Source organism: Enterobacter sp. AN-K1, assembly GCF_020971765.1.
Lineage (GTDB): Bacteria > Pseudomonadota > Gammaproteobacteria > Enterobacterales > Enterobacteriaceae > Enterobacter > Enterobacter hormaechei_C.
The window spans coordinates 1,829,438-1,887,108 of sequence record NZ_CP087390.1; the positions used below are offsets into that span (position 1 = coordinate 1,829,438).

47 protein-coding genes (2 of these 47 running past the window's edge) are annotated in these 57,671 nt (G+C 57.1%); 21 read left to right on the plus strand and 26 right to left on the minus strand.

Features of this window, described 5'->3' with window-relative positions; genetic code table 11:
* From tsgA to LOC22_RS08920, 5 genes are all read left to right on the plus strand, one after another.
* Positions 1-1,006 carry the 3' portion of an MFS transporter TsgA gene (tsgA, locus tag LOC22_RS08900; protein ID WP_045338486.1) on the plus strand. The gene continues 179 nt to the left of window position 1, outside the view, so only the last 1,006 of its 1,185 coding nucleotides appear in the window; its start codon lies beyond the left edge, outside the window; it ends in the stop codon at positions 1,004-1,006.
* A 259-nt stretch (positions 1,007-1,265) separates the two neighbouring features.
* Positions 1,266-3,809, plus strand: coding sequence for a nitrite reductase large subunit NirB (gene nirB, locus LOC22_RS08905; protein WP_017384160.1), 2,544 nt, complete (start codon positions 1,266-1,268; stop codon positions 3,807-3,809).
* Positions 3,806-4,132, plus strand: a complete 327-nt coding sequence (gene nirD / locus LOC22_RS08910) for a nitrite reductase small subunit NirD (RefSeq protein WP_015571429.1) — start codon at positions 3,806-3,808, stop codon at positions 4,130-4,132. The genes nirB and nirD overlap by 4 nt, the downstream gene beginning before the upstream one ends.
* Positions 4,133-4,266: 134 nt before the next feature.
* A complete protein-coding gene (gene cysG / locus LOC22_RS08915) occupies positions 4,267-5,640 on the plus strand; it encodes a siroheme synthase CysG (protein ID WP_045328514.1) in 1,374 nt (457 codons plus the stop codon).
* A gap of 142 nt (positions 5,641-5,782) precedes the next feature.
* Positions 5,783-5,953 carry a YhfL family protein gene (locus LOC22_RS08920; protein ID WP_230239490.1) on the plus strand — a complete coding sequence of 57 codons (171 nt, stop codon included), beginning with the start codon at positions 5,783-5,785 and terminating at the stop codon, positions 5,951-5,953.
* Between the two features lie 137 nt (positions 5,954-6,090).
* Here LOC22_RS08920 and trpS read toward each other — a convergent pair whose 3' ends face one another.
* From trpS to pilM, 12 genes are all read right to left on the minus strand, one after another.
* Positions 6,091-7,095: a tryptophan--tRNA ligase gene (gene trpS / locus LOC22_RS08925; RefSeq protein ID WP_015571430.1), complete on the minus strand. Its 1,005-nt coding sequence runs from the start codon at positions 7,093-7,095 to the stop codon at positions 6,091-6,093.
* Entirely contained in the window at positions 7,088-7,849 is a 762-nt protein-coding gene (gph, locus tag LOC22_RS08930) for a phosphoglycolate phosphatase (protein WP_017384158.1), read from the minus strand. The genes trpS and gph overlap by 8 nt, the downstream gene beginning before the upstream one ends.
* Entirely contained in the window at positions 7,842-8,519 is a 678-nt protein-coding gene (gene rpe / locus LOC22_RS08935) for a ribulose-phosphate 3-epimerase (protein ID WP_003861634.1), read from the minus strand. Before rpe ends, gph begins: the two co-directional genes overlap by 8 nt.
* A 39-nt stretch (positions 8,520-8,558) precedes the next feature.
* Entirely contained in the window at positions 8,559-9,371 is an 813-nt protein-coding gene (gene dam / locus LOC22_RS08940; RefSeq protein ID WP_033488054.1) for an adenine-specific DNA-methyltransferase, read from the minus strand.
* 67 nt (positions 9,372-9,438) lie between these two features.
* The gene (gene damX, locus LOC22_RS08945; RefSeq protein ID WP_017693869.1) at positions 9,439-10,743 is read right to left on the minus strand and encodes a cell division protein DamX; all 1,305 of its coding nucleotides are present in this window, start codon (positions 10,741-10,743) and stop codon (positions 9,439-9,441) included.
* 92 nt (positions 10,744-10,835) lie between these two features.
* The gene (gene aroB, locus LOC22_RS08950) at positions 10,836-11,924 is read right to left on the minus strand and encodes a 3-dehydroquinate synthase (RefSeq protein ID WP_003861631.1); all 1,089 of its coding nucleotides are present in this window, start codon (positions 11,922-11,924) and stop codon (positions 10,836-10,838) included.
* 57 nt (positions 11,925-11,981) lie between these two features.
* A complete protein-coding gene (aroK, locus tag LOC22_RS08955) occupies positions 11,982-12,503 on the minus strand; it encodes a shikimate kinase AroK (RefSeq protein WP_003861630.1) in 522 nt (173 codons plus the stop codon).
* Positions 12,504-12,789: 286 nt separating this feature from the next.
* Positions 12,790-14,028 carry a DNA uptake porin HofQ gene (gene hofQ, locus LOC22_RS08960; RefSeq protein WP_017384156.1) on the minus strand — a complete coding sequence of 413 codons (1,239 nt, stop codon included), beginning with the start codon at positions 14,026-14,028 and terminating at the stop codon, positions 12,790-12,792.
* Positions 13,940-14,344 (minus strand): HofP DNA utilization family protein, encoded by a 405-nt coding sequence (locus tag LOC22_RS08965; protein WP_230239491.1) that lies wholly within the window; start codon positions 14,342-14,344, stop codon positions 13,940-13,942. Before LOC22_RS08965 ends, hofQ begins: the two co-directional genes overlap by 89 nt.
* Complete coding sequence (locus tag LOC22_RS08970; RefSeq protein WP_176601646.1) at positions 14,334-14,726, minus strand: DNA utilization protein HofO; 393 nt, start codon at positions 14,724-14,726, stop codon at positions 14,334-14,336. Before LOC22_RS08970 ends, LOC22_RS08965 begins: the two co-directional genes overlap by 11 nt.
* A gap of 63 nt (positions 14,727-14,789) precedes the next feature.
* Complete coding sequence (locus LOC22_RS08975) at positions 14,790-15,281, minus strand: PilN domain-containing protein (RefSeq protein WP_017384154.1); 492 nt, start codon at positions 15,279-15,281, stop codon at positions 14,790-14,792.
* On the minus strand, positions 15,281-16,054 hold the full coding sequence (pilM, locus tag LOC22_RS08980) for a pilus assembly protein PilM (RefSeq protein WP_017384153.1): 774 nt from the start codon (positions 16,052-16,054) through the stop codon (positions 15,281-15,283). The genes LOC22_RS08975 and pilM overlap by 1 nt, the downstream gene beginning before the upstream one ends.
* A gap of 120 nt (positions 16,055-16,174) precedes the next feature.
* On the opposite strand from pilM, the gene mrcA reads away from it, so the two are divergent.
* A complete protein-coding gene (mrcA, locus tag LOC22_RS08985; protein ID WP_017384152.1) occupies positions 16,175-18,727 on the plus strand; it encodes a peptidoglycan glycosyltransferase/peptidoglycan DD-transpeptidase MrcA in 2,553 nt (850 codons plus the stop codon).
* Between the two features lie 94 nt (positions 18,728-18,821).
* Here the strand turns inward: mrcA and nudE are convergent, their stop codons facing one another.
* Positions 18,822-19,382, minus strand: a complete 561-nt coding sequence (gene nudE, locus LOC22_RS08990; protein WP_003861622.1) for an ADP compounds hydrolase NudE — start codon at positions 19,380-19,382, stop codon at positions 18,822-18,824.
* Between the two features lie 327 nt (positions 19,383-19,709).
* Between nudE and LOC22_RS08995 the strand changes: the two genes are divergently transcribed.
* The 5 genes from LOC22_RS08995 to pckA all read left to right on the plus strand — a co-directional run bounded on the left by LOC22_RS08995 (position 19,710) and on the right by pckA (position 25,895).
* Entirely contained in the window at positions 19,710-21,848 is a 2,139-nt protein-coding gene (locus LOC22_RS08995; RefSeq protein WP_047050486.1) for an intracellular growth attenuator family protein, read from the plus strand.
* 64 nt (positions 21,849-21,912) lie between these two features.
* Positions 21,913-22,596 (plus strand): GMP/IMP nucleotidase, encoded by a 684-nt coding sequence (gene yrfG, locus LOC22_RS09000; protein ID WP_000550486.1) that lies wholly within the window; start codon positions 21,913-21,915, stop codon positions 22,594-22,596.
* On the plus strand, positions 22,593-22,994 hold the full coding sequence (gene hslR / locus LOC22_RS09005; protein ID WP_003861618.1) for a ribosome-associated heat shock protein Hsp15: 402 nt from the start codon (positions 22,593-22,595) through the stop codon (positions 22,992-22,994). The genes yrfG and hslR overlap by 4 nt, the downstream gene beginning before the upstream one ends.
* Before the next feature lie 24 nt (positions 22,995-23,018).
* On the plus strand, positions 23,019-23,897 hold the full coding sequence (gene hslO / locus LOC22_RS09010) for an Hsp33 family molecular chaperone HslO (protein ID WP_023304550.1): 879 nt from the start codon (positions 23,019-23,021) through the stop codon (positions 23,895-23,897).
* Positions 23,898-24,278: 381 nt separating this feature from the next.
* A complete protein-coding gene (gene pckA / locus LOC22_RS09015) occupies positions 24,279-25,895 on the plus strand; it encodes a phosphoenolpyruvate carboxykinase (ATP) (RefSeq protein WP_015571439.1) in 1,617 nt (538 codons plus the stop codon).
* 93 nt (positions 25,896-25,988) lie between these two features.
* Here the strand turns inward: pckA and envZ are convergent, their stop codons facing one another.
* A complete protein-coding gene (gene envZ / locus LOC22_RS09020) occupies positions 25,989-27,335 on the minus strand; it encodes a two-component system sensor histidine kinase EnvZ (RefSeq protein WP_003861615.1) in 1,347 nt (448 codons plus the stop codon).
* A complete protein-coding gene (gene ompR, locus LOC22_RS09025) occupies positions 27,332-28,051 on the minus strand; it encodes a two-component system response regulator OmpR (protein WP_001157751.1) in 720 nt (239 codons plus the stop codon). Before ompR ends, envZ begins: the two co-directional genes overlap by 4 nt.
* A 228-nt stretch (positions 28,052-28,279) precedes the next feature.
* On the opposite strand from ompR, the gene greB reads away from it, so the two are divergent.
* The 5 genes from greB to feoC all read left to right on the plus strand — a co-directional run bounded on the left by greB (position 28,280) and on the right by feoC (position 34,315).
* On the plus strand, positions 28,280-28,753 hold the full coding sequence (gene greB, locus LOC22_RS09030) for a transcription elongation factor GreB (RefSeq protein ID WP_017384149.1): 474 nt from the start codon (positions 28,280-28,282) through the stop codon (positions 28,751-28,753).
* 87 nt (positions 28,754-28,840) lie between these two features.
* Positions 28,841-31,171 carry a Tex family protein gene (locus LOC22_RS09035; protein WP_015571440.1) on the plus strand — a complete coding sequence of 777 codons (2,331 nt, stop codon included), beginning with the start codon at positions 28,841-28,843 and terminating at the stop codon, positions 31,169-31,171.
* Between the two features lie 319 nt (positions 31,172-31,490).
* Positions 31,491-31,718 (plus strand): ferrous iron transporter A, encoded by a 228-nt coding sequence (feoA, locus tag LOC22_RS09040; RefSeq protein WP_003861611.1) that lies wholly within the window; start codon positions 31,491-31,493, stop codon positions 31,716-31,718.
* A 30-nt stretch (positions 31,719-31,748) separates the two neighbouring features.
* Positions 31,749-34,067 carry a Fe(2+) transporter permease subunit FeoB gene (gene feoB, locus LOC22_RS09045; protein ID WP_015571442.1) on the plus strand — a complete coding sequence of 773 codons (2,319 nt, stop codon included), beginning with the start codon at positions 31,749-31,751 and terminating at the stop codon, positions 34,065-34,067.
* Between the two features lie 11 nt (positions 34,068-34,078).
* A complete protein-coding gene (gene feoC / locus LOC22_RS09050) occupies positions 34,079-34,315 on the plus strand; it encodes a [Fe-S]-dependent transcriptional repressor FeoC (protein WP_017384148.1) in 237 nt (78 codons plus the stop codon).
* Here feoC and bioH read toward each other — a convergent pair.
* A complete protein-coding gene (gene bioH / locus LOC22_RS09055) occupies positions 34,290-35,072 on the minus strand; it encodes a pimeloyl-ACP methyl ester esterase BioH (protein ID WP_230239492.1) in 783 nt (260 codons plus the stop codon). The genes feoC and bioH overlap by 26 nt on opposite strands.
* Positions 35,073-35,108: 36 nt before the next feature.
* On the opposite strand from bioH, the gene gntX reads away from it, so the two are divergent.
* The 3 genes from gntX (at position 35,109) to gntT (ending at position 38,048) form a co-directional block, all read left to right on the plus strand.
* A complete protein-coding gene (gene gntX / locus LOC22_RS09060) occupies positions 35,109-35,789 on the plus strand; it encodes a DNA utilization protein GntX (RefSeq protein WP_017384146.1) in 681 nt (226 codons plus the stop codon).
* Between the two features lie 61 nt (positions 35,790-35,850).
* The gene (gene nfuA / locus LOC22_RS09065; RefSeq protein WP_003861601.1) at positions 35,851-36,426 is read left to right on the plus strand and encodes a Fe-S biogenesis protein NfuA; all 576 of its coding nucleotides are present in this window, start codon (positions 35,851-35,853) and stop codon (positions 36,424-36,426) included.
* Between the two features lie 305 nt (positions 36,427-36,731).
* Complete coding sequence (gene gntT / locus LOC22_RS09070; protein ID WP_017384145.1) at positions 36,732-38,048, plus strand: gluconate transporter; 1,317 nt, start codon at positions 36,732-36,734, stop codon at positions 38,046-38,048.
* A 111-nt stretch (positions 38,049-38,159) separates the two neighbouring features.
* On the opposite strand, the gene malQ is transcribed toward gntT, so the two are convergent.
* Positions 38,160-40,238: a 4-alpha-glucanotransferase gene (gene malQ, locus LOC22_RS09075; RefSeq protein WP_017384144.1), complete on the minus strand. Its 2,079-nt coding sequence runs from the start codon at positions 40,236-40,238 to the stop codon at positions 38,160-38,162.
* Positions 40,239-40,247: 9 nt separating this feature from the next.
* Positions 40,248-42,641 (minus strand): maltodextrin phosphorylase, encoded by a 2,394-nt coding sequence (gene malP, locus LOC22_RS09080; RefSeq protein ID WP_230239493.1) that lies wholly within the window; start codon positions 42,639-42,641, stop codon positions 40,248-40,250.
* 572 nt (positions 42,642-43,213) lie between these two features.
* Here malP and malT point away from each other — a divergent pair.
* Positions 43,214-45,919, plus strand: coding sequence for an HTH-type transcriptional regulator MalT (gene malT, locus LOC22_RS09085; protein ID WP_003861595.1), 2,706 nt, complete (start codon positions 43,214-43,216; stop codon positions 45,917-45,919).
* A 98-nt stretch (positions 45,920-46,017) separates the two neighbouring features.
* Here the strand turns inward: malT and LOC22_RS09090 are convergent, their stop codons facing one another.
* The 3 genes from LOC22_RS09090 to glpE are packed head-to-tail and all read right to left on the minus strand — an operon-like array spanning position 46,018 to position 48,003.
* Positions 46,018-46,776: a DeoR/GlpR family transcriptional regulator gene (locus LOC22_RS09090; protein WP_017384141.1), complete on the minus strand. Its 759-nt coding sequence runs from the start codon at positions 46,774-46,776 to the stop codon at positions 46,018-46,020.
* Between the two features lie 16 nt (positions 46,777-46,792).
* On the minus strand, positions 46,793-47,623 hold the full coding sequence (gene glpG / locus LOC22_RS09095) for a rhomboid family intramembrane serine protease GlpG (protein ID WP_015571451.1): 831 nt from the start codon (positions 47,621-47,623) through the stop codon (positions 46,793-46,795).
* 47 nt (positions 47,624-47,670) lie between these two features.
* Positions 47,671-48,003, minus strand: a complete 333-nt coding sequence (glpE, locus tag LOC22_RS09100; protein WP_015571452.1) for a thiosulfate sulfurtransferase GlpE — start codon at positions 48,001-48,003, stop codon at positions 47,671-47,673.
* A 285-nt stretch (positions 48,004-48,288) separates the two neighbouring features.
* Here glpE and glpD point away from each other — a divergent pair, with 285 nt between their 5' ends.
* Positions 48,289-49,797, plus strand: a complete 1,509-nt coding sequence (glpD, locus tag LOC22_RS09105) for a glycerol-3-phosphate dehydrogenase (RefSeq protein WP_015571453.1) — start codon at positions 48,289-48,291, stop codon at positions 49,795-49,797.
* 90 nt (positions 49,798-49,887) lie between these two features.
* On the opposite strand, the gene glgP is transcribed toward glpD, so the two are convergent.
* The 5 genes in view from glgP to glgB are tightly spaced (at most 18 nt apart) and all read right to left on the minus strand, a layout consistent with a single transcriptional unit that may run on beyond the window.
* On the minus strand, positions 49,888-52,335 hold the full coding sequence (glgP, locus tag LOC22_RS09110) for a glycogen phosphorylase (RefSeq protein WP_032103634.1): 2,448 nt from the start codon (positions 52,333-52,335) through the stop codon (positions 49,888-49,890).
* A gap of 18 nt (positions 52,336-52,353) precedes the next feature.
* On the minus strand, positions 52,354-53,787 hold the full coding sequence (gene glgA / locus LOC22_RS09115; RefSeq protein ID WP_063624175.1) for a glycogen synthase GlgA: 1,434 nt from the start codon (positions 53,785-53,787) through the stop codon (positions 52,354-52,356).
* Positions 53,787-55,082, minus strand: a complete 1,296-nt coding sequence (gene glgC / locus LOC22_RS09120; RefSeq protein ID WP_017384139.1) for a glucose-1-phosphate adenylyltransferase — start codon at positions 55,080-55,082, stop codon at positions 53,787-53,789. The genes glgA and glgC overlap by 1 nt, the downstream gene beginning before the upstream one ends.
* Positions 55,083-55,099: 17 nt before the next feature.
* Complete coding sequence (glgX, locus tag LOC22_RS09125) at positions 55,100-57,073, minus strand: glycogen debranching protein GlgX (protein WP_032669039.1); 1,974 nt, start codon at positions 57,071-57,073, stop codon at positions 55,100-55,102.
* On the minus strand, positions 57,070-57,671 hold the end of the coding sequence (glgB, locus tag LOC22_RS09130) for a 1,4-alpha-glucan branching enzyme (RefSeq protein ID WP_023304556.1). It continues 1,585 nt past the right edge of the window; only the last 602 of its 2,187 coding nucleotides appear in the window; its start codon lies beyond the right edge, outside the window — the gene reads right to left on this strand; it ends in the stop codon at positions 57,070-57,072. Before glgB ends, glgX begins: the two co-directional genes overlap by 4 nt.

Below are 57,671 nucleotides of genomic sequence, written 5' to 3' on the forward strand. Positions count from 1 at the left end.
TTTCCTTAATGCCTGGCTGATGGAAATCGTGCCGCTGAAAACGCAGCTGCGTTTCGGCTTCGTGCTGATGGTTGCCGCCGTGGCGGGCCTGATGCTGAGCCACAGCATCGCCCTCTTCTCTGCCGCCATGTTCCTGCTGGGCCTGGTGAGCGGGATCACCATGTCGATCGGTACGTTCCTGATTACGCACATGTATGAAGGCCGCCAGCGCGGCGCGCGTCTGCTGTTCACCGACTCCTTCTTCAGCATGGCCGGGATGATTTTCCCGATGGTCGCCGCGTATCTTCTGGCGCGCAGCATTGAGTGGTACTGGGTGTACGCCTGCATTGGTCTGGTTTATGTCGCGATCTTTGTTCTCACCTTCGGCTGCGAGTTCCCGGTGCTGGGCAAAAAAGCGCAGACTACGTCCGAGCCGGTTGCGAAAGAAAAATGGGGTATCGGCGTACTGTTCCTCTCCATCGCCGCGCTGTGTTACATCCTCGGCCAGCTGGGCTTTATCTCCTGGGTTCCTGAATACGCGAAAGGTCTGGGCATGAGCCTGAACGACGCGGGTAAACTGGTGAGCGATTTCTGGATGTCTTACATGTTCGGCATGTGGGCGTTTAGCTTTATCCTGCGCTTCTTCGACCTGCAACGGATCCTGACCGTTCTGGCGGGTCTGGCGACCGTGCTGATGTATCTGTTCATCAACGGTTCCCCGGAGCATATGCCGTGGTTCATCCTGACCCTGGGCTTCTTCTCCAGTGCGATTTACACCTCGATCATCACCCTTGGCTCTCTTCAGACCAAAGTGGCCTCGCCAAAGCTGGTGAACTTCGTGCTGACCTGCGGCACCATCGGCACCATGCTGACCTTCGTGGTCACGGGCCCGATTGTTGCGCACAGCGGCCCGCTGGCGGCGCTGCATACCGCTAACGGTCTGTATGCAGTGGTATTCATCATGTGCTTCGTGCTGGGCTTTGTGACCCGTCACCGTCAACACAACCCGGCAACAGCTACCCACTAATCGCCGTAACCCCTTTGCGTACTGCAAAGGGGTTTTCCCCTGCTCACCCGCCCTTCCCGCCGATGGGTAAAAACCCCACTAAATTTGTGCGAAAAACGAGCAAGCACAAAAATCAAACAATATCCGTCACTTATAAAAATCCTGACAAATCATAGATATACCCACTAAGGGGTAGGTGAAGGCGTATTTGATTTGCATCAATAAGTGCCCCTGCTGAATCGTTAAGGTAGGCAGTAATAGAAAAGAAATCGAGGCAAAAATGAGCAAAGTCAGACTCGCTATCATCGGTAACGGCATGGTCGGCCACCGCTTTATTGAGGATCTTCTCGATAAAGCCGATGCTGAGCAGTTCGATATTACCGTGTTCTGTGAAGAACCCCGCAAGGCGTACGACCGTGTGCACTTGTCTTCCTACTTCTCTCACCATACCGCCGAAGAGCTCTCTCTGGTGCGTGAAGGGTTCTACGAGAAGCATGGCGTAAAAGTGCTGGTGGGCGAACGCGCTATCACCATCAACCGTCAGGAGAAAGTGATCCACTCCAGCGCCGGACGTACGGTTTTTTACGATAAGCTGATCATGGCGACGGGCTCGTATCCGTGGATCCCGCCTATTAAAGGGTCGGAAACCCAGGATTGCTTCGTTTACCGTACCATTGAAGACCTCAACGCCATTGAATCCTGCGCACGTCGAAGCAAACGCGGCGCGGTTGTCGGCGGTGGTCTGCTGGGTCTGGAAGCGGCAGGCGCGCTGAAAAACCTCGGCGTTGAAACCCACGTCATCGAATTTGCCCCGATGCTGATGGCGGAACAGCTGGACCATATGGGTGGCGACCAGCTACGCCGTAAAATCGAAAGCATGGGCGTGAAGGTTCACACCAGCAAGAACACCAAAGAGATCGTGCAGGAAGGCACCGAAGCGCGTAAAACCATGCGCTTTGCAGACGGCAGCGAGCTGGAAGTGGATTTCATCGTCTTCTCCACCGGTATTCGCCCGCGCGATAAGCTGGCCACCCAGTGCGGTCTGGCCGTTGCGCAGCGCGGCGGGATCATGATCAACGATACCTGCCAGACCTCCGATCCGGATATCTACGCCATCGGCGAATGCGCCAGCTGGAATAACCGCGTATACGGTCTGGTTGCACCAGGGTACAAAATGGCGCAGGTCGCCGTTGACCATATCCTCGGCAGCGAAAACGCCTTCACCGGCGCAGACATGAGCGCCAAGCTGAAGCTGCTGGGCGTGGACGTGGGCGGTATTGGTGATGCGCATGGCCGCACCCCGAACTCCCGCAGCTATGTTTATCTGGACGAAAGCAAAGAAGTCTACAAACGTCTCATCGTCAGCCAGGACAACAAAACCCTGCTCGGGGCGGTGCTGGTGGGTGATACCAGCGACTTCGGTAACCTGCTCCAGCTGGTGCTGAACGCCATTGAGCTGCCGGAGAACCCGGACGCGCTAATCCTCCCGGCGCACGCCTCCAGCGGTAAGCCGTCCATCGGCGTGGATAAACTGCCGGACAGCGCGCAAATCTGTTCCTGCTTCGACGTGACCAAAGGCATGCTGATCTCCGCCATTAACAAAGGCTGCCACACCGTTGCGGCGCTGAAGGCGGAAACCAAAGCCGGGACCGGCTGCGGCGGCTGTATTCCTCTGGTCACTCAGGTGCTGAACGCCGAGCTGGCAAAACAGGGCATTGAAGTGAACAACAACCTGTGCGAGCACTTCGCTTACTCTCGCCAGGAGCTGTATCACCTGATCCGCGTGGAAGGCATTAAGTCCTTCGACGAACTGCTGGAGAAACACGGCCAGGGCTATGGCTGTGAAGTATGTAAGCCAACCGTCGGTTCCCTGCTGGCGTCCTGCTGGAACGAATATGTGCTCAAACCAGAACACACTCCGCTTCAGGACACCAACGATAACTTCCTGGCCAATATTCAGAAAGACGGGACTTACTCGGTGATCCCGCGTTCTGCCGGAGGGGAGATTACCCCGGAAGGGCTGGTCGCCGTGGGCCGTATCGCCCGTGAGTTTAACCTGTACACCAAAATCACCGGCTCCCAGCGTATCGGCCTGTTCGGAGCGCAGAAAGATGACCTGCCGGAAATCTGGCGTCAGCTGATTGAAGCGGGCTTTGAAACCGGTCACGCGTACGCCAAGGCGCTGCGCATGGCGAAAACCTGCGTGGGCAGCACCTGGTGCCGCTACGGCGTGGGCGACAGCGTGGGCTTCGGCGTAGAGCTGGAAAACCGCTACAAAGGCATCCGTACGCCGCACAAAATGAAGTTCGGCGTCTCAGGGTGTACCCGTGAATGTGCGGAAGCACAGGGGAAAGATGTGGGTATCATTGCCACGGAGAAAGGCTGGAACCTGTACGTGTGCGGTAACGGCGGGATGAAACCTCGCCACGCGGATCTGCTGGCCGCCGATCTCGATCGCGATACGCTGATCAAATACCTCGACCGCTTCATGATGTTCTACATTCGTACCGCCGATAAGCTGACCCGTACCGCGTCCTGGCTGGATAATCTCGAAGGCGGCATCGACTACCTGAAGTCGGTCATTATCGACGACAAGCTGGGTCTGAATGAACAGCTGGAATCCGAGATGACTCGCCTGCGCGAGGCGGTGATCTGCGAGTGGACCGAAACCGTGAACACGCCAGCAGCGCAGACGCGCTTCAAACACTTTATCAACAGCACCCAGCGCGACCCGAACGTGCAGGTGGTGCCGGAGCGCGAACAGCATCGTCCAGCGACCCCGTATGAACGTATTCCGGTGATGCTGGTGGAGGAAAACGCATGAGCCAGTGGGTAAACATCTGCAATATTAACGACATTCTGCCAGCAACCGGCGTCTGTGCCCTGCTGGGCAACGAGCAGGTGGCGATTTTCCGCCCTCGCCACGATGAACAGGTCTATGCCATCAGCAATATCGACCCGTTCTTCGAGGCCAGCGTGCTCTCCCGCGGTCTGATTGCGGAGCACCAGGGCGAGCTGTGGGTTGCCAGCCCGCTGAAAAAGCAGCGCTTCCGCTTAACCGACGGACTCTGCATGGAAGATGAAAGCTTCTCGGTCAAACACTACGACGTCCGCGTGAAGGACGGCGAGGTGCAGCTGAAAGCGTAACCTCTCGCCTTTTCAATAGGAAAGGCTTATGACCCCTTATGGGTAACGGCAGGAAAAACCGTATGTTCTGTACGATTCCTGCTGTTATCCTGACGTCAATTCTTCCCCCGCCATGAATGCTGTGAGGTAACGTCGTGGATCACCTGCCGATTTTTTGTCAATTACGCAACCGCGACTGCCTGCTCGTGGGCGGCGGCGATGTGGCTGAACGCAAGGCACGCCTGCTGTTAGAGGCGGGCGCCCGACTGACCGTCAACGCCCTCACTTTCGCCCCACAGTTTGACGTCTGGGCGCAGGCAGGGATGCTCACCCAGGTGCAGGGCGAATTTGATGAATCCCTGCTGGATACCTGCTGGCTGACCATCGCCGCAACGGATAACGATGATGTTAACCAGCGCGTCAGCGACGCCTGCGAAGCGCGCCGCATCTTCTGTAACGTGGTGGATGCGCCGAAAGAGGCGAGCTTTATCATGCCGTCGATTATTGACCGTTCACCGCTGATGATTGCGGTGTCGTCCGGCGGGCGCTCGCCCGTTCTTGCCCGTCTGCTGCGGGAAAAACTGGAAGCCGTGCTGCCGCAGCATCTTGGTCAGATTGCCCAATACGCCGGAGAGCTGCGCTCCCGCGTGAAGCAAACCTTCGCAACCGTGGGCGAACGCCGTCGCTTCTGGGAGAAGTTCTTTGTCAACGACAGGCTGGCGCAGTCCCTTGCCAATCAGGACACCAAAGCCGTTGAAGAGACGACCGAACAGCTCCTGAGCGAGCCGCTGGACCATCGCGGTGAAGTGGTGCTGGTGGGCGCAGGTCCCGGCGATGCGGGCCTGCTGACGCTGAAGGGTCTCCAGCAGATCCAGCAGGCGGACATCGTGGTGTATGACCGTCTGGTCTCTGATGACATCATGAATCTGGTGCGCCGCGATGCTGACCGCGTGTTCGTCGGCAAACGGGCAGGTTATCACTGCGTGCCGCAGGAGGAGATCAATCAGATCCTGCTGCGGGAAGCGCAAAAAGGAAAGCGCGTGGTGCGCCTGAAGGGTGGCGATCCGTTTATCTTTGGTCGTGGCGGCGAAGAGCTGGAAACCCTGTGCAACGCGGGTATTCCGTTCTCCGTGGTGCCGGGCATTACGGCGGCGTCCGGCTGTTCTGCCTATTCCGGCATTCCGTTAACCCATCGCGACTATGCCCAGAGCGTGCGCCTGGTGACGGGCCACCTGAAAACCGGCAGCGAACTGGACTGGCATAATCTGGCCGCTGAAAAGCAGACGCTGGTGTTCTATATGGGGCTAAATCAGGCAGCCACGATCCAGGCGAAACTGCTGGAGCACGGCATGGAAGCAGATATGCCGGTCGCGCTGGTGGAAAACGGCACCGCCATTACGCAGCGCGTGGTCGATGGCGTGCTGACGCAGCTGGGCGAGCTGGCGCAGCAGGTTGAAAGCCCGGCGCTGATCGTGGTGGGTCGCGTGGTAGCCCTGCGCGAAAAACTGAACTGGTTCTCCAGCCACTAACGCATAATCTCTCCCGGGAGTAGTCTTTAAGCGGACTACTCCCTTCTTACCTCAGTCGATAACATACCGCCCGCATAATGGAACTTTTCCATTTATTCCCTCGTGTTACATCCAATTTTCGATTTTTTGACAAGGAATGCGTATGTTCAAACTGGCAAAAGCTGCCGTACTGGTCGGCCTGTTATCAACTCTGACGGCCTGCACCGGTCACGTTCAAAATACTAAAAATAATTGCAGCTACGATTACCTGCTTCACCCGGCGATCTCCATTTCGAAGATCATCGGCGGTTGCGGCCCGGCGGTACAGCAGTAAGCGTTTTTCAGGCGTAAAAAAACCGGGGATGTCCCGGTTTTTTTGTTTCGTCAGTTTTGTCGGGTGGTGGCTCCGCCTTACCCGACCTGCAAAGTCCCGTAGGCCGGGTAAGCGTTAGCGCCACCCGGCAAAGCGGCTTAAGGTTTCGCCACAAACCCAATCGCGTCGTACACCGCTTTCAGGGTTTCGGAGGCGCGCGCGCTGGCTTTTTCCGCGCCCTCTTTCATCACTTTTTGCAGGAAAGCTTCGTCGTTACGGTAACGGTGATAGCGCTCCTGCAACTCGGTCAGCATGCCGGAAACGGCGTCTGCCACTTCGCCTTTCAGGTGGCCGTACATCTTGCCTTCAAAGTGCTTTTCCAGCTCAGGAATGCTCTGTCCGGTCACACCGGAGAGAATGTCCAGCAGGTTTGACACGCCCGCTTTGTTCTGCACGTCGTAGCGCACCACTGGCGGCTCGTCGGAGTCGGTCACCGCACGCTTGAGCTTTTTCACCACCGATTTCGGATCTTCCAGCAGGCCGATAACGTTGTTGCGGTTATCGTCAGACTTGGACATCTTTTTGGTCGGCTCCAGCAGGGACATCACGCGCGCGCCGGATTTCGGAATAAACGGCTCAGGCACTTTGAACACGTCACCGTAAAGCGCATTGAAGCGCTGGGCAATATCGCGGCTCAGCTCCAGGTGCTGCTTCTGGTCTTCACCCACCGGCACCTGGTTGGTCTGGTACAGCAGAATGTCGGCCGCCATCAGCACCGGATAGTCAAACAGACCGGCGTTGATGTTTTCAGAGTAGCGGGCAGACTTATCCTTGAACTGGGTCATGCGGCTCAGCTCGCCGAAATAGGTGTAGCAGTTCAGCGCCCAGCCCAGCTGCGCGTGCTCTGGCACGTGAGACTGAACGAAAATGGTGCTCTTCTCTGGATCGATACCGCAGGCCAGATACAGCGCCAGGGTGTCCAGCGTGGCTTTGCGCAGCTTCTCGGGATCCTGACGCGCGGTGATAGCATGCAAATCCACGATGCAGTAAATGCAGTGGTAGTCATCCTGCATGCTCACCCACTGACGTAACGCACCCATGTAGTTACCAATGGTCAGTTCACCTGAAGGCTGTGCGCCACTAAAAACGATGGGCTTAGTCATTATTCAATTCCTGATGTTCACTGTGCGAGAGCCCGAGTGCGGGCAACAAATCTTTGAAGTGGTCGAACACAACGTCCGGCTCACTCAGCGTAATGGCTTCACCGTAGTTGTAGCCGTAGGTCAACCCAACCGACGGGCAACCTGCCGCTCTGGCAGCCAGAATATCATTGCGGGAATCCCCGACAAAGAGCAGCTCCGCAGGCGCTAAGGATAATTTTCCTGCCACCAACAATAGCGGTTCCGGATGCGGCTTTTTATTCTGCACGTCATCGCCGCCCACAATTACGGAGAAGTATTTCGCGATATCCAGCGCTTCCAGCAGAGGCGCAACGAACGGTGTCGGCTTGTTAGTCACCAGTCCCAGCGGGATGCCTTTGGCATGTAGCGCGCTCAGCGTTTCAGCGACATCCGGGAACAGGAAGCTGCCCTCTTCGACGGTCTCTTCGTAGAAACGGTCGAACAGTTTGCGCAGAATACGCTGCTGCTCATCCTGGGGAATATCCGCGTGGTCAACACTCGGTTTACCTTGCGCGGAACGCTGAGAGGCACGCTCCTGACGAGCCCAGGTCAGCGCGCGCTCCATCAGCACGTCTGCACCGTTACCAATCCACGTCACGACGCGCTCTTCGCCTGCAACGGGGAGTTCAAGGGCATACAGCGCCTGATCGACGGCGCGGGTTAATCCTGGCGCGCTGTCGACCAGCGTGCCGTCGAGGTCAAATGCTACACCCCGAATAGCCTGCAATTTATCCATGACTTACCTTCGCCAGTTCACGGCGCATTTCATCAATGACTTTTTTGTAATCCGGTTGATCGAAGATGGCGGAGCCTGCGACGAACATATCCGCTCCTGCCGCCGCAATCTCACCGATGTTATTGACCTTCACGCCGCCGTCCACTTCCAGACGAATATCATAGCCAGACTCATCGATACGGCGGCGCACTTCACGCAGTTTGTCGAGGGTCTGAGGGATAAATGACTGACCACCAAAGCCCGGGTTGACGGACATCAGCAGGATCACGTCCAGCTTGTCCATCACGTAGTCGAGATAGCTCAGCGGGGTCGCCGGGTTAAAGACCAGTCCCGCCTTACAGCCGTTCTCTTTGATCAGCTGTAGCGTGCGGTCAACATGTTCGGAGGCTTCCGGGTGGAAAGTGATGATGCTGGCACCCGCCGCGGCGAAATCAGGCACGATGCGGTCAACCGGTTTCACCATCAGATGCACGTCAATGGGCGCGGTGATCCCGTAGTTACGCAGTGCTTTAAGCACCATCGGACCGATGGTCAGGTTGGGAACGTAGTGGTTATCCATAACGTCGAAATGGACGACATCCGCGCCAGCCGCGAGAGCTTTGGCAGTGTCTTCACCCAGGCGGGCAAAATCGGCCGACAGAATTGAGGGGGCAATCAAAAACTGTTTCATCCGCATCTCCTTGAAATGTGTTTACCGGCGGGCAAAGGCTCAGGGTCGATAAAGCGCCAGAAGTTCGTCCACCTTTTTACGTGTGCCGCCGTTGCTGCTAATGCTACGCCGCACTTTTACCTGAAAATGCTTCGCGGCTTTGTACCATTCGCGCGTATCAGGCGTGTCGTGATTCGAAATTAACACCGGAATTCTTTTGCTGACCAGCTTTTCCGCCATCTCAGCCAGACGAGCCTGCTCGGCAGGGCTGAAGCTGTTGGTGTGATAAGCGGTAAAATTCGCCGTCGCAGAGAGCGGGGCGTAAGGCGGGTCGCAGTAGACGACCGAGTTTACGCCAGCCAGCTCCATGCACTCCTCATAGGAGAGACAGTGGAATTCTGCATTCTGCGCTTTTTCAGCAAAGTGGTACAACTCATCCTGCGGGAAGTAAGGGCGCTTGTAGCGACCAAACGGCACGTTAAATTCACCGCGCAGATTATACCGGCACAGGCCGTTGTAGCCATGGCGATTGAGATAAAGAAACAACAGCGCGCGACGGAACGGATCCTGGCTTTGATTAAACTCAGCGCGGAACTGATAGTAGACGTCCGGGTTGTTGTTCTCTGGCGTAAACAGCTTCCGCGCCTCTTCCACATACTCATCGGTACGCAGTTTGACGATGTTATAGAGGCTGATAAGGTCGCTGTTGATATCCGCCAGGATATAACGAGAAAAATCGGTATTCAGGAACACCGATCCAGCACCCACGAAGGGCTCGATAAGACACTCGCCTTTCGGCAGGTGCTTTTTAATATCGTCGAGCAGGGGGTATTTCCCCCCTGCCCATTTCAGAAAAGCGCGATTTTTTTTCATGCTGACTAACTGATTACACCTTCTCCGGCTGTGGAGAAAGCTCCGACAGCATCCTGCGCTTTAAACATTACTTCAGATCGGCCTGCACCTGATGAATCGGCTTCGCCCACGGGTTTTTCGCCTGCACGTCGGCTGGCAGCGTGGAAACGGCACGTTTTGCTTCATCTTTGGAAGCATAAATACCACTCACCAGCACATACCACGGTTGACCGTTACGGGTCGTCTGATAAACCACGTAGTTTTTCAGATTCGATTTCTTCGCCCAGGCGTTGAGGTTGTCATAGTTAGACGAACTGCTCAGCTGAAGGGTGTAGTTGCTGGAAGAGGCCGACTGCAAAGAACCCACGTTGCCCGTCGTTTTACCTGATGCAGCGCCCGTTTTGGCTGCGGGAGCCGCAGGTGTTGTTGCAGAAGGTGTTGTTGCAGCAGGCGCGGTTGTGGTCGCCGTTGCTTTCGGTGCAGTGGTTGCCGCAGGCGTTGGCGCTTTAACCGGCTGGCTCACAGCAGGTTTGGTCTGCGCTGGCGCTTTCGTTTCTGGCGCTTTTGCCACGGTTTGCGGTTTCGTCTCACGCTTCGGCTCAATCACAGCCTGCTTACGCTCCTGGCGTGGCGCAGTCTGCGTCTGGCGCGGTTTGGTTTCCGTTGTCGCCGTTTGCTGCTGGGCATTGCTGCCATGAACTGGCGCAACGGTGGCTGGTTCAGTTGGCAGCGTGGAGTTCACCACGGCAGCGTTAACCTGCTCCTGATTCTGCGGCTGCATCAGCGCATTGTTCAGATCGCCCTGAACTTCAACACGCTGCTGACCTTCAGGCGTCGCAGGCGCCTGGCCCTGAGTCGGGGTCGCAGAGACAGGCGGCAGAGAGATATCCTGGCCAGCGCTGGTGTTACCTGCGGTCTGCTCTGCGGAAGTGGTGCCCGGCGCAGGCTGAGCGCCATTCGCCTGGTTGCTCGCATCGTTACCAGACAGGTCAATGCTCTTCTCGGCAGACGCCGTCTGCTCGGTAGAATTGGTAGAAGGTGCTTTTAGCGCGGACCCAATGCCGACAATCAGCAAGACCAGCACCAGAACGCCAAGGCCCATCATAATGTACTGACGGGAGGCCGGTTTTGCCGCTACCGCTTTTTTACGTTTGCGCGGACGACGTTCAACAGGCTGTTCATCCATTAACTCTTCTTCGGATTCATACTCCTCGTCTTCTCGCTCATTTCGCGCGTTACGGCTACGCGAAGGGCGACGATCGTCTGCATCCAGTTCGACATCGTCAAAATTGATCTGCGGCTCGTTATCACGTTCTGAAGATTGACGAGAACGACCAGTACGACGATCGCTGGGATCGGGTTTCAGCTCGTCTTCTGGTTTGAATTCATCCATTTAACACCCCACTCAAAGGCTTCTGCCAACGACTCTGCATTTACCTGAAGCTAAAACGACCACCTGTTACAGCGGTCTGACCTTTCTAGTTGTTACGCCTGCTGACAATCAGCAATAGCGCCAAGTACGACTTCGTGCGGCACTCCGCCGCGCACTTCACTTTTCCCTATTGCAAGCGGGAGTACCAGACGCATCTCACCTGCCAATACTTTTTTATCGCGCATCATGTGGGGAAGGTACGCCTGCGCAGACATTTCCTGCGGACCACTCACCGGCAAGCCAGCACGTTTAAGCAACGCGATGATACGTGCTGTCTCTTCCGGCCTGAACTGCCCCAGACGTTCAGAGGCTCGCGCCGCCATAACCATTCCGGCAGCGACAGCTTCACCGTGAAGCCAGTTACCGTAGCCCATTTCGGCTTCGATCGCATGACCAAACGTATGCCCCAGATTCAGTAAAGCACGTAAGCCGGTTTCACGCTCATCTGCGGCAACGACTTCTGCTTTCAGCTCACAACAACGGCGAATACAGTAGGCCATTGCCTGCCCGTCGAGGCGCAGCAGCGCATCCATATTCTCTTCCAGCCAGGTGAAGAATTCCCCGTCAAGAATAATGCCGTATTTGATCACTTCTGCAAGGCCGGACGCCAGTTCGCGCGCTGGCAAGGTTTTCAGACAGTCGAGATCCACCACCACCGAGGCAGGCTGGTAGAACGCGCCAATCATGTTTTTGCCGAGCGGATGGTTAACCGCCGTTTTACCGCCCACAGAAGAATCGACCTGTGAGAGCAACGTGGTTGGAATTTGAATAAAGCGCACGCCGCGCTGATAGCTGGCGGCTGCAAAACCGGTCAGATCGCCCACAACGCCGCCGCCCAGGGCAAGCAGTGTTGTATCACGACCGTGCGGTTTTTGCAGAAGTGCGGTAAAGACGGTATCCAGTACCGTCAGGCTTTTGTACTGCTCGCCATCGGGCAGAATCACACTGTCGACCTTCACGCCCGCCTGCTCAAGCAGGTGACGTACACGGTCGAGATAAAGCGGAGCCAGCGTCTCGTTGGTGACCAGCATCGCCTGATCACCCGCTTTCAGTGGTAAGAAGGAAGCTGGGTCGTTAAACAAACCAGCCGCGATGGTGATAGGGTAACTACGTTCCCCGAGAGTAACTGTAATCCTCTCCATGACGCGACATCCACCTTAAATGCTTTTACCCGCAGGCGAGTGTATATAAAGCCAGAATCAGTTGCTTTCCAGCATATGAATAATCTGGTTTGCAACCACTTTAGCGCTTTGATCGTCAGTACGAATGGTCACATCAGCAATCTCTTCGTACAGAGGATTGCGTTCATCGGCCAAAGCTTCCAGAACTTCACGTGGCGGTGTTTCAACCTGCAACAACGGGCGCTTTTTATCACGCTGCGTGCGTGCCAGCTGTTTTTCGATGGTCGTCTCAAGATAGACCACTACGCCACGGGCGGAGAGACGGTTGCGGGTTTCGCGAGATTTTACAGAGCCGCCGCCAGTTGCCAGCACAATGCCCTGTTTTTCCGTGAGTTCGTTGATCACTTTTTCTTCTCGGTCACGGAAACCTTCTTCGCCTTCTACGTCGAAGACCCAGCCCACATCCGCTCCGGTTCGTTTCTCAATCTCTTGATCAGAATCGTAAAATTCCATATTGAGTTGTTGAGCTAACTGACGCCCAATAGTGCTTTTGCCGGCACCCATAGGCCCAACCAGAAAGATATTGCGTTTCTCTGCCATTTTTTCGGTACTACTAAGACTATTCGTTAATGGTAATCCCCGCTGCGCAGACACCCGGCGTAGCAGGACATGAACTGAAACCTCATTTGCAATAGAGCGAGAGTCAGACGAAAAATTATCTCAATACTCCGGCTTGTTTGGCAACTGATTAAATCACCGTTCCCGGCGCATAAGGAAATAAGACGTAAGTCCAACTCAAATCGGTACTCCTTGTATGCTAATTCATGCCCCACGTCAAACATCTGCAACAAACTGAATGCAAAATCATTGCGGGGATCGTTACCCATTAATGAATACTGACCAGACGTGGCGTGATAAACACCACTAACTCGCGCCGTTCGTTATCTTTTCCGTCATGGCGGAACAGCTGACCCAGCCACGGAATGTTGCCCAGCACGGGCACGCTGTCGCGTCCGGTTTTATTCTTTTGCGAAAAGATCCCGCCCAGCGCGAGCGTTTCCCCACTTTTTACCTCTACCTGCGTTTCGATCTCCTGCTTATCGATCGCCAGCGTTTCGCCGTCTGCCTGTTGCAGCACCTGGCCGGGCATATTTTCACTGATATGCAGTTTCAGGCGCACGCGACCGCCCGGCAGGACCACCGGCGTGACCTCCATGCCTAATACCGCCTCTTTAAATTCAACGGACGTCGCCCCGCTCTCGCCGCTGGAAACCTGATACGGAATTTCGCTGCCCTGCTTGATGCTGGCCGGCTGCATGTGCGATGCCAGCAGCCGCGGGCTGGCGATGATATCCACCTGCTGCTTTTGCTCAAGCGCCGACAACTCAAGATCCAGCATCCTGCCGTTGATGCGCCCGATGTTAAACCCTGCGTGGGTGGTTGCACTGGCCACCGACAGGTCCGCCCCCAGCGTCGTGACCTGACCCACCTTACCGGCCTCCGTTGCGTCAGCGAGGTTCCATTTCACCCCCAGTTCACGCAGGCTTTTTTCACTGATGGTCACAATCTGCGCCGCCAGTTCCACCTGCTCGACGGGCAGATCCATCTGCACAGCCCAGCGCTGGAGCATATCCACCACCGTCTGGTTATCCCTGACCAGGAAACGGTTGGTGCGCTTGTCGACGGAGAGACTGCCTTTCGGGCTTAAGAGCTTTTCTGCCGCTTTTTGCAATTCGGCAGCATCCGCATAAGCAAACGGAATGCTGTGAGAGTGCAGCGGGGCGTCAAGCAGACGCTGGGCCCGCTCCTGCTCTTTACGCGTCTGTTGCTCCCGTTGCCAGGCCGCCGTATGCACATAAAAAATGCCGCCCTCTTCCCGCAATACCAGCCCGGTGCTGTTCACTACCGTCTGAAGCGCCTGTCTCCAGGGCACCCGCGTTAAATTCAGCGAAAGCGAACCGCTGACATCCGGCGACACCACCAGATTGCGATCCTCCTGCGCCACCAGCGCCTGTAATATCTGCACCACCGGGACATCATCCACCAGCAGGGTGACCGGTTTTGGCGTCGCGGCCCACAGGGGCTGGCTGAGTGCCGCCAGTAACAGCCCTATCCTTATCTTCACTTTTTTTCGTTCCTTCTCGTTGCCATGTCCATCGCTTCGGCTCGCACATGTCGCCGACATCAACGGTCAGTTGTTGTTTATCTATCGCGCTCACCCGCCAGCCTGTCGGTAACCGCACCTGCGTTTTTACCCGGTACCAACGCTTCTGCCCGTCCTGCATAAGGCCGATATCCCTGCTGCCGCTGACTATCCCCTGATACCGCCACTGGCTGAGCTGCCTGGCTGCGCAACGCTCTTCCGGCACAGAGAAGGGATCCCGCATCCCGGTCAGGAAAAGCGGAGAAAGCAGGATCAGCAAACGGGCTTTACTGCGCATGACCGATCTCCAGTTGCAGGCTGAGGCGTAACTGTTTGCCCTGTGGGGTGATGGAAAACGCCCTCACCCGCGCGTTCTCAAGCGCCAGCCGGGAAAAGAGCGCCGGGACCGCGCCCCAGGAGGCATCCAGCGCCAGCTCTCCCCCACTCTGCTGCGGCTTCCAGTACACCAGCCTTGCGCCCTCACGCTGAAAAGCCAGGGGAGAAAAGGGCTGCGAGGGCGTCACTTGCGTAACCACTGCTCGCCGTCCGGCCTCTGGCCACAGCGAGGCGTTGATTCGCTTCGCACTGATGGCCTGCGCCTGAATATCGGTGTAGCGCAGAGCTGCGGGCCTGAGCAGCAGTCCCCAAATTGCCCACGCAACAAGCCCCGATGCGATCAACCAGCAAAGGACGCGCCGGGAAGGACGTGCATCAGTCCAGCGTTGATACCAGATACCCACGGGCTACCTCCGGCTATGCAGTTGAAAAGAGAACATCCATCGCCCCTGGCTATCCTGTTGCATTTCGCCTGCCGGTCCGGGGTTAAATCCCGTCACCCTTTTCAGGGCATCGGTCATGGCGGTGAGCGCTGGCAGTGAGGTGGTATAGCCGGTCAGGGTCAGCGAGGGTGGCTGATAACGCAGCGCCGTTAGCCACGCCTGCCGGGGCATTGCGCTGGCAAGGGACTCCAGCGCAGGTTGCCAGGCCGGATCAAACGGCAGCGAAGGGGTTTTCTGCCCCGCTGACTGCGGCTGACGGGCTCTCAATACTTTCTGTACCGCACGTGTCCCCGCCAGTTCGCTCTGCAACGCCTGCAATGCGAGAGTCTGCGTCGCCCGCAGGCTGATACTCCCCGCCAGCATCACCAGCCATGAGCCAGCAAACAGCAGCCCCCAGAAACGCAGGCGCTGATTACGTTGCTGCCGACGCCAGGGTAAAAGATTGGGCATGCTCATTACGGCGCCTCGCTCATGGCCAGCGCCAGGGCGACGGTGTAATCAGCACCGCATTCCGGCAGCGGCGGCTGGCACAGCGTCACCGCTTCCCAGGGATCGCGGGCAGCATCAAACACGGCGATATCAGAAGGAGAAAGCGCAAGCAGCGCCGCCAGTTCATTCACCGTCGCCGCTTCTGTGGTGTAGCGCCGCCCCCACTGGTGACGCATCGCCCATAGCCACTGGTGTTGATCTCTCCAGGCGACGCACCGGGCGGGGGCAACAGCAGAGAGAAGATTAGCCAGCGCGCCGGCATCCGGGGCGATTGCTGCCAGACGCAAACGCAGCGCGTTCGCCAGCGTCAACAGGGTATCGACCTCTCTGTTTTGCGCTGCGGTAACCTGAAAAGTGTTGCTGAACGTATCCTGCGCGTAGTCAAAGCAGAGCGTATCGGCGGGCATCTCCAGCTCACGCGCTAATGCGGCGCCTACCCAGGTGAGCTGTTCGCTGTCACGCAAGGTAACGGATGGACGGGGCAACGCGCGTTGCAGAACGCGCGTCGCCGGAAATGAGAGAAATACCCGGTGCGAGTGCGGCAATGTTTTCCGCCAGCCACGTAATGCGTTAACCAGCTGTTCTGGCTTAAGTATTTTGCCTTCCCCGATAACGCCGTCCGACAGCGGTACCGCCCACCAGCGCCGTAAACGCCAACCGGCCCGCTCTCTGGTCAGCGCTACCGCAACCACCTTATCCTGTTGAATATGAACGCCTGTTTGCCACGTTTTAAAAGCCATGCTTCACGATCTCCTTATCGCCCGTCGGAGTGACGGCTATATCAATGAATCAGGCTTGCCTTTATACTACCGCGCGATTGTTTAGAAACTGCCCAGGCTAAACCAAATGGGAAATCTCCGGTGAAGTTCGTAAAGTATTTATTGATCCTTGCAGTCTGTTGCATTCTGCTGGGAGCAGGCTCGATTATTGGTTTGTACAAATATGTCGAGCCGCAACTCCCTGATGTCGCCACGCTTCGTGATGTGCGGCTTCAGATCCCTATGCAGGTCTATAGCGCCGATGGTGAACTGATGGCGCAATACGGCGAGAAACGTCGTATCCCTCTGACCTTAAATCAAATTCCACCCGTGATGGTGAAGGCTTTTATCGCCACCGAGGACAGCCGTTTTTACGAGCACCACGGTGTCGATCCGGTCGGTATTTTCCGTGCGGCAAGCGTGGCGCTGTTCTCCGGTCATGCCTCTCAGGGGGCAAGTACCATTACCCAGCAGCTGGCGCGTAACTTCTTCCTCAGCCCGGAAAAGACGCTGATGCGTAAGATCAAAGAGGTGTTCCTCGCGATCCGCATTGAGCAACTGCTGAGCAAAGACGAGATCCTTGAGCTTTACCTCAACAAGATCTATCTGGGCTACCGCGCCTATGGCGTAGGGGCTGCGGCTCAGGTCTATTTTGGTAAGCCGATCGATCAGCTCACGCTGAGCGAAATGGCGACTATTGCCGGCCTGCCAAAAGCGCCATCCACGTTTAACCCGCTCTACTCGCTGGACCGCGCCACCGCGCGCCGTAACGTGGTGCTGTCGCGTATGTTGAGCGAAGGCTATATCAGCCAGTCTGAGTACGATAAGGCGCGCAGCGACGTTATTGACGCCAATTACCATGCGCCGGAAATCGCCTTCTCTGCACCGTATCTTACTGAAATGGTTCGCCAGGAGATGGTGAGTCGCTACGGTGATAAAGCGTATGAAGATGGTTATCGCGTCTATACCACCGTGACCCGCAAGGTGCAGCAGGCTGCCCAGCAGGCGGTGCGTAATAACGTGATGGATTACGATATGCGTCACGGCTATCGCGGCCCGTCCAACGTGCTGTGGAAAGTGGGTGAAGGCGCATGGGACAGTAAAAAAATCACGGATTCCCTGAAAGCACTGCCGACCTATGGCCCGCTGCGTCCGGCGGTCGTCACCCAGGCCGATCCACAGGAAGCAGTGGCGATGATGGCCGATGGCACATCCGTTTCGCTGCGCATGGAGGGTGTCCGCTGGGCGCGTCCATACCGTTCTGACACCCTTCAGGGGCCTACGCCACGTAAAGTGACCGATGTCGTACAAACCGGACAACAAATCTGGGTGCGTCAGGTCGGTGATGCCTGGTGGCTGGCGCAGGTGCCGGACGTAAACTCTGCGCTGGTCTCCATCAATCCGCAGAACGGCGCCGTGATGGCGCTGGTTGGCGGGTTCGATTTCAACCAGAGCAAATTTAACCGCGCGACCCAGGCGCTGCGTCAGGTTGGTTCGAACATCAAACCGTTCCTGTATACCGCGGCGATGGATAAGGGGCTGACTCTCGCCAGCATTCTCAACGACGTGCCAATTTCCCGCTGGGATGCCGGTGCGGGCTCTGACTGGCAGCCGAAGAACTCTCCGGCGCAATACGCTGGCCCTATCCGTCTGCGCCAGGGCCTTGGCCAGTCGAAGAACGTGGTCATGGTTCGCGCGATGCGTGCGATGGGCGTGGATTATGCGGCAGAGTATCTGCAACGCTTTGGCTTCCCGGCGCAAAACATCGTTCATACTGAATCTCTGGCGCTCGGCTCCGCGTCCTTTACGCCGCTCCAGGTTGCGCGTGGCTACTCGGTGATGGCGAACGGCGGCTTCCTGGTCGATCCGTATTTCATCAGCAAAATCGAGAACGATCAGGGCGGCGTACTGTTTGAAGCGAAACCGAAAATTGCCTGCCCTGAATGCGATATTCCGGTGATTTACGGCGACACGCCAAAATCCAATGTCCTGGAAAACAAGGATATGGAAGATGTGGCGATCTCTCAGGAACGTCAGAATCTGGCGGTGCCGCAGCCTCAGCTGGAACAGGCCAATCAGGCGCTGGTCGCCCAGAGTGGCGCGCAGGAGTATGCCCCGCACGTGATCAGCACGCCGCTGTCGTTCCTGATTAAGAGCGCACTGAACACCAACATCTTTGGCGAACCGGGCTGGCAAGGCACCGGCTGGCGAGCGGGCCGCGATTTGCAGCGCCACGACATCGGCGGCAAAACCGGGACAACCAACAGTTCAAAAGATGCCTGGTTCTCAGGTTATGGCCCGGGGGTTGTCACCTCCGTCTGGATTGGTTTTGACGATCACCGCCGCGATCTGGGGCGCACCACCGCCTCTGGCGCGATTAAAGATCAGATTTCCGGATACGAAGGCGGCGCGAAGAGTGCGCAACCTGCCTGGGATGCATACATGAAGGCCGTTCTCGAGGGCGTACCAGAGCAGCCGCTAACGCCTCCACCGGGCGTGGTGACGGTGAATATCGACCGCAGTACCGGACAGCTCGCGAATGGCGGTAACAGCCGTGCCGAGTATTTCATCGAGGGTACGCAGCCAACCACGCAGGCAGTGCATGAGGTGGGTACAGAGATCATTGATAACGGCGAGACGCACGAGCTGTTCTGACGCCAACAAAAAAGCCGGGTGGCGACTACGCCTGACCCGGCCTACAACGTCAATGCAAAACGGCAACCTTCGGTTGCCGTTTTTAATGGTGGCGCTACAAACGCCCCTGCCCCTTCAGCCATTCCCGCACCAGGAACAGTGCGCTCACGTTGCGCGCCTCGTTAAAGTCAGGATCTTCCAGCAAATCCATCAGATGAGCCAGCGGCCAGCGAACCTGCGGCAGCGGTTCCGGCTCGTCTCCTTCCAGCGATTCAGGATAGAGATCTTCCGCGACAACGATGTTCATTTTGCTGGAGAAATAGGACGGTGCCATGCTCAGCTTTTTCAGGAACGTCAGCTCTTTCGCGCCAAAACCGACCTCTTCTTTCAGCTCCCGGTTTGCCGCTTCAAACACCGTTTCGCCCGGGTCGATCAGTCCTTTGGAGAAACCCAGCTCGTAGGATTCTGTGCCCACGGCGTATTCACGAATGAGGATCAGGTGCTCGTCGACGATGGGCACAATCATCACCGCTTCACGCGAGGAGGGGCGCATACGCTCATAAACACGACGCACACCGTTGCTGAACTCCAGATCCACGCTTTCGACATTAAACAGACGCGATTTCGCGACGGTTTCAACATTCAGAATGGTGGGCTTTTGTAAGGGTTTGGTCATCTTGACGGGTCTTTGCTGGGTGAACTGGCTTTATTGTGCGATACGCCGCACGGTTTCGGCAATGTCAATTGCTCTTTATTTACATTTATGCAACGTAACTGTAGGCGATTCTCATTTCAAAACAAATGTCAAGAGGTTGAAATGTTTCCAGGAATTTGCTGATATCGCGCCGGAACAGGCTTTGTTATCATTACCGGTCACTGGGATGCGCGTCAACATGCTCAAGTTAGACTCCATACTTGCCGATAGCCGACCACAGAATCTCATTCATTGTACAAAAGGTGCGACTGACAACACCTGTAAGAAGATAAGTAAGATGGGGAAAGCATGAGCACCATTTTGATTTTTCTCGCTGCTGTGCTGGCCTGCGCGTCGATTGCGGTGTGGGTATTCAGGCGCCGCGTACATCGCCGTTATCGGCTGCCCTTTTTGAACGCGTTCGCCGGGGCAAACACGCGTAAGCTTTCGCCAGAGGAACGCAGCACCGTTGAGCAGTATCTCGACACGCTGAACCGATCCCGGCTTTCGCCTGGCCCTACCGGTGCCAGCGCCGCCCCCGTATCGCTCAACCTTAACGCCCAAAGCGACACCGTTCTGTGCGTGACGCGCTCCATTACCCGCTACGGCATAACAACCGACGATCCCAACAAGTGGCGTTACTATCTCGACTCTGTTGAAGTGCACCTGCCTCCCTTCTGGGAGCAATATATCAACGACGAAAACAGCGTCGAGCTGATCCATACCGATACGCTGCCGCTGGTTATCTCCCTCAATGGTCATACGCTGAGCGAATATGTTCAGGAAGCGCCACGCTTTGCGCTGGAACGCGCAAGCGGAACGCAGGCCTCTATTCGCGGTGAAGAGACAGAGCAGATTGAACTGCTGAACATCCGCCAGGAGACGCATGAAGAGTACGTCCTGAGCCGCCCGGATGGCATTCGCGAAGCGGTGTTGATTGTCGCCTCGTTCCTGCTCTTTTTCATCTGCCTGCTGACGCCGGACGTGTTTGTTCCGTGGCTCGCGGGTGGCGCAGTACTGCTTCTGGCCGCCGGGCTGTGGGGCATATTTGCTCCGCCGGCAAAAACGTCATTACGCGAAATTCACTGCCTGCGCGGAACCCCAAAACGCTGGGGACTGTTCGGTGAGAACGATCAGGAACATATCAACAATATCTCGCTCGGGATCATCGATCTTATCTATCCGCGCCACTGGCAGCCGTGGATTGCGCAGGACCTTGGCCATAAAACGGATATTGATATCTATCTCGACCGCCACGTTGTCCGCCAGGGGCGCTACTTATCCCTGCACGACGAAGTGAAAAACTTCCCGCTTCAGCACTGGCTCCGCAGCGCGGTGATTGCCGGTGGCGCCGCGTTAATCTTCATCATGCTGCTGCTCTTCGTGCCGCTGGATATGCCGATTAAATTTACCCTGTCGTGGATCAAAGGGGCGCAAACTGTGGAAGCCACCAGCGTACAGCAGCTCGAAGAAGCGGGGGTACGCGTGGGGGATACGTTGCGGCTGAAAGGCACCGGGATGTGTAATATCCACACGCCAGGCGCCTGGAACACGCGCCAGAACTCGCCGTTCGCGCCGTTCGACTGCTCTCAGATCATCTGGAATGACGCCTCTCCGCTGCCGCTGCCGGAATCGGATGTGGTCAATAAGGCCACCGCGCTCACCCAGACGATTAATCGCCAGCTCCATCCAAAACCGGATGATGATTCTCGCGTCAGCCCTGCCCTGCGTTCGGCTATTCAGAAGTCGGGCATGGTGCTGCTGGATGACTTTGGCGAAATCGTCCTGAAAACAGAGGATCTCTGTTCCGCCCAGGATGACTGTATCCGGCTGAAGAACGCGCTGGTCAACCTCGGCAACAGCAAAGACTGGGACGCGCTGGTGAAACGCGCCGAAGCGGGACGCCTGGACGGTGTGAACGTGCTTCTGCGTCCGGTCAGCGCCGAGTCGCTGGATAACCTGGTGGCGACCTCTACCGCTCCCTTCGTGATGCGTGAAACCACCCGTGCCGCCCAGGCGCTTAACAGCCCGGCGCCTGGCGGTTTTGTGATTGCCAGCGATGAAGGCAGTGACCTGGTGGATCAACCTTATCCGCAGGTTTCGCTGTATGACTATCCTGCCCAGGAGCAGTGGAGCGAATTCCAGCGTCTGGCGCAGATGCTGATGCAGACGCCATTCAGCGCGGAAGGGATCGTCACCACCCTCTTTACCGACGCCAACGGCACGCGTCATATTGGCCTGCACCGTATGCCGGATAGCGCTGGCCTGTGGCGCTATATAGGGACATCCCTGCTGCTGATTGCAATGCTGGCGTGCATTGTCTGGAACGGTTATCAGGCCGTACGCCGCTATCAGCGTTCCCGCACGCGGCTGGCAGAAATCCAGGCCTACTACGAAAATTGCCTTAACCCGAAACTGATCTCCTCTTCCGAGAGCCTGATCGGATAACGTCCCTGCGCGACAAGTTGTGCTACCCTGTCGCGCACGTTTCTTCTGGCTGGAGTTCCCCCTTATGCATCTTAATATCGACTGGCAGGCGGTCGATACCGTCCTGCTTGATATGGACGGCACGCTGCTTGATCTCGCCTTTGATAACTATTTCTGGCAAAAGCTGGTCCCGGAAACATACGGTGAACAGCAGGGGATCTCCCCGGCGGAAGCGCAGGAATTCATTCGTTCGCAATATAGCGCGGTGCAGCATACGCTAAACTGGTACTGTCTTGACTACTGGAGCGAGCGACTCGGTTTGGATATTTGTGCCATGACCACCGCCCAGGGCGCACGCGCTGTACTGCGCGACGATACGGTCCCGTTCCTGGATGCGCTGAAAGCCTGCGGTAAGCGCCGCATTTTGCTGACGAATGCGCATCCCCATAACCTGGCCGTGAAGCTGGAACATACCGGTCTTGCTTCACACCTTGATTTATTGCTTTCCACCCACACATTTGGTTATCCGAAAGAGGATCAGCGGTTGTGGCATGCCGTGGTGGAAGAGACCGGTTTACAGCCGGAACGCACGCTGTTTATTGACGACAGCGAGCCGATTCTGGATTCTGCGGCCGCTTTTGGCATTCGCTATTGTCTGGGCGTGACTAATCCGGATTCCGGCCTGGCTGAAAAAAGCTATCTGCGACATCCGGGGCTGAACGACTATCGCCGGATGATCCCCTCACTCACTGTGAAGGAGACGCCATGAAAGAAAAACCCTCTGATGGGGTAAGACTGGATAAATGGCTGTGGGCCGCCCGTTTTTACAAAACGCGCGCCCTTGCCCGTGAAATGGTTGATGGCGGAAAGGTGCATTACAACGGTCAGCGCAGCAAACCGAGCAAACTGGTTGAACTGAATGCCACGCTAACGCTTCGCCAGGGCAACGATGAGAAAACGGTGGTGGTGAAAGCCATTACCGAGCAGCGGCGGCCCGCAACCGAAGCCGTTTTGCTGTATGAAGAGACGGCCGAAAGCATAGAGAAGCGCGAGAAAACCGCGCTGGCGCGCAAGATGAATGCGCTGACCATGCCTCACCCGGACCGGCGACCGGATAAAAAAGAGCGCCGCGATCTGATGAAATTTAAACACGGTGAGAGCGAGTAACCCTCACCTGCACGAGAGATGAAAATGGCCCAACACGACCAATTACACCGCTATCTGTTTGAACAATTCGCCGTGCGCGGCGAGCTGGTCACCGTATCCGAAACCTGGAAACAGATTCTGGAAAACCACAACTACCCGCTGCCGGTGAAAACCCTGTTGGGCGAACTGCTGGTTGCCACCAGCCTGCTGACCGCCACGCTGAAGTTCGCTGGCGATATTACCGTTCAGTTGCAGGGTGATGGCCCGATGTCGCTGGCGGTGATCAACGGCAATAACCAGCAGCAGATGCGCGGCGTGGCGCGCGTTCAGGGCGATATCCCTGAAAATGCGGATCTGAAAACGCTGGTCGGAAATGGCTATCTGGTTATCACGATCTCGCCTGAAGAGGGTGAGCGCTATCAGGGCGTTGTCGGTCTGGAAGGCGACACGCTGGCCGCCTGCCTGGAAGATTACTTCATGCGTTCCGAACAGCTGCCAACCCGCCTGTTCATCCGCACCGGTGAAGTGGATGGTCAGCCTGCTGCCGGTGGTATGCTGCTTCAGGTTCTGCCTGCGCAGGATGCGCAGACCAATGATTTCGAGCATCTGGCAACGCTGACGGAAACCATCAAAGCGGAAGAGCTGTTCACTCTGTCGGCGACCGACGTGCTGTGGCGTCTGTACCACGAAGAAGAAGTGACGGTTTACGATCCGCAGGATGTGGAATTTAAGTGCACCTGCTCTCGCGAGCGTTGTGCTGGCGCCCTGAAAACGCTGCCGGATGAAGAGATCGACAGCATCATGGCGGAAGACGGTGAGATCGATATGCACTGTGATTACTGCGGTACGCACTACGTGTTCAATTCCATGGATATCGCGGAGATCCGCAATAACGCCTCTCCAGCGGACCCGCAGGTTCACTAAACCTCTTTCCCCTCACCCTAACCCTCTTCCCAACGGGGAGAGGGAACTTGAACACCCTCACCCCTTTGGGGTGGGGGGTAAAAAACCCCCACCCAAGCTGAATCGTTTTCCCAATGTAACCCTTACGTAATTTTCTTACATGTATGCGATTACATTCACATTCTTCTGGATAAATTCACCAGAGATTAACCTTTTAAGAACATTTTCCCCATCCAAAAAGCGATTCCTGCGATAATCTGCCCGCCCTGTGACTGGAGTCGCAGCGTTTTCCGTTAGTAAGGGTTTTGACCAGATACGTAAATCTATGAGCCCCGTCGCGGTTAACATCCCCAGAAAAACCCTACAATTTCAGGCAGTACATATTGGCTAAGGAGCAGTGATATGCGTGTTAATGGTTTAACCCCGCAAGATCTCAAGGCTTATGGTATTCACGACGTCCAGGAAGTGGTTTACAACCCCGATTACGATACGCTGTATCAGGAAGAGCTCAATCCGGCACTGGAAGGATACGAGCGCGGTGTGTTGACGAACCTGGGTGCTATCGCCGTCGATACGGGTATTTTTACCGGTCGTTCGCCGAAAGATAAGTATATCGTCCGAGACGACACCACCCGCGATACGCTGTGGTGGGCTGATAAGGGCAAAGGGAAGAACGATAACAAACCGCTCTCCCCGGAAACCTGGCAGCATCTGAAAGGACTTGTCACCCATCAGCTTTCCGGCAAGCGTCTGTTTATTATCGATGCGTTCTGCGGCGCTAACGCCGACACCCGTCTCTCCGTACGGTTCATTACTGAAGTGGCCTGGCAGGCGCATTTCGTGAAGAACATGTTCATTCGTCCGACCGATGAAGAACTGCAAGACTTCACCCCTGACTTTATCGTGATGAACGGCGCGAAATGCACCAACCCGCAGTGGAAAGAGCAGGGTCTGAACTCCGAAAACTTCATCGCCTTCAACCTGACCGAGCGTATCCAGCTGATCGGCGGTACCTGGTACGGCGGCGAAATGAAGAAAGGGATGTTCTCAGTCATGAACTACCTGCTGCCGCTGCGCGGTATCGCCTCCATGCACTGCTCGGCGAACGTCGGGGAAAAAGGCGATGTAGCAGTGTTCTTCGGCCTTTCCGGCACCGGTAAAACAACGCTGTCCACCGATCCAAAACGTCGTCTGATTGGCGACGATGAACACGGCTGGGATGATGACGGCGTGTTTAACTTTGAAGGCGGCTGCTACGCGAAGACCATTCGCCTGTCGGAAGAGGCAGAGCCGGATATCTACCACGCGATTCGCCGCGATGCGCTGCTGGAAAACGTCACCGTGCGTGCCGATGGTTCTATCGACTTCGACGATGCCTCGAAAACGGAAAACACCCGCGTCTCTTACCCGATCTACCACATCGAGAACATCGTCAAGCCGGTGTCGAAGGCGGGTCATGCCACGAAGGTGATTTTCCTGACCGCGGATGCGTTCGGCGTGCTGCCACCGGTTTCCCGCCTGACCGCCAGCCAGACGCAGTACCATTTCCTCTCCGGCTTTACCGCTAAACTGGCGGGTACCGAGCGCGGTGTGACCGAGCCAACCCCAACCTTCTCCGCCTGCTTCGGCGCGGCGTTCCTGTCGCTGCACCCAACGCAGTACGCGGAAGTGCTGGTGAAACGCATGCAGGCATCCGGCGCCCAGGCGTACCTGGTGAACACCGGCTGGAACGGTACGGGCAAACGTATCTCCATCAAAGATACACGCGCCATCATCGACGCGATTCTGGATGGTTCGCTGGATAACGCCGAGACCTTTACGCTGCCGATGTTCGATCTGGCGATCCCAACAGCGCTGCCGGGCGTGGATACGCGTATCCTGGATCCGCGTAACACCTACGGTTCACCGGAACAGTGGCGTGAGAAGGCTGAATCGCTGGCGAAACTGTTTATCGAAAACTTCGAGAAGTATACCGACACACCGGCGGGTGCTGCGCTGGTGAGTGCGGGACCAAGGTAAAAGCAAAAAGGCAACGAAAGTTGCCTTTTTTAATGTTTTCTCTCTCTCCCCGTGGGAGAGGGCCGAAGTGAGGGCATCAGGCCCCCCCCTTTTTTAACTCTCTTTCACCTGCCCCCGTAAAACCGGCACCGGTAACCACGCACGAATACTCAAACCGCCCCGCTCGCTGGTGCCAATTTCCAGCAGTCCGTTATGGTTATCAACTATACGCTGCACAATCGCCAGGCCTAAGCCGGTTCCGCTGGTGCTGCGCGCGCTGTCGCCACGCACAAATGGCTGGAACAGGTGCTTACGCTGCTCAGGCTTAATGCCCGGGCCATCGTCTTCCACCTGGAACCAGGCGCGGTTGAGTTCCGTACCGCTGCTGACTTTGATCCAGCCGTTGCCGTAGCGCGCCGCGTTGACCACCATATTCGCCACCGCGCGTTTAATGGAGAGCGGGTGCATACGTACCTGAATCTCACCTGCCTGAAGGTCGGTCGCAATTTCACGTTCGTAGCCGCTTTCGGCAGCAACCACTTCGCCCAGAACTGCGTTCAGATCCGCCATCTCCATCGGCATCTCCTGCCCGGTGCGCAGGTAGTCGATAAACTGCTCGATGATAGCGTTACACTCTTCGATATCCTTGTTGATGGACTCTGCAAGATAACCATCCTGCTCGCCCATCATCTCTGTTGCCAGCCGGATACGCGTCAGCGGGGTGCGAAGGTCATGGCTGACCCCCGCCATCAGCAGCGTACGGTCGTCCGCCAGCTGTTTAACGCCTGCCGCCATGTGGTTAAACGCACGCGTTACCGAGCGCACTTCCGATGCGCCATACTCACGCAGCGGCGGTGGGATAATACCTTTACCGACCTGCAATGCCGCATGCTCCAGGTCGACTAGCGGTCGGTTCTGGATACGAATAAACAGCCATGCGCCACCGATGGCCAGCAGCATGATCGCCAGGGTGTATCGGAACAGCGGCGAGAAGTCGCCCTGATGAATCTCGGTGAGCGGAACGCGCACCCAGATGTTGGGTGACAGCCAGGTTTTCAGCCAGACAACCGGCGAGCTTTTATTGACCTCAACGCGCACTTCCGTCGGGCCGCCAAGCTGCTGCGCCATCTGCTGGCTAAGGAATTCATAGTGCTGCGCCCAGCGCAGGCCGGCATCTTCCGCCGCTTCGTTCGAGTAGAGAGAAATGCCCAGCTCACGGTAGATTTCCCGACGGAACGCCGGGGGAACAACCAACTGCGTGCCGTCCTCCAGTTGCAGTTTGTCGGTCATCAGCATACGCACTTCGTATGCCAGCACCTTATTAAACTGCTGAAGGCTCGGCAGGATTGCAAAGTTCAGCACCACCAGGTAGGTCGTCACCAGACTGACAAACAGCAGGGTGACGATCAATAACAGCGTGCGGGCAAACGAACTTCGCGGCGAGAAGCGCATTCGCCTCATGCTTTAGAGCCGTCCGGAACAAACACGTAGCCCAGACCCCACACGGTCTGAATATAACGAGGATGCGCCGGATCTTCTTCCACCATACGGCGCAGACGAGAGATCTGCACGTCGATAGAACGCTCCATCGCGGAGTATTCACGACCACGCGCCAGGTTCATCAGCTTGTCACGGGAGAGCGGCTCACGCGGGTGACTGACCAGCGCTTTCAGCACCGCGAACTCGCCGCTGGTGAGCGGCATTGGCTCATCTTCACGGAACATTTCACGGGTGCCGAGGTTCAGCTTGAACTTACCGAATGCAATGACGGCCTCTTCCTGAGATGGCGCGCCCGGCAGCTCGTTCGCCTGACGACGCAGCACGGCGCGAATACGCGCCAGCAGTTCACGCGGGTTGAACGGCTTTGGAATGTAGTCATCAGCGCCGATCTCAAGGCCGACAATGCGGTCAACTTCTTCACCCTTCGCCGTCACCATAATGATCGGCATCGGGTTGCTCTGGCTGCGCAGACGGCGGCAAATAGAGAGCCCGTCTTCGCCAGGCAGCATCAGGTCCAACACCATCAGGTGGAAGGATTCACGCGTCAGCAGACGATCCATCTGTTCCGCGTTCGCGACGCTACGAACCTGGAAGCCCTGCTCGGTCAGATAACGTTCCAGCAGCGCACGCAGGCGCATGTCGTCATCTACGACCAGAATTTTGTAGTTCTCTTGCATTGTGTGTACTCCCAAAGGTTCGGATAAGCCTGGAACAGCGTATTCTAAAAAAGTGCACGGGTTCGACCAGCAAATTCTGGTATAAATTCTAGACGAAATTGTTACAAAGCATATTTAACAGCAGCTTATCTGTTCATTTCATCACATAAATCATTATTAATCTTGTCTGTTACACTGTGCGCTACGTATTGTGCGCAAAGACAGTTAACCGGCATTAAAGGCTGCACCATGAAAACGCCTCTGATCACCCGTGAAGGGTACGAGAAACTCAAAAAAGAGATGGATTACCTGTGGCGCGAAGAGCGTCCGGAAGTGACCAAAAAAGTCACCTGGGCAGCAAGCCTGGGCGACCGCAGCGAGAATGCGGACTACCAGTACAATAAAAAGCGGCTGCGCGAAATCGATCGCCGGGTACGCTACCTGACGAAGTGCCTCGAGAATCTCAAAATTGTCGATTACTCCCCGCAGCAGGAAGGTAAAGTCTTCTTCGGCGCGTGGGTCGAAATTGAAAACGACAGCGGCGACACCCTGCGTTTTCGTATCGTCGGCTACGATGAAATTTTCGGTCGTAAGGATTACATTTCTATCGACTCACCCATGGCCCGCGCCCTGCTGAAAAAAGAGGTAGGCGATTTAGCCGTTGTCCAGACGCCTGCGGGTGAAGCAAGCTGGTACGTCAACGAAATCGAGTATGTTAAATAGTCCGAGAGCGCCCTCCCCGGCTGGCATTTTTTGGTGTCAGCCCGTATAACTATCCCCCTGATTTTCGATCCACAAGATGAACTGACCATGATGAAAGAGTCGCTCTGCCGCATTATTGCGGGTGAACTTCAGGCCAGAGCCGAACAGGTAGAAGCTGCCGTTCGCCTGCTTGATGAAGGGAACACCGTGCCGTTTATTGCACGTTATCGTAAGGAAGTCACCGGCGGTCTGGATGACACGCAGCTGCGAAACCTGGAGACCCGTCTGGGCTATCTGCGCGAGCTGGAAGACCGACGTCAGGCGATCCTCAAATCTATCGGCGAGCAGGGCAAGCTGACCAGTGACCTGGAAAAAGCCATTAACGGTACCCTGAGTAAAACCGAGCTCGAAGACCTCTATCTGCCGTACAAACCGAAGCGCCGCACGCGCGGGCAGATTGCGATCGAAGCCGGCCTTGAGCCACTGGCCGATCTGCTGTGGAACGAACCGTCCCACGATCCGGAAACCGAAGCCGCCAAATTTATCGACGCCGATAAAGGCGTAGCGGACACCAAAGCCGCGCTGGACGGCGCGCGCTATATTCTGATGGAGCGCTTCGCCGAAGACGCGGCGCTGCTGGCCAAAGTGCGTGATTACCTGTGGAAGAACGCGCATATCGTCTCCACCGTGGTGTCCGGCAAAGAGGAAGAAGGCGCGAAATTCCGCGACTACTTCGATCACCACGAACCCATTTCTACCGCGCCGTCTCACCGCGCGCTGGCGATGTTCCGCGGCCGTAACGAAGGCGTGCTGCAACTCTCCCTGAATGCCGATCCACAGTTTGACGAGCCGCCAAAAGAGAGCCACTGCGAGCAGATCATTATCGACCATCTGGGCCTGCGCCTGAACAACGCCCCGGCGGACAGCTGGCGCAAAGGCGTGGTGAGCTGGACCTGGCGCATCAAGGTGCTGATGCACCTCGAAACCGAGCTGATGGGCACCGTGCGCGAGCGCGCCGAAGACGAAGCGATCAACGTCTTCGCCCGTAACCTGCACGACCTGCTGATGGCGGCGCCAGCTGGCCTGCGCGCCACCATGGGTCTCGATCCGGGTCTGCGTACCGGCGTGAAGGTGGCCGTGGTTGACGGCACCGGCAAGCTGGTTGCCACCGACACCATTTACCCGCACACCGGTCAGGCAGCGAAAGCGGCTGTCGTCGTCGCCGCGCTGTGCGAGAAGTACAACGTTGAGCTGGTTGCCATCGGTAACGGTACGGCGTCCCGAGAAACTGAACGTTTCTATCTCGACGTGCAGAAGCAGTTCCCGAAAGTGACGGCGCAGAAAGTGATCGTCAGTGAAGCGGGGGCATCTGTCTATTCCGCCTCGGAACTGGCAGCGCAGGAGTTCCCGGATCTGGACGTTTCCCTGCGCGGCGCGGTCTCTATCGCCCGTCGTTTGCAGGATCCGCTGGCGGAGCTGGTGAAGATTGACCCGAAATCCATCGGCGTGGGCCAGTATCAGCACGACGTGAGCCAGACGCAGCTGGCGCGTAAGCTGGATGCGGTAGTGGAAGACTGTGTTAACGCCGTCGGCGTGGACCTGAACACCGCTTCCGTGCCCCTGCTGACCCGCGTGGCGGGCCTGACCCGTATGATGGCGCAGAATATCGTCGCCTGGCGTGATGAAAACGGTCAGTTCCAGAACCGCCAGCAGCTGCTGAAGGTGAGCCGTCTGGGGCCAAAAGCATTTGAGCAGTGCGCGGGCTTCCTGCGCATCAACCACGGCGATAACCCGCTGGATGCCTCTACCGTTCACCCGGAAGCCTATCCAGTTGTCGAGCGTATCCTGGCCGCCACCCGGCAGGCGCTGAAAGACCTGATGGGCGACAGCAGCGCGCTGCGTAACCTGAAAGCGGTGGATTTCACCGACGAACAGTTCGGCGTGCCGACGGTCACCGACATCATCAAAGAGCTGGAAAAACCGGGCCGCGATCCGCGCCCTGAGTTTAAAACCGCGACCTTTGCTGAGGGCGTAGAAACCATGAACGACCTGCTGCCGGGCATGGTGCTGGAGGGGGCGGTAACCAACGTCACCAACTTTGGCGCGTTTGTGGATATCGGCGTGCATCAGGATGGTCTGGTGCATATCTCTTCCCTCGCCGACAAGTTCGTTGAAGATCCGCACACCGTGGTCAAAGCGGGCGACATCGTGAAGGTGAAAGTGCTCGAAGTGGATCTCCAGCGCAAGCGTATTGCCCTGACCATGCGTCTGGACGAGCAGCCGGGCGACACTAACGCGCGCCGTGGCGGTAATGGCGGTGGCCGTGAACAGCAGCGTCCGGCAGCGAAAGCCGCGAAGCCACGCGGACGTGACGCACAGCCGGCGGGCAACAGCGCGATGATGGATGCGCTGGCAGCGGCGATGGGTAAGAAACGCTAATGCTGTAAATGCCCGGTGGCGCGACGCTTACCGGGCCTACGGTTTTGTAGGCCGGGCAAACGCAGTGCCGCCCGGCAAGCAGGCCGCAGGGAATAAAAATAAATATGTTGTATCCATATTTAAACCACGAATTATCACCTCATTAACAAATAGCCCTCTTTTTATTTTCACCTCAATTTCGAAAATATTGAGCAAGGTCAAGCAGACCGCAAATTAATACGATTAACAACATCCCGTCACATTTTTATTATTGCTGATAAAAACTATTCTCATTATCATCGCAGTGTAGATTATTTAACCTCTCGTGGAATCAGGCGCTATGCAATTCACTCCAGACAGTGCGTGGAAAATTATCGGTTTTACCCGTGAGATAAGCCCGGCCTATCGGCAGAAGCTCCTGTCACTGGGCATGCTACCCGGCTCATCATTCCAGGTTGTGCGCGTTGCGCCGTTGGGCGATCCAGTTCATATCGAAACCCGACGCGTTAATCTGGTTCTGCGTAAAAAAGATCTCGCATTAATTGAAGTTGAATCTTTATCCCGTTAACAAGCCAGCGGTTTCAGTGAGTCTATTACAATGAAAAAATTAACTATTGGCTTAATTGGCAATCCTAATTCCGGCAAGACAACCTTATTTAATCAGTTAACCGGCGCACGCCAGCGTGTGGGAAATTGGGCAGGCGTGACGGTGGAACGCAAAGAAGGCCAGTTCACCACGACAGATAATCAGGTCACGCTGGTTGATTTACCGGGGACCTATTCCCTCACCACGATTTCATCCCAGACCTCCCTCGATGAGCAAATTGCCTGCCACTATATTCTGAGCGGCGACGCGGATCTGCTTATCAACGTGGTGGATGCCTCTAACCTCGAACGAAATCTGTATCTCACGTTACAGCTGCTGGAGCTGGGTATTCCCTGCATCGTGGCGCTTAACATGCTCGACATCGCGGAGAAGCAAAAGCTGCGCATCGACGTCGATGCCCTCTCCGCCCGTCTGGGCTGCCCGGTGGTTCCGCTGGTTTCCACCCGCGCTCGCGGCATTGACGCCCTGAAGCTGGCGATTGACCGCCACACGGGCAATGCCGACGTCGAACTGGTGCACTACGCCCAGCCGCTGCTGCGCGAAGCCGGGCAGCTGGCGCAGGAGATGGATAACAGCATGCCCGCCAGACAACGTCTGTGGCTTGGCCTGCAAATGCTGGAAGGCGATATCTACAGCCGCGCCTACGCAGGCGATGCGGCGGATAAGCTGGACGTCGCACAGGCTCGCCTTAGCGACGAGCTGGATGACCCGGCCCTGCACATTGCGGATGCGCGCTATCAGGCCATCGCCGCTATCTGTGACGTGGTCAGCAATGCATTAACCGCTGAACCCAGCCGCTTCACCGCCGCCGTGGATAAAATTGTGCTCAACCGCTTCCTCGGTTTACCGATCTTTTTACTGGTGATGTATGTGATGTTCCTGCTCGCCATTAACATCGGCGGTGCATTACAACCTATCTTTGATGGCGGCTCTGTCGCTATCTTCGTGCACGGTATTCAGTGGCTGGGCTACACCCTCCACTTTCCGGAATGGTTGACCATCTTCCTTGCGCAGGGGATCGGCGGCGGGATCAATACCGTCCTGCCGCTGGTGCCGCAGATCGGCATGATGTACCTGTTCCTCTCCTTCCTTGAGGATTCCGGTTACATGGCGCGCGCCGCCTTCGTGATGGACCGCCTGATGCAGGCGCTGGGGCTGCCGGGCAAATCCTTCGTGCCGCTGATTGTCGGCTTTGGCTGTAACGTGCCGTCAGTCATGGGCGCGCGTACGCTGGATGCCCCGCGCGAACGCCTGATGACCATCATGATGGCGCCGTTCATGTCCTGCGGCGCGCGGCTGGCGATCTTCGCGGTCTTTGCCGCGGCGTTCTTTGGTCAGGAAGGAGCGCTGGCCGTCTTCTCCCTGTATGTGCTGGGTATCGTGATGGCTATTCTCACCGGCCTGATGCTGAAGCACACCATCATGCGTGGCGAAGCGTCGCCGTTCGTGATGGAACTGCCGGTTTATCACGTTCCGCATCTGAAAAGCCTGATTATTCAGACATGGCAGCGCCTGAAGGGCTTCGTTCTGCGCGCCGGTAAGGTGATTGTGGTGGTCAGCATTTTCCTGAGCGCCCTGAACAGCTTCACTCTGAGCGGCCAGGCCGCGGACAACATTAATGACTCTGCCCTGGCCTCCGTCAGCCGGATCATTACGCCGGTCTTCAAACCGATTGGCGTTCAGGAAGACAACTGGCAGGCAACCGTGGGCCTGTTCACCGGCGCGATGGCAAAAGAGGTGGTTGTCGGCACCCTGAACACGCTTTACACCGCGGAAAACATCCAGGAAGAGGAGTTTAATCCGGCAGCGTTCAACCTCGGCGATGAACTGCTTGGCGCGGTGGAAGAAACCTGGCAGAGCCTGAAAGACACCTTCAGCCTGAGCGTACTGGCGAACCCGATTGAAGCCAGCAAAGGCGACGGCGAAATGGCGACCGGAGCAATGGGCGTGATGGGCCAGAAATTTGGCAGCGCGTCGGCGGCCTACAGCTACCTGATCTTCGTCCTGCTCTATATTCCGTGCATCTCGGTCATGGGCGCCATTGCCCGTGAGTCCAGCCGCGGCTGGATGGGCTTCTCCATTCTGTGGGGGCTGAACATTGCCTACTCACTGGCGACCGTGTTTTATCAGGCCGTCAATTACAGCCAGCATCCGCGCTACAGCCTGGTCTGTATCCTCGCGGTGATCCTGTTTAACGTGATGGTGATTGGCCTGCTGCGCCGGGCGCGTAGCCGCGTTGACGTTAACCTGCTGGCAACGCGCAAAACCCCGACGACCTGCTGTAGCAGCCCTGCGGGCGACTGTCACTGAGGGGAAGAAAGATGGCATCGTTGATTCAGGTTCGTGACTTACTGGCGTTACAGGGACGAATGGAGGCGAAGCAGCTCAGCCTCAGCCTGCATACGCCGCAGCCGATGATCGATGCCATGCTGGAAAGGCTGGAGGCCATGGGGAAAGCCGTGCGCATTCAGGAAGAGCCGGACGGTTGTCTGTCCGGCAGTTGTAAGAGTTGTCCTGAAGGTAAAGCCTGTCTCAGGGAGTGGTGGACGCTTCGCTGATAAAACCGGACAGCGCCGAACAAAACTCAGCAGGATGAGAGATGAACGGCGCATGTGCCGCTTTGGCAACCACCATTGATTTACTCTCCGGCCACAGCGCATCCAGCAGCGGAACCACCTTGCGCGGAACCAGTCCATCCAGATAGCCATAAATACGCAGATGCGGCACCGTTAACGACGCCAGCGGCTCGCGCAGATCGACCGTTTTCAGGATCTCCAGCCCTCCGTTCAGCACCTCAACCTCCGGCATCGGCAGAGAAAGCACCGTCTGCTTCAGCGTCCGCGCATCCTGACGGGCGGTTTCTGTTCCCATCGTCTGTAATGCCAGGAAACGCTCCACCGTCCGCTGGAAGTCTTCGCTCAGCTGATGCTGGAACCCGGCCAGCACCTCAGGTTTGATGCCCGGCCACGCCTCGCGGGCGCTGAAACAGGGTGATGAGGCAACGGTGATCAGCGCCTGGACCCGTGCAGGATGGTGCAGCGCAATCTGGCTTGCCACCAGCCCGCCCAGGCTCCAGCCGAGCCAGACGGCTTTTTGCGGCGCCGCTTCCAGAACCTGCTCCGCCATGTCGTCAAGCGTCATCGCGCCGTAGCCGTGGCTACGTCCATAGCCCGGTAGATCCACCAGGTGTACCGTGAATTGCGAGGCCAGTTCCTCACTTATGCAACGCCACACTTCGGCGTTCAGCCCCCATCCGTGCAGCAGCACAAGATGACAATTTCCCGTCCCAACGGTCTGCCACCACAGCGTCTTCATCAGTTAACGTTCTCTTTTTTCACATGGAGGTTGCGTATGCTAACAGTGCCCGGCTTGTGCTGGCTATGCCGAATGCCACTTGCGATGAGCGCGTGGGGCGTCTGTTCCGTTTGCACGCGAGCGCTGGGTTACCTGAAGGGCTGTCCGCAATGCGGCTTGCCTGCCGTAAGCCAGACGCTCCCCTGCGGCCGTTGCCTGAAAAAAGCGCCGCCGTGGAGCGCGCTGGTGGCGGTGGATGATTACGTTTTGCCGCTGAGTCGTCTGGTTCATCAGTTTAAGTTTTCCAGCCAGACTGCACTGGCGCAGCCCCTGGCACGCCTGTTGTTACTGGCGGTATTACAGGCGCGAAGAACGCGCGGGCTGCCGCCGGTCGACACGCTTGTGAACGTGCCACTGTTTCAGCGTCGGCACTGGCGGCGGGGATACAATCAGAGCGACCTGCTGTGCCGTCCGCTCGCCCACTGGCTGGGTTGCCGGTACCCAGCCTCTGCGCTGAAACGTACTCATGCCACTGCCGTTCAGCACCGGCTCAACGCCCGGTCGCGCAAAAGGAACCTGAAAAACGCCTTTCGCCTTGAATTGCCGGTCAACGGCCTCCATATCGCGATTGTGGATGATGTCGTCACCACGGGCAGTACCGTGGCTGAACTTTCCCGACTGCTTTTGCAAAGCGGCGCCGCGTCAGTTCAGGTATGGTGTCTGTGCCGTACCTTGTAGCCCTTCTTCAATGGGCGTATGATTATACCCAGGTAATTTAGTCAACTATTAGGCCAAAGCTATGATCCGTATTTCCGATTCTGCACAAGCGCACTTTGCCAAACTGCTGGCAAATCAGGAAGAAGGGACGCAGATCCGCGTGTTTGTGATCAATCCAGGCACTCCGAATGCAGAATGTGGTGTCTCTTATTGTCCTCCGGATGCTGTGGAAGCAACTGACACTGCCCTTAAATTTGAACAGCTCACCGCGTACGTTGATGAGCTGAGCGCGCCGTATCTTGAAGATGCGGAGATTGATTTCGTCACTGACCAGCTGGGTTCTCAGCTGACGCTGAAGGCGCCAAACGCGAAGATGCGTAAAGTCTCTGACGATGCCCCGCTGATGGAGCGTGTGGAATATCTGCTGCAATCGCAGATCAACCCGCAGCTGGCCGGCCACGGGGGACGTGTTTCCCTGATGGAAATCACCGAAGATGGTCTGGCGATCCTGCAATTCGGCGGCGGCTGTAACGGCTGCTCCATGGTTGATGTAACCCTGAAAGAAGGGATCGAGAAGCAGCTGCTGAACGAATTCCCGGAACTGAAAGGCGTGCGCGATCTGACCGAGCACCAGCGCGGCGAGCACTCTTACTACTGATTCAGTACCCGTCTGTATTGCCCGGTGGCGCTGCGCTTACCGGGCCTACTTTTTCTTGCCTCCCCCTCTGTATGTTGACCTGCGTCTCATAATTTAAATTTTACCTGCCTGGGTGATTCTCAATCACATCATGTTACCCGTATCATTCTCGTGGGCACTCAACACCCTTATAACAGCCGACTAAACTTAACGTTTTCGCAGGCATCAGTATGAGTGCCGTTAACACTCTGTTCCCAGTTGGGACAACCGGAATTTGTCGTTGAAACAATGACGTTACCCATAACAATTCAAAGGCCAGGTCAATCATGCCATTAGTCATCGTCGCTATCGGTGTTGTGTTATTACTGCTCTTGATGATCCGCTTCAAAATGAACGGATTTATCGCTCTGGTTCTGGTGGCACTTGCAGTCGGTCTGATGCAGGGAATGCCGCTGGTTAAAGTTATCAGCTCCATTAAAGCCGGTGTCGGCGGTACGCTCGGCAGCCTGGCGCTGATCATGGGCTTCGGCGCCATGCTCGGTAAAATGCTCGCGGACTGCGGTGGCGCACAGCGTATTGCCACCACGCTGATCGACAAATTTGGTAAGAAGAACATTCAATGGGCGGTGGTGTTAACCGGTTTTACCGTCGGTTTCGCGCTGTTCTATGAAGTGGGCTTCGTGCTGATGCTGCCGCTGGTGTTCACCATCGCCGCTGCCGCCAACATCCCGCTGCTGTTCGTGGGTGTGCCGATGGCTGCGGCGCTGTCCGTCACCCACGGTTTCCTGCCGCCGCATCCGGGCCCAACGGCTATCGCCACCATCTTCCATGCCGATATGGGTAAAACCCTGCTGTTTGGTACGATTCTGGCGATCCCGACGGTGATTCTGGCAGGCCCGGTGTATGCGCGCTTCCTGAAAGGCATTGATAAGCCTATCCCGGAAGGGCTGTACAGCGCCAAAACCTTTACTGAAGAAGAGATGCCAGGCTTTGGCGTAAGCGTCTGGACCTCACTGGTACCGGTGATCCTGATGGCGATGCGTGCCATAGCAGAGATGGTTCTGCCGAAAGGTCACGCGTTCCTGTCCGTTGCGGAGTTCCTGGGCGACCCGGTGATGGCGACGCTGATTGCGGTCCTGATCGCCATGTTCACCTTCGGTCTTAACCGTGGTCGTTCCATGGATCAGATCAACGACACGCTGACCTCTTCCATCAAAATCATTGCCATGATGCTGCTGATCATCGGCGGTGGCGGCGCGTTCAAGCAGGTGCTGGTCGACAGCGGCGTGGATAAATACATCGCGGCCATGATGCATGAAACCAACGTCTCCCCGCTGCTGATGGCATGGTCTATCGCCGCGGTGTTGCGTATCGCGCTGGGCTCTGCGACCGTTGCGGCGATTACCGCGGGCGGTATCGTTGCGCCGCTGATTGCGACCACGGGCGTAAGCCCTGAGCTGATGGTTATCGCGGTTGGTTCCGGTAGCGTGATTTTCTCCCACGTGAACGATCCGGGCTTCTGGCTGTTCAAGGAGTACTTCAACCTGACCATCGGTGAAACCATCAAGTCCTGGTCCGCGCTGGAAACCATCATTTCGGTGTGCGGTCTGGTCGGGGTGCTGCTGTTGAATATGGTGGTTTGATGTATTAAGTCGGGTGGCGGCTATGCCTTACCCGACCTACTTAATGCACGTAGGCCCGGTAAGCGTTAGCGCCACCGGGCAATAAAAAACCCGCCACTGGCGGGTTTTTTATCACTTCTTCGCGGCTGCTTTTCGCCGTTTATCCAAATCCTTAATCAACCTGTTCACCCCGTCATCGGCGAACATCGCTTCAAGCGTTGTGGACAGCTTGCGGCGCCAGTTTTTGTACTGATAGCTGGTGCCGGGGATGTTTACCGGCTCCGCCATATCAATCCAGTCTTCCGGTTGCAGACCGAGCAACGCGCTGTTGCTGTCGGCAATATAGCGCTGTAAGCCACGATTAAGCGTTGGCGTCATCGACATCAGCGACGCCTTATGCCCGGCGCGCTTCGGCAGACAGCCATGCTTATGCAGCGCATCCAGCAGCCCCTGCTTCGCCAGCTCGCGATCCTGATACAGCCCACGCAGAACCTCTTCATCCGGGTAGAGACCCAGCGTTTTGCCGAGCGTCAGGTCGCCGCTTTCCCAGTAGCCTCTGAGCGTAGGAAGATCATGCGTCGTCGCGACTGCCATTGACTGTTCAGGGTACGCTTTCGGCGCGCGGAAGGTTTTCTCATGGTCGTTTTCAAAATAGAGCACTTTGTAGGAGTAAACCCCGCTGTCGCGGAGCTTGCTGACAATTTCCACCGGCACGGTACCGAGATCTTCGCCAATCACCATGCACTGATGACGTTTACTCTCCAGCGCGAGGATTGAGAGCAGATCGTCCACCGGATACTGCACGTACGCCCCGTGGTCAGCCGTTTCACCGTACGGGATCCACCACAGGCGCAGCACGGACATCACGTGGTCGATACGCAACGCACCGCAGTTCTTCATGTTAGCGCGCAGCAGGTCGATAAACGGCTCGTAGGCACGCGCCGCCATCACGTGCGGATCCATCGGCGGTAAGCCCCAGTTCTGACCAAGCGGGCCCAGAATATCCGGCGGCGCCCCCACAGAAGCTTTCAGGCAGTAAAGTTCACGGTCACACCAGGTTTCCGCCCCGCCTTCCGCCACGCCGACGGCCAGATCGCGATACAACCCGATCGGCATGTTATAGCCCTGGCTCACCTGCCAGCAGGCGGCAAACTGGCTGTACGCCAGCCACTGCAACCAGAGATAGAAATCCACCTCGTCGGCATGCGTCTCACAGAATGCCTTCACTTCCGGGGTATCAACGGACTGATAGGCTTCCGGCCACACCGGCCAGCCCCAGCGCATCTCGTCCTCCTGAACCTGATACGCATGCAGCGCATCAAACGCTGCCTGCCAGTAAAGGCTCTCGCCTTCCTGCATCACAAACTGGCGGAAGGCTGCCATCTGCTCGTCGTCACGCTTCGCAAAGCCCTTCCAGGCCAGACGCAGAGCCGCCATTTTCAGCGCGGTCACGGAGGCATAATCCACCCAGTCCGCATCGCGGGCTTGTTTCAGCAGCTGTTGCGTGGTTTCAAGCTTCCACCACGCCTGCGCCTCTTTGCTGTTTTTGAAATCGTCTAACGCGTTAACGTCGATGTAAATCACGTTCAGCCAGCGACGGGAAGACGGGCTGTACGGGCTGGCGCTTTCCGGATTCGCCGGATAGAGGGCGTGGATCGGGTTGAGGCCGATGAACGCGCCGCCGCGCTCACCAACAGATGCCAGCATCTTTTTCAGGTCGCCAAAATCACCAATGCCCCAGTTGCTGTCCGAACGCAGGGTATAGAGCTGCACGCAGGCGCCCCACAGCTTTTTGCCTTCACGCAGCGCCTGCGGCTCATAGCAGCGCTTTGGCGCCACAATCACCCGACAGTGAAAACGCTGGTCGTCCCGGGTCAGCGTAAGCGTGTGGTAGCCCTCCGGCAGCTTCGCCGGAAGGTTGAGGGTTTTGCCGCCGGTGGCATGGCCTTTGTGCTGATGCCCCTCTTCGGTGGTGAGCAGCCAGCTGAACTCGCCGCGCCCTTCCACCGCCAGCGGCATCTTTTTGCCCGCGGTAAAGACCTTGACGTTCGGCACCGGCGCACCCGACGCTTTCGCGTCGGTTTTGTGCATGGCATCCAGCAAACGTCTTTTGGTGTCCGCACCAATAGACTGCGGTTTGCCGTGCGCATTGATGTAACTGAGGCTAATTCCCGCCGCCTGCGCGGCACTGTCCAGACGTTTACTCTCCATCGCGCTTCCTTAGCGTTTTGCCTGCCAGATACGAGCCTGATAATCACGGATTGAGCGGTCAGAGCTGAACATACCGCAGCGCGCGGTGTTCAGGATACACGCGCGGGTCCAGGCATCCTGGTCGCGATACAACACGTCGACCTGCTTCTGCGCTTCAACGTAAGCCGAGAAGTCAGCCATCACCAGGTACGGGTCGCCGCCCTTTTTGTCCATGCTGTGCAGCATCTGGTCAAACGCGTGCTTGTCGCCGTCGCTGTACTTCCCGCTTTCCAGCTCTTTAAGCACCGCATCCAGCACTTTATCTTTTTTACGCCATTTCACCGGGTCGTACCCTTTGGCTTTGATGGCTTTCACTTCTTCAACAGTATGGCCGAAGATAAAGATGTTCTCTTCGCCGACCTTCTCGGCGATTTCGACGTTCGCACCGTCCAGCGTGCCGACGGTCAGCGCGCCGTTCAGGGCCAGCTTCATGTTGCCGGTACCGGACGCTTCTTTACCGGCGGTAGAGATCTGCTCGGAAATATCCGCCGCCGGGATCAGCATTTCAGCCGCAGAAACGCAGTAGTCCGGCAGGAACACCACCTTCAGCTTGTCGCCCACTTTCGGATCGCTGTTGATCGCCGCCGCCACTTTATTAATGGCAAGGATAATGTTTTTCGCCAGGTAGTAGCCCGGCGCCGCTTTCGCACCGAACAGGAACACGCGCGGGACGCGGTCGGCCTGCGGGTTCTCGCGGATCTCTTTGTACAGCGCCAGAATGTGCAGCAGGTTCAGGTGCTGACGTTTGTACTCGTGCAGTCGTTTGATCTGGATATCGAAAATCGCATTCGGGTTGATCTCAATTCCGGTGCGCATTTTCACAAACTCGGCCAGACGAACCTTGTTCTCCAGCTTAATGGCGCGGTACTGCTCGCGGAACTTCGCGTTGTCGGCCTGTTTTTCCAGATTGATGAGCTGGTCCAGGTCGTTGGCCCACTCTTTCTTCAGGGTCTTGTCCAGCAGGCCGGCCAGCAGCGGGTTGCACTGCTTAATCCAGCGACGCGGCGTGATGCCGTTGGTCACGTTATGGAATTTGGTCGGCCACAGCTGGTGGTATTCCGGGAAGAGATCTTTCACCACCAGATCCGAGTGCAGCGCGGCAACGCCGTTCACCGCAAAGCCGCTGACCACGCACATGTTCGCCATGCGCACCTGTTTGTCGTGTACCACGGCCAGCTTCGCCCAGACGGCTTTGTCGCCCGGCCAGGTTTTCTCCACCAGCGTTTTGAACTGGTCGTTAATCTTGTTGATGATCTGCATATGGCGCGGCAGCAGCGTTTTCACCAGCTTCTCATCCCAGCACTCGAGCGCTTCCGGCATCAGGGTGTGGTTGGTGTAGGCGAAGGTGCGGCTGGTGATGGCCCAGGCGTCGTCCCAGCTCAGCTGATGCTCGTCGATCAGCACGCGCAGCAGTTCCGGGATGGCAATGGTCGGGTGCGTGTCGTTAAGCTGAATGACTTCGAAGTCAGGCAGTTGAGCCAGCTTGCGGCCCGCCAGGTGATGGCGACGCAGAATGTCCGCCACGGAGCAGGCGCACTGGAAGTACTGCTGCATCAGACGCAGTTTTTTACCCGCCAGATGGTTGTCGTTCGGGTAGAGGACTTTGGTCAGCTTCTCGGCGTCGATCCCCTGCTGCTCGGCGCGCAGGAAATCACCGTCGTTGAATTTGGTCAGGTTAAACGGATGCGCGTGCTTCGCCTGCCACAGACGCAGCGGCTGCGCCACGCCGTTACGGTAGCCGAGTACCGGCAGATCCCAGGCTTCGCCAGTGATGGTGAACGCCGGTTCCCAGAGCCCCTGCTTCGTGACTTTCCCGCCAATCCCGACCTGCACATCCAGCTGCGCGTTGTGGCGGAACCACGGATAGGTATTGCGGTGCCAGTCGTCCGGCGCTTCCATCTGATGGCCGTCGGCAAATGACTGACGGAACAGGCCATACTGATAGTTCAGGCCATAGCCAATTGCCGACTGACCCACGGTTGCCATGGAATCCAGGAAGCAGGCTGCCAGACGTCCCAGGCCGCCGTTGCCCAGCGCCGGGTCAATCTCTTCTTCCAGCAGATCGGTCAGGTTGATGTCGTGTTCTTTCAGCACGTCACCGACCTCCTGATACCAGCCAAGGTTCAGCAGATTGTTGCCCGTCAGACGACCAATCAGGAACTCCATCGAAATGTAGTTGACGTGACGCTGGCCTTTCACAGGCTTCGCCACAGGCTGAGCGTCCAGCTGCTCTGCGAGCGCCCCGCTCACCGCCTGCCACCACTGGTGAGGCGTCATCTCGTTTGCAGCATGAAGGCCAAAACGCTGCCACTGACGCGTCAGGGCAGCCTGAAATTGAGCTTTGTTGAAAGTAGGCTGTGACATAGGGAATCGGCATCCTGTAGAGAGAAAACACATTTGGCGCTAGTGTGCCTGGCTCATTGCGCCTCTTCCTCCTCCTGTCGGGGATTAGGCAGGGAGGAGTAGCGGGGATGAGCATAAAAGTGTGATCGAGGCCACTGTGTAAGTGTGCGCTTCGCGGAAAAAGCGATCCCGGAAGAGCGTCAAAGAAATGAAATGCAGTTTCGGAGGAAAGTTATCATCGCTGAAATGATTACTTACGCAGAATAATATTTCCGCGCGTCGGCATTATTCAGCACCACTATTAAGCCGATGCAACTTTCCCTGAAGTTAATTAACTTCAGCGTCATTATCTCTTTCTGAAACCAGTTTCAGCGCAACCGCGCCTTATGCAGGCAAGCCAGAAGCAGCGCGGCATCCAGCCAATTACGGAAAGTTCCATCAGGGATGAGAATGTTTTGTGACAGAGTGCAAATTCAGAGCCTCCAAACCCAGACATAACTTGCAATAGTTCCTCTATTGGCCGAACTTATAGATATTAATTACGAAGCGCAAAAAAAATAAATTCTCTCGTTCCCCACAGTGAAGTGAAAACTATGTTGATTCCGTCCAAATTAAGTCGCCCGGTTCGTCTTGACCATACTGTGGTCCGCGAGCGCCTGCTGGCTAAACTTTCCGGTGCGCATAATTTCCGACTGGCGCTGGTTACGAGTCCTGCGGGTTATGGAAAAACAACGCTCATTTCGCAATGGGCGGCAGGTAAAAGCGATCTTGGCTGGTACTCCCTGGATGAAGGTGATAACCAGCAGGAGCGCTTTGCCAGCTATTTAATTGCCGCGATTCAGCAGGCAACCAACGGACACTGCGTCACCAGCGAGGTGATGGTGCAAAAGCGCCAGTACGCCAGCCTGTCCTCTCTTTTCTCCCAGCTGTTTATCGAGCTGGCCGAATGGCATCGCCCGCTGTATGTGGTGATTGATGATTATCATCTGATCACCAACCCGGTTATTCACGAATCCATGCGTTTCTTCCTGCGCCATCAGCCGGAAAACCTGACGCTGGTTGTCCTGTCGCGTAACCTTCCGCAGTTGGGCATTGCCAACCTGCGCGTGCGCGATCAGCTACTGGAAATCGGCAGTCAGCAGCTGGCCTTTACCCATCAGGAAGCGAAGCAGTTCTTTGACTGCCGCCTGACGTCTCCGATTGAGGCGTCGGAAAGCAGCCGCCTGTGCGATGACGTTGCCGGCTGGGCCACGGCGCTTCAGCTGATTGCCCTCTCCGCGCGGCAAAACAACAGCCCGACGCATCAGTCCGCACGCCGCCTGGCGGGCATCAACGCCAGCCACCTGTCGGATTATCTGGTGGATGAGGTACTCGACAGCGTTGACCTCTCCACCCGCCATTTCCTGCTGAAAAGCTCCCTGCTGCGTTCCATGAACGATGCGCTGATCGTGCGTGTCACCGGCATTGAAAACGGGCAGCTTCAGCTCGAAGAGATTGAACGTCAGGGTCTGTTCCTGACGCGCATGGACGATCACGGCGAATGGTTTAGCTACCATCCGCTGTTTGGCAGCTTCCTGCGCCAGCGTTGCCAGTGGGAACTGGCCGCAGAGCTGCCTGACATTCACCGCGCCGCCGCCGAAAGCTGGATGGCGCAAGGTTTCCCGAGCGAGGCTATCCACCATGCACTGGCCGCCGGGGATGCCGGTATGCTGCGCGATATTCTGCTCAACCACGCGTGGGGACTGTTCAACCACAGCGAACTGACGCTGCTGGAAGAGTCGTTAAAAGCGCTGCCGTGGGAAAGCCTGCTGGAGAACCCGCGTCTGGTGCTGCTCCAGGCCTGGCTGATGCAGAGCCAGCATCGCTACAGCGAAGTGAACACCCTGCTGGCGCGCGCCGAGCAGGAGATGGAAAGCGAGATGGATACCACCCTGCATGGCGAATTTAACGCCCTGCGTGCGCAGGTGGCGATTAACGACGGTGACCCTGATGAAGCCGAACGGCTGGCGATGGTCGCGCTGGATGAGCTGCCGCTGGCGAATTTTTACAGCCGTATTGTCGCCACCTCGGTACACGGCGAAGTGCTGCACTGTAAGGGCGATCTCACGCGTTCGCTTTCACTCATGCAGCAAACCGAACAGATGGCGCGCCGACACGATGTCTGGCATTACGCCCTGTGGAGTCTGATCCAGCAAAGCGAGATTTTATTTGCTCAGGGGTTCCTGCAAGCCGCCTGGGAAAACCAGGAGAAAGCGTTCCAGCTGATCCGTGAACAGCATCTGGAACAGCTGCCGATGCACGAGTTCCTGTTGCGTATTCGCGCTCAGCTGCTGTGGGCATGGTCGCGTCTGGATGAAGCGGAAAGCTGCGCCCGCCAGGGTCTGAATGTCCTTTCGAGCTTCCAGCCGCAGCAGCAGCTCCAGTGTCTGGCTCTGCTGGTGCAGTGCTCGCTGGCGCGCGGCGACCTGGATAATGCCCGCAACCATCTTAACCGCCTGGAAAACCTGCTCGGCAACGGGCAGTACCATAGCGACTGGGTATCCAACGCCGATAAGGTCCGGGTGATTTACTGGCAGATGACCGGCGATAAAAAGTCCGCCGCCAACTGGCTGCGTCATACGCCTAAACCGGAATTTGCCAATAACCACTTCCTGCAAAGCCAGTGGCGCAACATCGCCCGCGTGCAGATCCTGCTGGGTGACTTTGAGCCTGCGGAGATCGTGCTGGAAGAGTTAAACGAAAACGCCCGCAGCCTGCGCCTGATGAGCGATTTAAACCGCAACCTGCTGCTGTTAAACCAGCTTTACTGGCAGGCGGGACGTAAAAATGATGCCCAGCGCGTACTGCTGGAAGCGTTGCAGCTGGCGAACCGCACCGGGTTTATCAGCCACTTTGTGATTGAGGGTGAAGTGATGGCCCAGCAGCTGCGCCAGCTGATTCAGCTCAACACGCTGCCAGAACTGGATCAGCATCGCGCCCAGCGCATTCTGCGCGAGATTAACCAGCACCATCGCCACAAGTTTGCGCACTTCGATGAGAACTTTGTTGAACGTCTGCTGAACCATCCGGAAGTGCCGGAGCTTATCCGCACCAGCCCGCTCACCCAGCGTGAATGGCAGGTGCTGGGGCTGATCTATTCCGGCTACAGCAACGAGCAGATTGCCGGTGAGCTGGCGGTGGCGGCGACCACCATCAAAACGCACATTCGCAATCTGTATCAGAAGCTGGGCGTAGCGCACCGACAGGATGCGGTGCAGCATGCGCAGCAGCTGTTGAAGATGATGGGATATGGAGTGTAGATCCTCTGCGGTCTGATGCCCTCACCCCGGCCCTCTCCCACAGGGAGAGGGAGAAAATTTTGTAGGTCGGGTAAGCGCAGCGCCACCCGACACAACCGCTAGCACAATTCCAGCTGCAAATTGTTATCCTTAATTACCTGCATCACGCCCGCCGGTGGCATCACATCAGTATAAACCGCATCCACCATGCTGATGCTGCCCATGTTGACCATCGCGTTACGGCCAAATTTGGAGTGGTCCACCACCAGCATCACGTGACGTGAGTTTTCAATGATCGCGCGCTTGGTGCGCACCTCGTGGTAATCAAACTCCAGCAGCGAGCCGTCGCTGTCGATGCCGCTGATCCCCAGAATGCCGAAGTCGAGGCGGAACTGAGAGATAAAATCGAGCGTCGCTTCGCCGATAATGCCCCCGTCGCGGCTGCGCAGTTCGCCGCCCGCGAGGATGATGCGGAAATCGTCTTTCTGCATCAACGTGTTGGCCACGTTCAGGTTGTTGGTCACCACGCGCAGGTTCTCGTGGTTCAGCAGCGCATGGGCGACCGCTTCCGGCGTGGTGCCGATATCAATAAACAGCGTCGCGCCGTTCGGGATCTGGCTCGCCACTTTACGGGCGATACGCTCTTTCTCTGCCGTTTGCGTCGCCTTACGGTCATGCCATGAGGTGTTCACCGAGCTGGACGGCAGCGCGGCGCCGCCGTGGTGACGCAGAATACGGTTCTGATCGGCCAGGTCGTTGAGGTCACGACGGATGGTTTGCGGGCTGACGGCAAACTGCTCCACCAGCTCTTCAGTACTGACGTATCCCTGTTTTTTTACCAGTTCGATAATGGCGTCATGACGTTGTGTTTGTTTCATGAAATATCCCTGGGAATTATGTTCGTTTTCGCGCATGGAGCGTATCGGCCAGCGCCATCGCCAGCCCAACCGCCAGGCCGGTAACGTGCGCACCATTGGCGATAGACATACCAAACAGATCAAACCATCCGGCAATAAGCCATATTAACGCAAAGGTTATTAATCCACGTTGTAAATAGATGCCGCTATCCGGGTCGCGCTCGCCTCTGAGCCAGGCGTAACCCATCAGGGCGTACACCACGCCGGATAACCCGCCAAACCATGGACCGCTGAATTTATGCTGCACGTAGCCGCTTAACAGGGCGCTGATAAGGGTGATCACAATCAGCTTGCCGCTGCCGAGCCGCTTCTCCACCGCCCCGCCGAGATACCACCACCACAGCAGGTTAAAGAGGATATGCATCACCGAGAAGTGCATCAGCGCATGCGTGAAGTAGCGCCAGACGTCAAATTGCAGGGAGGGATCGTACGGCCATGCGAGGGCAATCATCACGCTCTGGTCGCCCACCACGCTCATAATAATGAAGACGATGATGCAGGCTGCCATCAAAAGCAGCGTAAACGGCCCTGCGCGCTCGCGGAGGGTGGCGAGAAACGGAAAACGTTGATAGTGCAGGCCACTGCCGGTCTGGCCGGATTGCCAGCTTGCCGCCAGATAACGCGGGTCGCCCGGGTTTTCCAGAAAACGCGCCAGCTCGTCATTCACGCGGCCGGCCTGGCTTTCGTCTGCCAGCCAGACATCCGTCTGTGTATGCTGCTGAATAGTCAGGATAATGCCCTGCGTCGCCATATAGTCGACAAACGCCTGGGCGACGCGCGGGTTGCTAAAAGAGGTGATCATCAACATGGGCAGCGGTCGCTTATTTCCACACAAAAGGGGACAGTATAGCGGGATCAGCGCTCAAACGCGTATTCAACTTCTGCCGGGAAATGACGATGCCAGGCATCGAAGCCGCCATCGACGCTGTATACCGCGTCGTAACCCTGCTGGAGCAGATACTGCGCCGCGCCTTTACTACTGTTGCCGTGATAGCACATCACCATCACCGGGGTATCGAAGTCGTTATCGCGCATAAACGCGCCCAGCGTGTCGTTGGTGAGATGGAACGCGCCCGGCGTGTGGCCCATCGCAAAGCTCTGCGGATCGCGGATATCCACCAGCACCGCTTGTCCCTGGTGCATCTTCTGATGGGCTTCTTCTACGTTAATACATTCAAACTGATCCATGGTGTTCTCATCTTATATTCAGGTGTGGTGCGGTTTTCCCCTCACCCTACCCTCTCCCGGAGGGAGAGAGTAACGGATCACCCTCTCCCCGTGGGAGAGGGCTGGGGTGAGGGCATCAGACCGCACTATTTTACCCCGTAGTGTACGTCCTGGCGGCGGGTAAACGCCATTATGTTATCCATATCACTCTAAATTGTTTTTTTGATGTTACCAAAAGCGCGTTCCTTTGCTATTATGAGCGATATCGAACATTTTTGAGCTTTAACGAAAGTGCATGAGGGTGTTATGGAAACCAAAGATCTGATTGTGATAGGCGGTGGCATCAACGGTGCCGGTATTGCGGTTGATGCCGCAGGACGCGGTTTATCCGTGCTGATGCTGGAAGCTAACGATCTCGCCTGCGCGACGTCGTCCGCCAGCTCCAAGCTGATCCACGGTGGCCTGCGCTACCTGGAACACTACGAATTCCGCCTGGTCAGCGAAGCGCTGGCTGAACGCGAAGTACTGCTGAAAATGGCTCCGCATCTGGCGATCCCGATGCGTTTCCGTCTGCCTCATCGCCCGCATCTGCGTCCGGCGTGGATGATCCGCATTGGTCTTTTTATGTACGATCATCTGGGTAAACGCACCAGCCTGCCGGGTTCGACAGGTTTGCGTTTTGGCTCAGAGTCGGTTCTTAAACCTGAAATCGTGCGCGGTTTCGAATATTCCGACTGCTGGGTGGACGATGCGCGTCTGGTGCTGGCTAACGCGCAGATGGTCGAGAAGAAAGGCGGCGAGGTGAAAACCCGTACCCGCGCGACCGCCGCACGCCGCGAAAACGGCCTGTGGATTGTGGAAGCGGAAGACGTGGATACCGGTGAGAAGTTTAGCTGGAAAGCGCGCGGCCTGGTGAACGCCACCGGCCCGTGGGTAAAACAGTTCTTCGATGACGGTATGCACCTGCCTTCTCCGTACGGCATCCGCCTGATCAAGGGCAGCCACATTGTGGTGCCGCGCGTGCATACCCAGAAACAGGCTTATATCCTGCAAAATGAAGACAAGCGCATTGTGTTTGTGATCCCGTGGATGGACGAGTTCTCCATCATCGGCACCACCGACGTGGAGTACAAAGGCGATCCGAAAAACGTTGAGATCGACGAGAGTGAAGTCAGCTACCTGTTGAAAGTGTACAACGCGCACTTTAAGAAACAGCTGGCGCGCGATGACGTGGTCTGGACCTACTCCGGCGTGCGTCCGCTGTGTGATGACGAGTCTGACTCACCGCAGGCCATCACCCGTGACTATACGCTTGATATTCATGACGTGGACGGTCAGGCGCCCCTGCTGTCGGTATTTGGCGGTAAGCTCACCACCTACCGTAAACTGGCGGAGCACGCGCTGGAGAAACTGGCGCCGTATTACAAAGGCATCGGCCCGGCGTGGACGAAAGGCGCCGTGCTGCCTGGCGGCGATATCGGCGATAACCGCGACGATTACGCCGCGAAGCTGCGTCGCCGCTTCCCGTTCATTACCGAAGGAATGGCGCGCCACTATGCCCGTACCTACGGCAGCAACACCGAACTGTTCCTCGGCGAGGCGAAAGAGATTGCCGATCTGGGCGAGCATTTTGGCCATGAGCTGTACGAAGCGGAACTGCGCTACCTGGTGGAACACGAATGGGTGCGCCGACTGGACGATGCCATCTGGCGTCGTACTAAAGAAGGGATGTGGCTGAATGCCGAACAGCAGTCTCGCGTGGCGCAATGGTTGCAACAGCATGCGGGAAAGCGTGAATTGTCACTGGCGTCCTGAGGGTGACAAAAAATGCCCGGTGGCGCTGCGCTTACCGGGCCTACAGGATCGAGTAGGCCGGGTAAGGCGGAGCCGCCACCCGGCTTTGTTTTACAACCGCACCGGATCAATATGCCAGATATTCTCGGCGTACTCTTTGATGGTTCTGTCTGACGAGAAGTATCCCATGTTGGCGATGTTATGCATCGCGGCGCTGGTCCACTTCTCCTGCTGACGGTACAGTTCGTCCACCTTATCCTGACAATCCACATAGCTGCGGTAATCCGCCAGCACCTGATAGTGATCGCCAAAGTTAATCAGCGAATCCACCAGATCGCGATAGCGTCCAGGCTCCTCAGGGTTAAACACGCCGGTGGCGATTTGCGTCAGCACCTGGCGTAACTCTTCATCCTCTTCATAATACTCACGCGGCGAGTAGCCCTGCTTGCGCAGCGCCTCCACCTCTTCCGCCGTATTCCCGAAAATAAAGATATTCTCCGCGCCCACATGCTCCAGCATTTCGACATTTGCGCCGTCCAGCGTGCCGATAGTCAGCGCGCCGTTCAGGGCAAACTTCATGTTGCTGGTGCCGGATGCTTCCGTCCCCGCCGTGGAAATCTGCTCAGAGAGATCCGCCGCCGGAATAATCAGCTGCGCCAGGCTCACGCTGTAGTTCGGGATAAACACGACCTTCAGCTTATCGCCAATGTCCGGATCGTGGTTCACCACCTTCGCCACATCGTTGATGAGATGAATGATGTGCTTCGCCATGTAGTACGCGGACGCCGCCTTACCGGCAAAGATTTTCACGCGCGGCACCCACTCCGCCGTCGGGTCAGCCTTAATGCGGTTGTAGTGGGTAATAACGTGCAGGACATTCATCAGCTGACGCTTGTACTCGTGGATACGTTTGATTTGCACGTCGAACAGCGCTTTCGGGTTCGCCACCACGTTCAGATGCATCGCCAGCCAGACCGCCAGACGCTTCTTGTTCAGCAGCTTGGCTTCCCGTACCGCTTTATTCACCGTCGGGAAATCAATGTGCTGCTCCAGCTCGCTCAGCTGGCTCAAATCCGTGCGCCAGGTGCGGCCAATGTTCTCATCCAGAACATCGGAGAGCGGCTGGTTCGCCAGCGCCAGCCAGCGGCGCGGGGTGACGCCGTTGGTCACGTTGCAGAAACGCGTCGGGAAGATCTTCGCAAAGTCCGCAAACAGGGACTGCACCATCAGGTTCGAGTGCAGCTCTGACACGCCGTTCACCTTGTGGCTGATCACCACCGCCAGCCAGGCCATGCGTACGCGACGCCCGTTGGATTCATCAATGATCGAGGCGCGGCTCAGCAGACCGGTATCGTTCGGGTACTGCTCCTGCAAGGTCTTGAGGAAGTAGTCGTTGATCTCGAAGATGATTTGCAGATGGCGCGGCAGAATTTTGCCGAGCATATCCACCGGCCACGTCTCCAGCGCTTCACTCATCAGCGTATGGTTGGTGTACGAGAACACCTGGCAGGTTACTTCAAACGCGTCATCCCAGCTGAACTTATGCTCGTCAATCAGCAGGCGCATCAGCTCAGGGATCGACAGCACCGGATGGGTATCGTTGAGGTGAATGGCGGTTTTTTCCGCCAGATTCGCATAGGTTTTGTGCAGCTGATAGTGACGGCTAAGGATATCCTGAATCGTTGCCGAGACGAGGAAATACTCCTGACGCAGGCGCAGCTCGCGGCCTGAGTAGGTCGAGTCATCCGGATACAGGACGCGTGACACATTCTCGGAGTGGTTTTTATCTTCCACCGCCGCGAAGTAGTCACCCTGGTTGAATTTACCCAGGTTGATCTCGCTACTGGCCTGCGCGTTCCACAGGCGCAGGGTATTGGTCGCATCGGTGTCGTAGCCGGGGATGATCTGGTCATAGGCCACGGCGAGGATCTCCTCGGTTTCCACCCAGCGGGATTTTTTCCCTTCCTGCTGAATACGCCCGCCAAAACGCACCTTGTAGCGCGTGTTGTGGCGCTTGAACTCCCACGGGTTACCGTACTCCAGCCAGTAGTCTGGAGACTCTTTCTGACGACCATCCACGATGTTCTGCTTGAACATACCGTAGTCGTAGCGAATACCGTAGCCGCGCCCCGGCAGCGCCAGCGTCGCCAGTGAATCGAGGAAACAGGCGGCAAGACGCCCGAGACCACCGTTACCCAGCCCCGGGTCGTTCTCTTCGTCAATCAGCTCTTCTAAATCCAGCCCCATCTCTTCCAGTGCGTTTTTGACGTCGTCATAAATCCCGAGCGATAACAGCGCATTGGAGAGGGTGCGACCAATCAGAAACTCCATCGACAGGTAATACACCTGTCGCGTCTCCTGCGAAAGCTGGGCGCGGTTGGAGCGCAGCCAGCGTTCGACCATACGGTCACGCACCGCAAACAGCGTGGCGTTCAGCCACTCATGTTTGTTGGCAATAACGGGATCTTTCCCAATGGTAAACATCAGCTTATAGGCGATGGAGTGTTTCAACGCCTCAACGCTGAGCGTGGGGGAAGAGTAGCTAAATGGAGCATTCATATCAGTAACTTCGCCTCGTTACATCAAGCGTTGATAAAGGTCGCGGTAGGACTGCGCCGCAACGTGCCAGCCAAAGTCCATGGACATCGCCTGACGTTGTACGTAACGCCACAGGGATGGACGGGACCACAAGACGAAAGCACGCCGGATCGCCCGAAGCAGCGACCAGGCATTACTGTCCTCGAAAACAAACCCGCTGGCGATACCGTCCGCCAGGTTTTCGAGGGAGCTGTCAGACACCGTATCCGCCAGCCCGCCCGTGCGGCGTACCAGCGGCAACGTGCCGTATTTCAGACCATAGAGCTGCGTCAGGCCGCAGGGCTCGAAGCGGCTCGGCACCAGAATCACGTCCGCGCCGCCCATGATGCGGTGCGAGAACGCTTCGTGATAGCCAATCTGCACGCCCACCTGCCCCGGATGTTCCGCCGCGGCCGCAAGGAAACCTTCCTGCAATACCGGGTCGCCCGCGCCGAGCAGCGCCAGCTGGCCGCCCTGCTCCAGTAATCCCGGCAGCGCTTCCAGCACCAGATCCAGCCCTTTCTGGCTGGTCAGGCGGCTGACCACCGCAAACAGCGGCACCTTGTCGTTGACCTTCAGCCCCATCGCAATCTGTAGCTGGCGCTTGTTCTCCGCTTTGTCCTCCACGGAGTCGCGACCATAGCGCGCCGCCAGCAGGAGGTCCGTTTCCGGATTCCAGATCTGTTCATCCACGCCGTTCAGAATGCCCGACAGGCGACCTTCACGGTGGCGCTGTTGCAGCAGCCCTTCCATACCGTAACCGAACTCCGGCTGGGTAATTTCCCGCGCGTAGGTTGGGCTGACCGCCGTGATGTGGTCGGCGTAGTACAGACCCGCCTTCAGGAACGAAATCTGTCCGTTAAACTCCAGTCCGTGCATGTTAAAGAACGACCATGGCAGATCGATGTCATTCATATGATGCGCGTAATACATGCCCTGATACGCCAGGTTGTGCACCGTAAACACCGATTTGGCCGGGTGCCCCTTCGCCACCAGATACGCAGGAGCCAGCCCCGCATGCCAGTCATGCGCGTGCACCACGTTCGGACGCCAGAACGGATCCAGTCCGACAGCCATTTCCGCCCCCACCCAGCCGAGCAGGGCAAAGCGCATCACGTTATCGGTATAGGCGTACAGGTTGGTATCGTGATACGGGCTGCCGGGTCGATCGTATAAATGCGGGGCATCAATCAGGTAAATCCCTACGCCATTGTAATGTCCAAACAGCAGGGTGATACGTCCCGCGAAGGTCTCGCGACGGGTAACAACCTTTGCATCGGGAATACCGCGCCGGATATCCGGAAAAGCGGGCAACAACACGCGGGTATCCACCCCTCCGGCGATTTGCGCCGCTGGTAATGCACCAAGAACATCCGCCAGGCCGCCCGTTTTTAACAACGGGAACATCTCAGAACATACGTGTAAAACCTGCATCATCGCTCCTGTTTGATTTGCAGCTTCCGCAACATTTCCCGTGTTACTAACACGATCCCCTCTTCCGAACGGTAGAAACGACGCGCATCTTCTTCCGCGTTTTCCCCAATCACCATCCCTTCGGGAATGATGCAGGCACGATCGATAACGCAGCGACGCAGACGACATGAGCGTCCTACCCAGACATCCGGCAGCAGAACTGCCGAATCGATATTACAGAATGAGTTTATACGCACGCGCGGGAACAGCACGGACTGCACCACCACCGAACCGGAGATAATGCAACCGCCAGAGACCAGCGAGTTGAGCGTCATGCCGTGGCTGCCGGAGCGATCCTGAACGAACTTCGCCGGCGGCAACGATTCCATATGCGTGCGAATCGGCCAGTTCTGGTCGTACATATCCAGCTCAGGCGTGACGGACGCCAGATCGAGGTTGGCTTTCCAGTACGCTTCCAGCGTTCCCACATCGCGCCAGTAAGGCTCCGCATTCGGATCGGACTGCACGCAGGACAGCGGGAAGGGATGTGCATACGCCATGCCAGCTTTGGTGATTTTCGGGATGATGTCTTTACCGAAGTCGTGGCTGGAGTTTTCGTCTTTGTCGTCCTCTTCCAGCAGTTCATAAAGATAATCGGCATCAAAGACATAGATCCCCATGCTGGCGAGCGATTTGGTGTCGTCGCCCGGCATGGTTGGCGGGTTCGCCGGTTTTTCGACAAAGTCGATAATCTTGTCATCGCCATCTACATGCATCACGCCAAACGCGGTTGCTTCCGCAACAGGCACTGGCAGACACGCCACGGTGCAGCGCGCCCCTTTTTCGACGTGGTCGATCAGCATGTGGGAGTAATCTTGCTTGTAGATGTGGTCCCCGGCGAGGATGACGATGTATTCCGCGCTGTAGCGACGAATGATGTCGAGGTTCTGGGTCACGGCATCCGCCGTGCCGCGGTACCAGTTCTCCCCGTGAACGCGCTGCTGCGCCGGGAGCAGATCGACAAATTCGTTCATCTCTTCGCTGAAGAATGACCAGCCGCGCTGAATGTGCTGCACCAGCGTGTGCGACTGATACTGGGTAATGACGCCAATACGGCGAATGCCTGAGTTCAGGCAGTTGGAAAGTGCAAAATCGATAATACGGAACTTACCACCAAAGTGAACGGCCGGTTTGGCGCGCTTGATGGTCAAATCTTTCAGACGGGTACCACGCCCGCCCGCGAGTATCAGGGCAACTGTTTTTAATGGTAGCTGGCGCGCCAACATTAACGGATCGTTCTTCTCTAATCTAACCATGACTAACTCCTTTTTTATCATCTTTGGAATACGCACACTCCGTGCGCAGGCCCGTGCCAGACAGCCATAACAACCGGATTATCCGCTCCGGCAAAGGGAGGAATGGCTCGCCATTCCCCGTCAGGTAAAACAATCTCTGCGACGTCATCCGTCGCGTTCAGCGTCACCAGCCACGCATCCGAAAGCAGGATTTGCAGACAGGGTATGCCGTGTTGCCACTCTTGCGCGCTTAACGGTTGCGCGTCTTTATTCAGCCAGCGAACGTTTCCGTCGCCCTCTTCCCACCAGCGGTCGGCGGTGAGCGCGGGGATGCGCTGGCGAAGATGGATCAGCGCCGCGGTGAAATGGGTCAGCCCGCTGTTCGCTTCTCCCCAGTCGAGCCAGGTCAGGGTGTTGTCCTGGCAATAGGCGTTGTTGTTGCCGTGCTGGCTGTGGCCGTGCTCATCGCCCGCCAGCAGCATCGGCGTGCCCTGCGACAACAAAAGCGTCGTCAGCAGCGCATGAACGCTGGCGCGTCGCCGCTCGATCACATCCAGACTTCCGCCTAACCCTTCTATACCATGGTTGAAGCTATGGTTATTGTTAGTCCCATCGCGATTCTCCTCGCCGTTTGCCTCATTGTGTTTCTGATTGAAACAAACGCAGTCGCGCAGCGTAAAACCGTCGTGTGCCGTCAGCAGGTTAATGGTGGCCGACGGACGTTTGCCGTCACGCTTGAAGAGATCGCTGGAGCCGGCAAAGCGACCGGCAAACTCCCCCAGCGACAGATCGCGCGTCAGCCAGAAGCGGCGGATGGCATCGCGGAAGTGGTCGTTCCACTCGGCAAACAGCGGCGGGAAATTCCCCACCTGATAACCGCCCTCTCCGATGTCCCAGGGCTCCGCGATCAGCTTAACCTTTGAGAGCACCGGGCAGTTTTTGATGGCCTCAAACAGCGGCGCCTGCTGGCTGAACGCCGGGGTGCGCCCCATCACCGGCGCCAGGTCGAAGCGAAAACCGTCCACGTGGAACGTCTCAACCCAGTATTTCAGGCACTCGTACGCGTAATGCATAACGGCCGGATGACTGAGGTTGAGGGTGTTACCGCACCCGGTCCAGTTCTCGTAATCGCCGTCGTCCCTGATCCAATAATAGCTACGGTTATCGATTCCGCGCTGTGAGAGCGTCGGGCCGTCAAGATCGCTTTCCGCACTGTGGTTCAGCACCACGTCCAGAATGACCTCGATACCCGCCGCGTGAAGCGCCTTCACCGCATCGCGAAACTCATCCCGTGCCTTCTCCGGCTGCACCGCGTAGCGCGGGTCGAGGGCGAACATCGCCAGCGGGTTGTAGCCCCAGTAGTTGCTTAACCCAAGACGCTGTAGCCGCGGCTCGCTGGCGAAATGCGCCACGGGCAACAGCTCCAGCGCGGTGATCCCTAAGTGCTTCAGGTACGCGACCATCGTCGGATGCCCAAGCGCTTTGTAGGTGCCGCGCATCTCTTTAGGGATTGACGGGTGCAGATATGTCAGCCCTTTAACGTGGGCTTCATAAATAACGGTGTTGCCCCACGGCGTGCGCGGCGGGGCATCGTCTTCCCAGTCGTAGAGATCGTGCACCACCACGCTTTTGGGCGCGACGGGCGAGCTGTCGCGGTGGTCAGGTTCGCCGTAGCCAACGTGGAACAGCGAGTCATCTTTAAACTCACCGTCCACGCGGTGCGCGCACGGGTCAATCAGCAGCTTCGCCGGGTTAAACCAGTGCCCCTGAGAGGGCTCCCAGGGGCCGTGTACGCGAAAACCGTAGTGCATCCCCGGCCGTCCTCCGGCCAGGTAGCCATGCCAGGTATCCCCTGTGCGCGCCGGTAAATCGTAACGGTGCTCGTTACCTTCCCCGTCAAACACACAGAGTTCCACCCGCTCCGCATGGGCGGAAAAGAGCGTGAAGTTCACCCCCTTTCCGTCAAAACTCGCCCCGAGCGGTTCGGGTTTACCTGCCGTAAGCTGCGTCATTCACCCTCCCGCACCAGCCAGATTGTGCCAAGCGGCGGCAGCGTCAGGCTCAGGGAGTTCGGACGGCCGTGGCTTTCAATGGCATCGCTCTGCACCAGGCCACCGTTACCCGCGTTGCTGCCGTGGTAGTGCATGGAGTCGGTATTGAGAATTTCGCGCCATTTGCCCGGCTGGTTAATGCCGAAGCGGTAGTGTTCGCGCGGCACCGGCGTGAAGTTGCTGGCGACAATGATCTCGTTACCCGCCTTGTCGCGGCGCACAAAGACAAACACCGAGCGCTCGTGGTCGTCCACCACCAGCCACTCAAAGCCGTACGGATCGAAGTCCAGCTCGTGCAGCGCTTTGTGGTGGCGATAAGTCAGGTTCAGGTCACGGACCAGACGCTGTACGCCGTGGTGCCAGTTGTCCGCACCTTCCAGCAGATGCCAGTCAAGGCTGCTATCGTGGTTCCATTCGCGGCCCTGAGCGAACTCGTTGCCCATAAACAGCAGCTTTTTACCCGGGAAAGCAAACAGCCAGCCGTAGTAAGCGCGCAGGTTGGCAAACTTCTGCCATGGGTCGCCCGGCATGCGGTCGAGAATGGATTTCTTGCCGTGCA

Bases quoted from the DNA above. Each gene is read 5' to 3' on its own strand.
- nirB (WP_017384160.1), top strand. From the start codon at position 1,266: ATGAGCAAAGTCAGACTCGCTATCATCGGTAACGGCATGGTCGGCCAC.
- nirD (WP_015571429.1), top strand. From the start codon at position 3,806: ATGAGCCAGTGGGTAAACATCTGCAATATTAACGACATTCTGCCAGCA.
- LOC22_RS08920 (WP_230239490.1), top strand. From the start codon at position 5,783: ATGTTCAAACTGGCAAAAGCTGCCGTACTGGTCGGCCTGTTATCAACT.
- trpS (WP_015571430.1), bottom strand. From the start codon at position 7,095: ATGACTAAGCCCATCGTTTTTAGTGGCGCACAGCCTTCAGGTGAACTG.
- gph (WP_017384158.1), bottom strand. From the start codon at position 7,849: ATGGATAAATTGCAGGCTATTCGGGGTGTAGCATTTGACCTCGACGGC.
- rpe (WP_003861634.1), bottom strand. From the start codon at position 8,519: ATGAAACAGTTTTTGATTGCCCCCTCAATTCTGTCGGCCGATTTTGCC.
- dam (WP_033488054.1), bottom strand. From the start codon at position 9,371: ATGAAAAAAAATCGCGCTTTTCTGAAATGGGCAGGGGGGAAATACCCC.
- damX (WP_017693869.1), bottom strand. From the start codon at position 10,743: ATGGATGAATTCAAACCAGAAGACGAGCTGAAACCCGATCCCAGCGAT.
- aroB (WP_003861631.1), bottom strand. From the start codon at position 11,924: ATGGAGAGGATTACAGTTACTCTCGGGGAACGTAGTTACCCTATCACC.
- aroK (WP_003861630.1), bottom strand. From the start codon at position 12,503: ATGGCAGAGAAACGCAATATCTTTCTGGTTGGGCCTATGGGTGCCGGC.
- LOC22_RS08965 (WP_230239491.1), bottom strand. From the start codon at position 14,344: ATGCGCAGTAAAGCCCGTTTGCTGATCCTGCTTTCTCCGCTTTTCCTG.
- LOC22_RS08975 (WP_017384154.1), bottom strand. From the start codon at position 15,281: ATGAGCATGCCCAATCTTTTACCCTGGCGTCGGCAGCAACGTAATCAG.
- pilM (WP_017384153.1), bottom strand. From the start codon at position 16,054: ATGGCTTTTAAAACGTGGCAAACAGGCGTTCATATTCAACAGGATAAG.
- nudE (WP_003861622.1), bottom strand. From the start codon at position 19,382: ATGACCAAACCCTTACAAAAGCCCACCATTCTGAATGTTGAAACCGTC.
- LOC22_RS08995 (WP_047050486.1), top strand. From the start codon at position 19,710: ATGAGCACCATTTTGATTTTTCTCGCTGCTGTGCTGGCCTGCGCGTCG.
- yrfG (WP_000550486.1), top strand. From the start codon at position 21,913: ATGCATCTTAATATCGACTGGCAGGCGGTCGATACCGTCCTGCTTGAT.
- hslR (WP_003861618.1), top strand. From the start codon at position 22,593: ATGAAAGAAAAACCCTCTGATGGGGTAAGACTGGATAAATGGCTGTGG.
- hslO (WP_023304550.1), top strand. From the start codon at position 23,019: ATGGCCCAACACGACCAATTACACCGCTATCTGTTTGAACAATTCGCC.
- pckA (WP_015571439.1), top strand. From the start codon at position 24,279: ATGCGTGTTAATGGTTTAACCCCGCAAGATCTCAAGGCTTATGGTATT.
- envZ (WP_003861615.1), bottom strand. From the start codon at position 27,335: ATGAGGCGAATGCGCTTCTCGCCGCGAAGTTCGTTTGCCCGCACGCTG.
- ompR (WP_001157751.1), bottom strand. From the start codon at position 28,051: ATGCAAGAGAACTACAAAATTCTGGTCGTAGATGACGACATGCGCCTG.
- greB (WP_017384149.1), top strand. From the start codon at position 28,280: ATGAAAACGCCTCTGATCACCCGTGAAGGGTACGAGAAACTCAAAAAA.
- LOC22_RS09035 (WP_015571440.1), top strand. From the start codon at position 28,841: ATGATGAAAGAGTCGCTCTGCCGCATTATTGCGGGTGAACTTCAGGCC.
- feoA (WP_003861611.1), top strand. From the start codon at position 31,491: ATGCAATTCACTCCAGACAGTGCGTGGAAAATTATCGGTTTTACCCGT.
- feoB (WP_015571442.1), top strand. From the start codon at position 31,749: ATGAAAAAATTAACTATTGGCTTAATTGGCAATCCTAATTCCGGCAAG.
- feoC (WP_017384148.1), top strand. From the start codon at position 34,079: ATGGCATCGTTGATTCAGGTTCGTGACTTACTGGCGTTACAGGGACGA.
- bioH (WP_230239492.1), bottom strand. From the start codon at position 35,072: ATGAAGACGCTGTGGTGGCAGACCGTTGGGACGGGAAATTGTCATCTT.
- gntX (WP_017384146.1), top strand. From the start codon at position 35,109: ATGCTAACAGTGCCCGGCTTGTGCTGGCTATGCCGAATGCCACTTGCG.
- nfuA (WP_003861601.1), top strand. From the start codon at position 35,851: ATGATCCGTATTTCCGATTCTGCACAAGCGCACTTTGCCAAACTGCTG.
- gntT (WP_017384145.1), top strand. From the start codon at position 36,732: ATGCCATTAGTCATCGTCGCTATCGGTGTTGTGTTATTACTGCTCTTG.
- malQ (WP_017384144.1), bottom strand. From the start codon at position 40,238: ATGGAGAGTAAACGTCTGGACAGTGCCGCGCAGGCGGCGGGAATTAGC.
- malP (WP_230239493.1), bottom strand. From the start codon at position 42,641: ATGTCACAGCCTACTTTCAACAAAGCTCAATTTCAGGCTGCCCTGACG.
- malT (WP_003861595.1), top strand. From the start codon at position 43,214: ATGTTGATTCCGTCCAAATTAAGTCGCCCGGTTCGTCTTGACCATACT.
- LOC22_RS09090 (WP_017384141.1), bottom strand. From the start codon at position 46,776: ATGAAACAAACACAACGTCATGACGCCATTATCGAACTGGTAAAAAAA.
- glpG (WP_015571451.1), bottom strand. From the start codon at position 47,623: ATGTTGATGATCACCTCTTTTAGCAACCCGCGCGTCGCCCAGGCGTTT.
- glpE (WP_015571452.1), bottom strand. From the start codon at position 48,003: ATGGATCAGTTTGAATGTATTAACGTAGAAGAAGCCCATCAGAAGATG.
- glpD (WP_015571453.1), top strand. From the start codon at position 48,289: ATGGAAACCAAAGATCTGATTGTGATAGGCGGTGGCATCAACGGTGCC.
- glgP (WP_032103634.1), bottom strand. From the start codon at position 52,335: ATGAATGCTCCATTTAGCTACTCTTCCCCCACGCTCAGCGTTGAGGCG.
- glgA (WP_063624175.1), bottom strand. From the start codon at position 53,787: ATGCAGGTTTTACACGTATGTTCTGAGATGTTCCCGTTGTTAAAAACG.
- glgC (WP_017384139.1), bottom strand. From the start codon at position 55,082: ATGGTTAGATTAGAGAAGAACGATCCGTTAATGTTGGCGCGCCAGCTA.
- glgX (WP_032669039.1), bottom strand. From the start codon at position 57,073: ATGACGCAGCTTACGGCAGGTAAACCCGAACCGCTCGGGGCGAGTTTT.